At 70.6% G+C, this 49,458-nt stretch carries 39 protein-coding genes and 1 tRNA gene (1 of these 40 cut by a window edge); 18 read left to right on the top strand and 22 right to left on the bottom strand.

From position 1 onward, the window contains the following. Positions 1-579 (bottom strand): cell wall-binding repeat-containing protein (locus QZL85_RS04055; RefSeq protein ID WP_295573872.1); only part of this gene is annotated, 579 nt, incomplete at its 3' end. Positions 580-627: 48 nt separating this feature from the next. Here QZL85_RS04055 and QZL85_RS04050 point away from each other — a divergent pair. After that, a tRNA-Val gene (locus QZL85_RS04050) sits at positions 628-700 on the top strand. A 206-nt stretch (positions 701-906) separates the two neighbouring features. Here the strand turns inward: QZL85_RS04050 and QZL85_RS04045 are convergent. The 4 genes from QZL85_RS04045 to QZL85_RS04030 form a co-directional block, all read right to left on the bottom strand. After that, positions 907-1,443, bottom strand: a complete 537-nt coding sequence (locus QZL85_RS04045) for a type II toxin-antitoxin system PemK/MazF family toxin (RefSeq protein WP_295573870.1) — start codon at positions 1,441-1,443, stop codon at positions 907-909. Between the two features lie 94 nt (positions 1,444-1,537). Then, complete coding sequence (locus tag QZL85_RS04040) at positions 1,538-2,764, bottom strand: ammonium transporter (protein ID WP_295573868.1); 1,227 nt, start codon at positions 2,762-2,764, stop codon at positions 1,538-1,540. 220 nt (positions 2,765-2,984) lie between these two features. Further along, entirely contained in the window at positions 2,985-4,013 is a 1,029-nt protein-coding gene (gene zapE, locus QZL85_RS04035; RefSeq protein WP_295573865.1) for a cell division protein ZapE, read from the bottom strand. A 9-nt stretch (positions 4,014-4,022) separates the two neighbouring features. Continuing rightward, positions 4,023-5,234, bottom strand: coding sequence for a S9 family peptidase (locus tag QZL85_RS04030; RefSeq protein WP_295573863.1), 1,212 nt, complete (start codon positions 5,232-5,234; stop codon positions 4,023-4,025). A gap of 25 nt (positions 5,235-5,259) precedes the next feature. Here QZL85_RS04030 and QZL85_RS04025 point away from each other — a divergent pair, with 25 nt between their 5' ends. From QZL85_RS04025 to QZL85_RS04000, 6 genes are all read left to right on the top strand, one after another. Then, positions 5,260-5,850, top strand: coding sequence for a DUF3000 domain-containing protein (locus QZL85_RS04025; protein ID WP_295573861.1), 591 nt, complete (start codon positions 5,260-5,262; stop codon positions 5,848-5,850). After that, positions 5,843-7,039: a ribonuclease D gene (locus QZL85_RS04020; protein WP_295573859.1), complete on the top strand. Its 1,197-nt coding sequence runs from the start codon at positions 5,843-5,845 to the stop codon at positions 7,037-7,039. Before QZL85_RS04025 ends, QZL85_RS04020 begins: the two co-directional genes overlap by 8 nt. A gap of 71 nt (positions 7,040-7,110) precedes the next feature. Further along, a complete protein-coding gene (locus QZL85_RS04015) occupies positions 7,111-8,313 on the top strand; it encodes a thiolase family protein (protein ID WP_295573856.1) in 1,203 nt (400 codons plus the stop codon). Positions 8,314-8,324: 11 nt separating this feature from the next. Beyond that, complete coding sequence (locus QZL85_RS04010; RefSeq protein ID WP_295573854.1) at positions 8,325-10,466, top strand: 3-hydroxyacyl-CoA dehydrogenase NAD-binding domain-containing protein; 2,142 nt, start codon at positions 8,325-8,327, stop codon at positions 10,464-10,466. A 91-nt stretch (positions 10,467-10,557) separates the two neighbouring features. Continuing rightward, positions 10,558-11,235, top strand: coding sequence for a TetR/AcrR family transcriptional regulator (locus QZL85_RS04005; RefSeq protein ID WP_295573852.1), 678 nt, complete (start codon positions 10,558-10,560; stop codon positions 11,233-11,235). Further along, positions 11,232-11,786: a hypothetical protein gene (locus tag QZL85_RS04000; protein ID WP_295573849.1), complete on the top strand. Its 555-nt coding sequence runs from the start codon at positions 11,232-11,234 to the stop codon at positions 11,784-11,786. Before QZL85_RS04005 ends, QZL85_RS04000 begins: the two co-directional genes overlap by 4 nt. 86 nt (positions 11,787-11,872) lie before the next feature. Here the strand turns inward: QZL85_RS04000 and pepN are convergent, their stop codons facing one another. Then, entirely contained in the window at positions 11,873-14,377 is a 2,505-nt protein-coding gene (gene pepN, locus QZL85_RS03995; protein ID WP_295573847.1) for an aminopeptidase N, read from the bottom strand. Positions 14,378-14,463: 86 nt separating this feature from the next. On the opposite strand from pepN, the gene QZL85_RS03990 reads away from it, so the two are divergent. Further along, complete coding sequence (locus tag QZL85_RS03990; RefSeq protein ID WP_295573845.1) at positions 14,464-16,494, top strand: acyltransferase family protein; 2,031 nt, start codon at positions 14,464-14,466, stop codon at positions 16,492-16,494. Here QZL85_RS03990 and dxs read toward each other — a convergent pair whose 3' ends face one another. From dxs to dut, 5 genes are all read right to left on the bottom strand, one after another. After that, positions 16,495-18,453 (bottom strand): 1-deoxy-D-xylulose-5-phosphate synthase, encoded by a 1,959-nt coding sequence (dxs, locus tag QZL85_RS03985; protein WP_295573842.1) that lies wholly within the window; start codon positions 18,451-18,453, stop codon positions 16,495-16,497. A gap of 109 nt (positions 18,454-18,562) precedes the next feature. Beyond that, the gene (locus QZL85_RS03980) at positions 18,563-21,430 is read right to left on the bottom strand and encodes an aconitate hydratase (protein ID WP_295573840.1); all 2,868 of its coding nucleotides are present in this window, start codon (positions 21,428-21,430) and stop codon (positions 18,563-18,565) included. Positions 21,431-21,565: 135 nt separating this feature from the next. Beyond that, the gene (locus QZL85_RS03975; protein WP_295573838.1) at positions 21,566-22,294 is read right to left on the bottom strand and encodes a DUF3159 domain-containing protein; all 729 of its coding nucleotides are present in this window, start codon (positions 22,292-22,294) and stop codon (positions 21,566-21,568) included. Further along, positions 22,291-22,875 carry a DUF3710 domain-containing protein gene (locus QZL85_RS03970; RefSeq protein ID WP_295573836.1) on the bottom strand — a complete coding sequence of 195 codons (585 nt, stop codon included), beginning with the start codon at positions 22,873-22,875 and terminating at the stop codon, positions 22,291-22,293. Before QZL85_RS03970 ends, QZL85_RS03975 begins: the two co-directional genes overlap by 4 nt. Further along, positions 22,872-23,321, bottom strand: a complete 450-nt coding sequence (gene dut, locus QZL85_RS03965) for a dUTP diphosphatase (RefSeq protein WP_295573834.1) — start codon at positions 23,319-23,321, stop codon at positions 22,872-22,874. Before dut ends, QZL85_RS03970 begins: the two co-directional genes overlap by 4 nt. Before the next feature lie 18 nt (positions 23,322-23,339). Between dut and QZL85_RS03960 the strand changes: the two genes are divergently transcribed. Beyond that, the gene (locus QZL85_RS03960) at positions 23,340-23,813 is read left to right on the top strand and encodes a DUF3093 family protein (RefSeq protein ID WP_366208639.1); all 474 of its coding nucleotides are present in this window, start codon (positions 23,340-23,342) and stop codon (positions 23,811-23,813) included. An 11-nt stretch (positions 23,814-23,824) separates the two neighbouring features. Here the strand turns inward: QZL85_RS03960 and QZL85_RS03955 are convergent, their stop codons facing one another. Further along, the gene (locus QZL85_RS03955) at positions 23,825-24,118 is read right to left on the bottom strand and encodes a DUF4193 domain-containing protein (RefSeq protein WP_295573830.1); all 294 of its coding nucleotides are present in this window, start codon (positions 24,116-24,118) and stop codon (positions 23,825-23,827) included. A gap of 212 nt (positions 24,119-24,330) precedes the next feature. Between QZL85_RS03955 and sepH the strand changes: the two genes are divergently transcribed. Next, positions 24,331-25,359: a septation protein SepH gene (gene sepH, locus QZL85_RS03950; RefSeq protein WP_295573828.1), complete on the top strand. Its 1,029-nt coding sequence runs from the start codon at positions 24,331-24,333 to the stop codon at positions 25,357-25,359. A 7-nt stretch (positions 25,360-25,366) separates the two neighbouring features. On the opposite strand, the gene QZL85_RS03945 is transcribed toward sepH, so the two are convergent. Continuing rightward, positions 25,367-26,500: an alkaline phosphatase family protein gene (locus QZL85_RS03945; protein WP_295573824.1), complete on the bottom strand. Its 1,134-nt coding sequence runs from the start codon at positions 26,498-26,500 to the stop codon at positions 25,367-25,369. 65 nt (positions 26,501-26,565) lie between these two features. Between QZL85_RS03945 and QZL85_RS03940 the strand changes: the two genes are divergently transcribed. Next, a complete protein-coding gene (locus QZL85_RS03940) occupies positions 26,566-29,022 on the top strand; it encodes a DNA topoisomerase (ATP-hydrolyzing) subunit A (protein ID WP_295573821.1) in 2,457 nt (818 codons plus the stop codon). A 44-nt stretch (positions 29,023-29,066) separates the two neighbouring features. Here QZL85_RS03940 and QZL85_RS03935 read toward each other — a convergent pair whose 3' ends face one another. Continuing rightward, a complete protein-coding gene (locus tag QZL85_RS03935) occupies positions 29,067-31,142 on the bottom strand; it encodes a type IIA DNA topoisomerase subunit B (RefSeq protein WP_295573952.1) in 2,076 nt (691 codons plus the stop codon). 197 nt (positions 31,143-31,339) lie between these two features. Between QZL85_RS03935 and QZL85_RS03930 the strand changes: the two genes are divergently transcribed. Further along, positions 31,340-31,555 carry a hypothetical protein gene (locus QZL85_RS03930; RefSeq protein ID WP_295573819.1) on the top strand — a complete coding sequence of 72 codons (216 nt, stop codon included), beginning with the start codon at positions 31,340-31,342 and terminating at the stop codon, positions 31,553-31,555. Positions 31,556-31,630: 75 nt separating this feature from the next. Here QZL85_RS03930 and QZL85_RS03925 read toward each other — a convergent pair whose 3' ends face one another. The 5 genes from QZL85_RS03925 to QZL85_RS03905 all read right to left on the bottom strand — a co-directional run bounded on the left by QZL85_RS03925 (position 31,631) and on the right by QZL85_RS03905 (position 36,932). After that, positions 31,631-32,644 carry a sugar-transfer associated ATP-grasp domain-containing protein gene (locus QZL85_RS03925; protein WP_295573816.1) on the bottom strand — a complete coding sequence of 338 codons (1,014 nt, stop codon included), beginning with the start codon at positions 32,642-32,644 and terminating at the stop codon, positions 31,631-31,633. A gap of 27 nt (positions 32,645-32,671) precedes the next feature. Beyond that, positions 32,672-33,694 (bottom strand): sugar-transfer associated ATP-grasp domain-containing protein, encoded by a 1,023-nt coding sequence (locus QZL85_RS03920; RefSeq protein WP_295573813.1) that lies wholly within the window; start codon positions 33,692-33,694, stop codon positions 32,672-32,674. Between the two features lies 1 nt (position 33,695). Beyond that, entirely contained in the window at positions 33,696-34,394 is a 699-nt protein-coding gene (locus QZL85_RS03915; RefSeq protein WP_295573811.1) for a coenzyme F420-0:L-glutamate ligase, read from the bottom strand. Beyond that, positions 34,391-35,791: an RNA polymerase sigma factor gene (locus tag QZL85_RS03910; protein ID WP_295573809.1), complete on the bottom strand. Its 1,401-nt coding sequence runs from the start codon at positions 35,789-35,791 to the stop codon at positions 34,391-34,393. Before QZL85_RS03910 ends, QZL85_RS03915 begins: the two co-directional genes overlap by 4 nt. 214 nt (positions 35,792-36,005) lie before the next feature. Continuing rightward, the gene (locus QZL85_RS03905; protein ID WP_295573807.1) at positions 36,006-36,932 is read right to left on the bottom strand and encodes a proteasome assembly chaperone family protein; all 927 of its coding nucleotides are present in this window, start codon (positions 36,930-36,932) and stop codon (positions 36,006-36,008) included. 82 nt (positions 36,933-37,014) lie between these two features. On the opposite strand from QZL85_RS03905, the gene QZL85_RS03900 reads away from it, so the two are divergent. The 3 genes from QZL85_RS03900 to sucB are packed head-to-tail and all read left to right on the top strand — an operon-like array spanning position 37,015 to position 41,690. After that, the gene (locus QZL85_RS03900; RefSeq protein WP_295573804.1) at positions 37,015-38,481 is read left to right on the top strand and encodes a leucyl aminopeptidase; all 1,467 of its coding nucleotides are present in this window, start codon (positions 37,015-37,017) and stop codon (positions 38,479-38,481) included. Next, entirely contained in the window at positions 38,478-39,848 is a 1,371-nt protein-coding gene (lpdA, locus tag QZL85_RS03895; protein ID WP_295573802.1) for a dihydrolipoyl dehydrogenase, read from the top strand. Before QZL85_RS03900 ends, lpdA begins: the two co-directional genes overlap by 4 nt. Before the next feature lie 60 nt (positions 39,849-39,908). Continuing rightward, on the top strand, positions 39,909-41,690 hold the full coding sequence (gene sucB, locus QZL85_RS03890; RefSeq protein ID WP_295573800.1) for a 2-oxoglutarate dehydrogenase, E2 component, dihydrolipoamide succinyltransferase: 1,782 nt from the start codon (positions 39,909-39,911) through the stop codon (positions 41,688-41,690). An 18-nt stretch (positions 41,691-41,708) separates the two neighbouring features. On the opposite strand, the gene QZL85_RS03885 is transcribed toward sucB, so the two are convergent. After that, on the bottom strand, positions 41,709-42,953 hold the full coding sequence (locus tag QZL85_RS03885; protein WP_295573798.1) for a hypothetical protein: 1,245 nt from the start codon (positions 42,951-42,953) through the stop codon (positions 41,709-41,711). 118 nt (positions 42,954-43,071) lie between these two features. Here QZL85_RS03885 and QZL85_RS03880 point away from each other — a divergent pair, with 118 nt between their 5' ends. Continuing rightward, positions 43,072-43,782, top strand: a complete 711-nt coding sequence (locus tag QZL85_RS03880) for a DUF4191 family protein (RefSeq protein ID WP_295573796.1) — start codon at positions 43,072-43,074, stop codon at positions 43,780-43,782. Between the two features lie 24 nt (positions 43,783-43,806). Here the strand turns inward: QZL85_RS03880 and QZL85_RS03875 are convergent, their stop codons facing one another. Beyond that, positions 43,807-44,208: an RDD family protein gene (locus QZL85_RS03875; protein WP_295573794.1), complete on the bottom strand. Its 402-nt coding sequence runs from the start codon at positions 44,206-44,208 to the stop codon at positions 43,807-43,809. Positions 44,209-44,341: 133 nt separating this feature from the next. Between QZL85_RS03875 and glnA the strand changes: the two genes are divergently transcribed. Next, the gene (gene glnA / locus QZL85_RS03870) at positions 44,342-45,766 is read left to right on the top strand and encodes a type I glutamate--ammonia ligase (protein ID WP_295573791.1); all 1,425 of its coding nucleotides are present in this window, start codon (positions 44,342-44,344) and stop codon (positions 45,764-45,766) included. Between the two features lie 491 nt (positions 45,767-46,257). On the opposite strand, the gene QZL85_RS03865 is transcribed toward glnA, so the two are convergent. Then, on the bottom strand, positions 46,258-46,572 hold the full coding sequence (locus QZL85_RS03865; RefSeq protein ID WP_295573788.1) for a hypothetical protein: 315 nt from the start codon (positions 46,570-46,572) through the stop codon (positions 46,258-46,260). A gap of 351 nt (positions 46,573-46,923) precedes the next feature. Between QZL85_RS03865 and QZL85_RS03860 the strand changes: the two genes are divergently transcribed. Continuing rightward, positions 46,924-49,458, top strand: the 5' portion of a protein-coding gene (locus QZL85_RS03860) for a DUF6603 domain-containing protein (RefSeq protein ID WP_295573786.1). The gene runs 585 nt beyond the window's last position; only the first 2,535 of its 3,120 coding nucleotides appear in the window; its start codon is at positions 46,924-46,926; its stop codon lies beyond the right edge, outside the window.

Genomic DNA, 49,458 nt, shown 5'->3' with positions numbered 1-49,458 from the left:
CTCGGGTGTCGGGGTGGGTGTCGGTGTCGGGGTCGGTGTGGGCGTCGGTTCGGTCGGCGGCGCCCCGGGCGTCGCGGCGAACGCGAGCCGGATCAGCGCGGCCGAGACGCCGTACCGATCGCCGCCCGCGCGCACGACCTCCGGTGCGAGAGCGCGCAGCTGCGTCTCGACACGGGCCGACACGAGTGAGGCGCTGCCCGCGATCACGATCCGCTGCGGAGCCAGGCGTCTGATCTCCGTGACCACGCTGGACGGCAGCGCCGTCGGTCCCGTGAGCAGGAGAGGACCGGAGGCCTTCGCCGCGACCGATCCGGCGCTCAGACCGCCGTAGTAGGTCGTCCCGCTCGTGACGACGACGGTCGGCACGCGGCTTCCGGACGGATACGCGGCGCGCGACAGGGCGACACTCGTGGCGTACCGGTCCGTGCCGGCGACGCGTGTCACGGCGGGCGTCGTCGCGGCGGAGGCCGAGAGCGGTGCGGGCGCGATCACGAGCGACGCCGTCAGGGCGATGGCGCTCAGCCCGGCGACAAGATTCCAGCGCGGCACGTCGACTCCCCAGGATCGGCGAGGATTCACGTCCCCGTCCCGGCATCCTATAAGCTTGGTGATCGGCCCCCGGGCCATGGGCGATTGGCGCAGTTGGTAGCGCGCTTCCTTCACACGGAAGAGGTCATCAGTTCGAGTCTGGTATCGCCCACACATTCAGCCCCGCAGCACGCGCACCCCGCGAGCGACGGGGCTCTTTCGTTCCCGTGTGTCCGTCCACTGCGCGCCGCCTCCCTGAGTCAGGCGATCTGCCGGAGTCAGGCGCTCTCGGCGCGGATCAGCCTGAGCCGGGAGAATCTCCTGACACGGGGCGGGGATCCCCTGCCGGTGACATTCTCCCGAGCGCGATGCCGGCGGTCAGCGCCCCACGGGCCAGCCGTACCGGTCGCTCAGCGCCTTCGCGACGCGGGTGAATCGGTCGAGGTCCAGTGCGCTGGCCTCACGCCGCATCCCGTCGCGGTGCACGCTGTACAGCTGCTCGATGTCGACCCACGACGCGCGCCCCTGAGTGTCCCACGGGCCGGTCCCGAGCGACAGGAAGTCGCGGTCGCCGTCGTGCGACCTGCTCGTCAGCCGGACGGCGAAGACGCGGTCCTCCCCATCCCGCCCGATCACGAGCACCGGGCGGTCCTTGCCGCGCCCGTCGTTCTCCGTGTACGGCACCCATGTCCAGACGATCTCGCCGGCATCCGGGTCACCGTCGAGGGAGGGATCGTACGTGATGCGCAGCGCCCCGGCCGGGGGCGGTGCGACCTCGACCGTCGCGCCCTCTCCCCCGCGCCCGGGCACATCGCCGCGCCCGGACGGGCCCTGCGGAACGGAGGCGGGCCTCTGCCCGCCCGACGAGCGGAACAGGCCGCTGAGGGCCTGAAGGATGCGGGTCGCGTAGCTCACCGTCCCACCCTACTGAGGGGCCTGACGCGCGCCCGGGCATGCGAAGAGGGTGCCGCGCGATGCGGCACCCTCTCCGTTGCTGGAACTGCGAGTGTCAGTCGACGAGCGCGTAGCCCTCTTCACCGTGGACCACGGTGTCGACGCCGGCGATCTCGTCCTCGTTCTTGACGCGGAAGCCGATCGTCTTCTCGATCGCGAAGCCGAGCACGTAGGCGACCACGAAGGAGTAGATCAGTACGCCGAACGCGGCGATGGCCTGCACGAGCAGCTGCGACGCGTCACCGCCCGTGAAGAGGCCGGTGCCGGTGGCGAAGAAGCCGAGGTACAGCGTTCCGATGAGACCACCGACGAGGTGCACGCCCACGACGTCGAGCGCGTCGTCGTAGCCGAGCTTCCACTTCAGCTCGATCGCCAGCGCGCAGACCGCACCGGTGACGAGGCCGAGGAGGAGGGCCCAGCCGGGCGCCAGAGCGGCGCAGGCCGGGGTGATCGCGACGAGACCCGCGACGGCGCCGGAAGCGGCACCGATCGAAGTGGCCTTGCCGTCCTTGATCTTCTCGATGACGATCCAGCCGAGGATCGCGGCAGCCGTGGCGCCGAGCGTGTTGACGACGATGAGGCCGACGCTGGAGTCCTCGGTGCCGAGGAGGGCGAAGGTGCCCTCGGCGCCGGCGTTGAAGCCGAACCAGCCGAACCACAGGATCGCGGCGCCCAGCAGGACGAGCGGCACGTTGTGCGGCTTGTTGATGCCCTTCTGGAACCCGACGCGCTTGCCGAGCACGAGTGCCAGGGCGAGCGCGGCGGCACCGGCGTTGATGTGGACGGCCGTGCCGCCCGCGTAGTCGATGACGGCGACGTCGAGGCCGAGGTTGGCGCCGAGGTTGTAGATCCAGCCACCGCCCCAGACCCACGCGGCCACCGGGAAGTAGACGACCGTGGCGAACACGCCGGCGAAGATCATCCAGGACCCGAACTTGGCGCGGTCAGCGATCGCGCCGGAGATGAGGGCCACCGTGATGATGGCGAACGTGGCGCCGTAGGCCGAGATGACGAGCGTGTCGCTGTCAGCGTTCGCGAGACCGAAGTCGCTGAACGGGTTGCCGGCCAGGAACTGCGACTCCCCCTCGCCGATGACGGTCATGTTGGAGCCGTAGAGGATCCAGAGCACGGCGACCAACCCCATGGCCCCGAAGCTCAGCATCATCATGCTGACGACCGACTTGGCCTTGACCAGACCGCCGTAGAAGAACGCCACACCGGGCGTCATAAGAAGCACGAGGGCTGTCGCGGCGACAGACCAGGCGAGATTTCCGCTGTCCATGAAGTTCCTCACTCATGTGTTGATACTCAAGGCCCGCTCCGCCTGATGTCGGGTATGACGGTGGGATCCGGGCTCGCCCAGTCTCGCGATCGCCGGTTTCCCGCAGTATGCGTGTCGTGTTTCGCGCTGGTTACAAGGGTGCCCTGAGCGTGAACATCACGTTTCGGGGTGCCCGGCGGTGCCTCTGGATCGGCGTGGCGCGGAGCCGCGCACGGCGGGTTCAGCTGTGTGTCAGGGCCACCAGGCGCGAGATCGCGCGCAGGTACTTCTTGCGATAGCCGCCGGCGAGCATGTCCTCGGTGAAGACCTCGTCCAGTGGGCTGCCGGTCGCGCGGACGGGGACCTGCGCGTCGTACGCGCGGTCGATGAACGCGACGAAGCGCAGCGCCGCCGACTGGTCATCGAGCGGGGCGACGTCGCGGATGCCGATGACGGCGATGTCCTCTATGAGGCGGATGTAGCGGGAGGGGTGCACGGTCGCGAGGTGGCGGATGAGGCTGTCGAAGGTGTCGTCGGAGACGAGCCCGGATGCCGCGGCATCCGCCACAGTCCGCTCGTACTCGTCGGCGGCGACGACGACGGCGTGTCCGTCGACGGCGCGCTGGCGGTAGTCGGTCCCGTCGATGCGGATCGTCTCGAAGCTCGCCGCCATCGCGTGGATCTCGCGCAGGAAGTCCTGCGCGGCGAAGCGACCCTCCCCCAGCGCGTTCGGCGGAGTGTTGGAGGTGGCGGCGAGCCGGGTGCCGGTCGGGACGAGCTCGCCGAGGAGCCGGGTCATGACCATCGTGTCGCCCGGATCGTCGAGTTCGAACTCGTCGATGCACAGCAGATCCGCGCCGCGGAAGAGCTCGACGGTCTTCTGGTACCCCATCGCCCCCACGAGCGCCGTGTACTCGATGAAGGATCCGAAGTACTTCCGGCGGGCGGGCAGCGCGTGGTAGACCGCCGCGAGCAGGTGGGTCTTGCCGACGCCGAAGCCGCCGTCGAGGTACACGCCGGGCTTCACCTCCGGGCTCTTCTTCGCGCGGCGGAAGAGGCTCCCGCGGGGTGCCGGCTCGCCGCCACCGGCGAACGCGGTGAGAAGATCCTTCGCTTCCTGCTGCGACGGGAACCGCGCGTCCGTGCGATAGGTGTCGAACGTCGCGTCGTCGAACTGCGGAGGGGGCACGAGCGCCGCCACCATCTGCTCACCCGACACTTGAGGAGCGCGGTCGCTGAGGTGCACGATGCCGACGGGTGCGCTGCTCACCCCTCAACACTAAACCGCGGGCGTGACCTGCCCAGTCCGGGCCAGCCAGCGGGTGATGGCGGCGGTCCACCGGTCCTGGTCGTAATTCCAGAGCTTGGTGTGGCGCGCGACCTCGAAGATCTGGATCTCCACGAGATCCGGACGTGCGACCACCAGGTCGTGGGAGGCGTCCGAGGGGACGAACCCGTCGTCGTCGCTGTGCAGGATGAGGATCGGATGCCGCAATTCGGCGGCGCGGGCGACGACGTCCAGACGGTCGAACGGGATCGCCACGTCGGCACCGGTCATCGGGGTGGTCCACTCCCGACGCAGAGTGCCGATCGCGAGGTCCGCGACCTGCGTCGGAAGGCCCTGCAGTCGCGCCTGGAAGTTGAGGACGATGCGCCAGTCGATGACGGGCGACTCGAGGATGATGCCGCTCAGGATGTCGCGGTGCGCCGAGCTGAGGGCGAGCTGGAGAGCGATGGCGCCGCCCATCGACCAGCCCATGACGATGATCCGCCGGGCGCCGCGTCGCCGCGCGAGACCGATCGCGGCATCCACGTCGCGCCACTCCGTCGCACCGAGACCGTAGGCCCCGCCGCGGCTCCGCGGCGCCTCACCGTCGTTGCGGTACGACACGACGAGCGAGGTGAGGCCGGCGGCGTGGAAGACGGGGACCGCGCGGAGGCATTCGGCACGCGTCGTGCCCCGGCCGTGCACCTGCACGACCCACGTGTCCGTCGGCTCGGCGGCCGGGAAGATCCAGGCCGGGCAGGGCCCCACGGGAGAGCCGACGAGCTCGCCGGAGAACGGCAGGTGCAGCTCTTCGGGCTGCGCGAAGTACCAGCCGCTGAACGCGGCGTCCGGCGCGAGCTGCGCGTCGGTGCCGACGTGCGTGAGGAGCTTGCGCTTGACGCTCTTCTCGTCGGCCGAGAGCACCGAGCCGAGCTTGAGGTACGCGGCGGTGCCCACGGTGAAGAGGCCGTACCGGCCCGGGAGCTCGGTGTCGGGTGTGCGGCTCAGCGTGATCGTCTGGGCGGCGGTGTCGACGTCGAGGATCTTCGTGTCGGGGAGCCGACCGCCCGGCGTGACGACCTTACGGGCCATCCGCACCGAGATGAAGGTCATCATCCCGGTCACGCCGAGGAGCGCCGTCGTCAACCCGACGATGAGGCCGCGGAGCGTGGCGATCAGGGTCGGAGATGCACCGGTGGGAACGGCGCGCCTGGATGCCATCATGGTCCCGTCACTCTAGTCTGTCGACGTGGATGAACCCCGTCCCCCGGCTGCCACGCCGGCCTTCGCGCAGGTCGCCGATGCGCTGCGCGCCCTGACCTTCCGCGACGACTTCGCGGTGCGCGAGATCCCGGCGCCGTCCTCGCTCGCGCCGGAGGCCATCGCCCTGGCCGGCGACGTGCGCCCCGATGAGGAGGGCGGCGACTCCGAGTACGGGACGGGCCGCCTCATCCTCCTCCACGACCCGAGCGAGCCCGACGCGTGGAACGGCGCGTGGCGCATCGTCTGCTTCGCCCAGGCGCCCCTCGAACCGGAGATCGGCACCGATCCGCTCCTCGCGGACGTCGCATGGTCGTGGCTCGTCGATGCTCTGGCAGCCCGCGGCGCCCGGTTCCATTCGGCGTCCGGCACCGCCACGAAGACCCTGTCCAAGGGGTTCGGATCGCTGGCCGACGAAGGCGACGGCGCGCAGATCGAACTGCGCGCGTCCTGGTCGCCCGAGGGCGATGTCGCCTCGCACGTGCAGGCGTGGGCGGAACTGGTGTGCATGCTGGCGGGTCTGCCGCCGGGGTCGGAGGGGATCGTCGTGCTGGGCGGAAACAGGGCGGCGCGTGGCTGAGTTCCCCGTCATCACCGACGTCGACGAGTTCCTCCAGGCCGCGTCGACCCTCGCCGCCGGCACGGGTCCGGCCGCCGTCGACGTGGAGCGCGCCTCCGGATTCCGCTACACGCAGCGCGCCTACCTCATCCAGGTGTACCGGCGGGATGCCGGCGTGTACCTCTTCGATCCGCCGGCCCTCGGCGACATGGCCCCGTTGCAGGAGGCGATCGGCGACGTCGAGTGGGTGCTCCACGCGGCGAGCCAGGACCTGCCGTCCCTCCGCGAGGAGAACCTCGAGCCGCCGTCGATCTTCGACACCGAACTCGCGGCGCGGCTGCTCGGGCACGCGCGGGTGGGTCTCGGCGCCGTCGTCGAGGACACCCTCGGCATCACGCTCGCGAAGGCGCACTCCGCCGCCGACTGGTCGACCCGGCCCCTGCCGCAGTCCTGGCTCGAGTACGCGGCGCTGGACGTGCTGCACCTCATCGACGTGCGCGACGCGCTCGCGCTCGAGCTCGAGGAGCAGGGCAAGACGCCGCTCGCGCACGAGGAGTTCGAGGCCGTGCGCACGCGTCCCGCGAAGCCCCCGCGCGAGGAGCCGTGGCGACGTCTCAGCGGACTGCACACGGTGCGCGGCCGCCGCGCGCTCGCGGTCGCCCGAGCGCTGTGGACCGCCCGCGAGGAGTTCGCGAAGGAGCAGGACGTCTCCCCCGGCCGCCTCGTACCCGACCGGGCGCTCGTCGCCGCCGTGCAGGCCGATCCGGCGACCAAGCAGGACCTCGCGCGCACGAAGGAGTTCATCGGCCGCGCGAGTCGTACCCAGCTCGACCGCTGGTGGGCGGCCATCGAGGCCGGCCGCGCCGACCCTGCCCTGCCCGTCGAACGCGTGCCGGGTGACGGGATGCCGCCGCCTCGCGCATGGGCCGACCGCAACCCCGCCGCCGACGCACGGCTGAAGACCGCCCGGCCGCGGATCGACGCCCTCGCGGAGGAGCTGAACATGCCGGTCGAGAACCTCCTGACCCCGGACACCCTGCGCCGCGTCGCGTGGGCTCCCCCGGAGCCGCTGGATGCCGACGGCGTGGGCAGCATCCTGGAGTCCTATGGTGCGCGACCGTGGCAGATTGCGCACACTGCACAGGTGATCGTCCAAGCCTTTGTCGATTCCGTGCATGACGTGGCGGAGCCGTCCGAGCCCGCTTCGTAGATACGATCCAACCGATTTCGCCGCCCCTGCCGCCTTCATAGGCTTGAGCGATCCCTAATTTTGGAGGCAGTGTGGCCGAGCTTTCGGACGTCTACTTCGTCGACGGAACGCGTACCCCTTTCGGACGCGCCGGCGAAAAAGGCATGTACTGGAACACCCGCGCCGATGACCTCGCCGTGAAGGCGACCATCGGACTGATGGAGCGCAATCCGCAGGTCCCGGCGGACCGCGTCGACGACGTCGCGATCGCCGCGACGAGCCAGACCGGCGACCAGGGGCTGACCCTCGGACGCTCGGTCGCGATCCTCGCGGGCCTGCCGCAGACGGTCCCGGGCTTCGCGATCGACCGCATGTGCGCGGGCGCCATGACGAGCGTCACGACCATGGCGGGCTCGATCGGCTACGGCATGTACGACATCGCCCTCGCGGGCGGCGTCGAGCACATGGGCCATCACCCCATCGGGGGCAACGCCGACCCCAATCCGCGCTTCGTCGCGGAGAAGATGGTCGACCCCGGCGCCCTCAACATGGGTGTGACGGCCGAGCGCATCTTCGACCGCTTCCCGCACCTCACGAAGGAGCGCTCCGACCGGTTCGGGATGCTGAGCCAGCACAAGGCGCAGGCCGCCTACGACGCCGGCAAGTTCCAGCCCGACCTCGTGTCGGTCGCCGTCAAGGACGCCGAGGGCTCCTGGACCCTCGCGACCGAGGACGAGGGGCGCCGCCCGCAGACCACGATGGACGACCTCGCGGCGCTCAAGACCCCGTTCCGTCCGCACGGGCGCGTGACGGCGGGGACCTCCTCGCCGCTCACCGACGGCGCGACGATGTCGCTGCTGGCCGGCGGCCGGGCCGTGAAGGAACTCGGCCTCCGCCCCAAGATGCGCATGGTCTCGTTCGCCTTCGCCGGCGTGCAGCCGGAGATCATGGGCATCGGACCGATCCCCTCGACCGAGAAGGCGCTCCGCAAGGCGGGGCTGACGATCTCGGACATCGGGCTGTTCGAGCTCAATGAGGCCTTCGCCATCCAGGTCATCTCGCTGCTCGACCACTTCGGCATCGCCGACGACGACCCGCGTGTCAACCAGTGGGGCGGCGCGATCGCCCTCGGCCACCCGCTCGCCGCCTCCGGCGTGCGCCTCATGATCCAGCTCGCGGCCCAGTTCGCCGAGCGCCCCGACGTCCGCTACGGCCTGACGGCCATGTGCGTGGGTCTCGGCCAGGGCGGCTCGGTCATCTGGGAGAACCCGCACTACGACGGCAAGAAGAAGTGAGAGAGACACCGATGACCGGCTACGACGCGATCGACTTCTCCCCCATTCAGGCCCTCACCGCCGGCGAGGTCATCACGCACTCCCGCGTGCGCGACGTCACGCTCCCGAGCGGCAAGCGGCTCGCGCTCATCACCCTCGACAACGGCCGCGACCACACCCGACCCAACACGCTCGGACCGGCCACCCTCACCGCGCTCGGCGAGACGCTGGCCGCGCTGACGGCTCGTGCCGCCGGCGGCGAGATCGACGCCGTCGGCATCACGGGGAAGCAGTACATCCTCGCCGCCGGCGCCGATCTCTCCGACATCTCGAAGGTGGGGTCGAAGGACAACGCGAAGCTCATCGCGCAGCTCGGGCACAAGGTGCTCGGGATGCTCGGCGACCTCGGCGTCCCGTCGTTCGCGTTCGTCAACGGCCTCGCCCTCGGCGGGGGCCTGGAGATCGCGCTGAACTCCACCTACCGCACGGTGGACGCCTCCGCCGCGGCCATCGCGCTGCCCGAGGTCTTCCTCGGCATCATCCCGGGCTGGGGCGGCGCGTACCTGCTGCCGAACCTCATCGGCATCGAGAACGCGCTCGAGGTCGTCATCTCCAACCCGCTCAAGCAGAACCGGATGCTGAAGCCGCAGCAGGCGTTCGACTACGGGATCGTTGATGCCATCTTCCCCGCCGCGAACTACCTCGAGGACTCGCTGCGCTGGGCGGACGGCGTGCTCACCGGCGCGACCAAGGTCAGTCGGAAGAACGAGCCCGGCAAGATCGAGCGCCTCACCAAGTGGCCCATCGCGATCAAGATGGCGCGCGGCATGCTCGAGTCGAAGATCGGCACCGTCCCGGCCTCGCCGTACGTCGCCCTCGACCTGCTCGACAAGGCGAAGTCCGGCACCAAGGCCGAGGGCTTCGCCCGGGAGGACGAAGCTCTCGCCGAGCTCGTCACCGGCGACCAGTTCGCGGCATCCATGTACGCGTTCGACCTCGTGCAGAAGCGCGCCAAGCGCCCGGTCGGGGCCCCCGACAAGGACCTCGCGAAGAAGGTCACGAAGGTCGGGATCATCGGCGCGGGGCTCATGGCCAGCCAGTTCGCGCTGCTCTTCGTGCGCAAGCTGCAGGTCCCGGTGCTCATCACCGACCTCGACCAGGCGCGCGTCGACAAGGGCGTCGCTTACATCCACGACGAGATCGGCGCGCTCGAGGCCAAGGGCCGACTCGACGGCGACGCCGCGAACCGTCTGCGCGCGCTCGTCACCGGCACGACGGACAAGAGCCTGTTCGCGGACTGCGACTTCGTCATCGAGGCCGTCTTCGAAGAGGTCGGCGTCAAGCAGCAGGTGTTCGGCGAGATCGAGAAGATCATCGCCGAGGACGCCATCCTCGCCACCAACACCTCGTCGCTGTCGGTCGAGGAGATCGGCTCGAAGCTCGCCCATCCCGAGCGCCTGGTCGGCTTCCACTTCTTCAACCCCGTCGCCGTCATGCCGCTCATCGAGGTCGTGAAGACCCCGCGGACGGCGGATGCCGCGCTCTCGACGGCCTTCGTCGTCGCGCGTGGGCTCGGCAAGAACGCCGTCCTCACCGCGGACGCCCCCGGGTTCGTCGTGAACCGGCTGCTCGCCAAGGTCATGGGCGAGGCGGCGCGTGCCGTGTACGAGGGCACCCCGGTCGCCGACGTGGAGAAGGCGTTCGGGCCCCTCGGCCTGCCGATGGGCCCGTTCCAGCTGATCGACCTGGTCGGCTGGAAGGTCGCGGCGCACGTGCAGGACACGATGGTGCGCGCGTTCCCCGACCGGTTCTACGCGAACGAGAACTTCCATGCTCTGGCGGAGCTGGGCGAGGTCGTCGAGAAGGACAAGGGCGGTCGCGTCACCGGCTTCACGAAGGCGGCGGAGAAGGTCCTGAAGCCTGCCGTCGGCAAGACGCCCGCCGACGCCGCGACGATCCTCGGCCGCGTGCAGGACGGCCTCGCGCAGGAGATCAAGCTCATGCTCGACGAGGGCGTCGTCCCCGAGGTCGAGGACATCGACCTCTGCCTCATCCTCGGCGCCGGCTGGCCGTTCATCGACGGCGGCGCGTCGCCGTACCTCGACCGCGAGGGTGCGTCGGAGCGCGTGTTCGGCGCCACGTTCCACACGCCGCCCATCCGCGGCATCGGCTGACGCTCCGCATCCGTCGGCTCGCAACGGCTCCGGGCTTCGGCCCGGGGCCGTTGTGCTTGCCGGCGGCGCGCACGCAGGCTAGATTCTGAACATGTTCAGTTCGACATCCGTCGCGATGACCAAGCGCGAGCGGACCCGCGCCCTTCTGCGGGATATCGCATTGCGCTCGTTCCGCGAGCGGGGGTACGACGACACCACGATCCGTTACATCGCCGGCGAGGCGGGCGTCTCCGTCGGAACCACGAACTATCACTTCGCCTCGAAGAACGACCTCGTGCAGGAGCTCTACCTCGACGTGCAGACTGCCCACCGCGAGGTTGCGCTGGCACTCCTGGGCGACGAGTCCGACCTCATCGCGCGACTGCGGATCGCGTACGGAGCCGGTCTCGACCATCTCACCCCGTACCATCCGCACGCGGCCGAGTTCCTCTCCGCGGCCGTATCGCCGCGTTCCCCGTTGAACCCGCTGTCCAGCGAGTCCGCCGCGGCGCTGGAGATCACGGAATCCGTGTTCCAGGCGGCCGTGGCCGGCGCCGCCCACCGGCTGCCCGCCGATATCGCCGAGCGACTCCCCCGCGCGCTGGTCATCGGCCACCTCCTGCTGGCGCTCTTCTGGGTGTACGACTCCTCCCCCGACCAGCGACGCACGCGAGCGCTGCTCGACCGGGGCCTCGCACTCCTGCGGCTCGCTCTGCCGCTCGTGAGGATTCCGGGCATGCGGGCGCCCGTGCGGGAGCTGCTCGACCTGGTCGACGCGGTCCGGTCGTGAGCGCCGTTGAGGCGTCTCCGCGGACGGCGGCCGAGCCGATGGCTTTCGCGCGCGAGGACTTCTGGCGCGGTGCATATGCCGCATGGTGGATGTACCTCGTCGCACTCGCCGTCATCTCGCTCGCGCTGGGTGCCACCGCGGGCGGCTATCTCTTTGCGGTGGTGCTGTACGCCGGTCTGTTCGGCGCTCCCGTCGCGTTCGTCGCCACGGTGGTGTGGTCGCTCCCGGCGTACGGGCTCGGCCGCGCACTGCGGCGAGTCGCATCCCCGGTGGTCCACGTCGCCTCGTTCGCGCTGCTCGGGGGCGCGGTGGGGGCTTCCACGATGAGCATCTTCCTCGCGGTGATGGGTTCCGGATCGATCGTGGACCCCATGTTCGCGCCGTTCGCATTCGCACCGATCCTCACCGTGCCGCTCGCGTGGTGGCGTGCGTGGCGCCGCTCGCTGCGCGCCGATCGCGGCCGGCCGAGTCCGGCACCCGCCGACCCGGACGCCGCGGCCGAGGATGCGATCCTCGACGCAGAGCCGCCGGCATCCGATCCCCCGCGCTGACGACCGAGGATTTCGTCCGCCTCGACGATCTCCGTCGTTGCGCTCGCTGCGGCCCGCCAGGATGCCGGGAGGCGGGATGCCGGGCGTCAGGCTCCCGGGAGGCGCTCCTGCGCGGCGCGGACCCGCAGGTCGCGGGCCAGATGGTCCCGCTGCTCGAGCACGATGCGGCGCAGCGACCCGGGCGCGTCCTCGTTCGCCGCGAGCCACGCGTCGACCGGAGCGAGGGACTCGGATGCCGGGAACAGTCCACGCACGAGGCGTCCCGCGATCTCGATGCTCCGCACCGACCAGACGTCGCGGAGGCGCGAGAAGTAGTCCTCGTCGAAGCGTGCGATGAGGTCGCGGCGTCCGCCCGCGCGGATGCCGGAGATCGTCGCGTCGAGGTGGTCGTTCGTCAGCGCCGTGTCCTCCCACGCGGCGCGCCACGCATCCGCCCGCACCTCCGCGTCGGGGCGCGCCGCGAGCACCGCGAGCTCGGAGCTGCGGCCCTTCGCCGTGGCGTCCCGGTCGTACTCGGCCGCGGCGTCCGCGGCGCGCGCGTGTCCCGTCGCGGCCAGGGCGAACAGCCAGTTCCAGCGCAGTTCGGGGTCGAGGGCGAGGCCCGCCGGCGCGGGAACCGTGCCGTCGAGTACCGCTCGCAGATCGGCGGCGTGCGCGTCGCAGGTCGTCGCTGCGGCGCCCACGGCGCGCGCCCAGACGAGCTGCGCGTCGCTGCCGGCATCCGCCGCCTGCATCGCCTGCCAGGCGGTCTCGAGCCAGGCGCGGCGGCGCGCGTCGCGGCCCTCTGCCGGGACGAAGTGCTCGACGGCGTACCGCGCATGCCCGACGACATCGGCCAGCACGGCGATGTTGGTCTCGGCCGGACCGTGCGTGCCGGCGGCGTCGATGTATCGGACGGCGGCGAGCTCGCCGTCGCGGGCCGCGTTCCACAGCGCCGACCACACGACGGCGCGCGTCAGGGCATCCGGGATCGTGGACAGGGCCGCCTGCACGACGGCCGTCGATCGCTCGTCGAGCCTGACCTTCGCGTAGGTGCGGTCGCCGTCGTTGGGGAGGACGAGATCGACATCCGGGACGACGGGCAGCGAGACCACGGTCCGCTCATCGTGGATGTCGACGTCGAGCGCCGCGAGGCGGCGCAGCGTGCCGTGGTCGAGCCGGTGCAGGCCGACGCTCAGGCGGTGCGGACGCGGGTCGGTCTGCACGACGCTGAGGCCGTCGCCGCGCTCGACGCGGACGGTGGACATCCCCGTCGTCTGCAGCCACGCGGCGCTCCAGGACCGCAGGTCGCGGCCCGCCGCACCTTCGAGCTCGACGAGCAGATCGTCCAGGGTCGTGTTGCCGTACGCGTGCGCGTCGAAGTAGCGCTTCGCGCCGGCGAAGAACGCCTCCACGCCCACGTACTCGACGAGCTGCTTCAGGACCGACGCCCCCTTGGCGTAGGTGATGCCGTCGAAGTTGAGCTTCGCCGCCTCGAGGTCGGGGATGTCGGCGACGATGGGATGCGTCGTCGGCAGCTGGTCCTGCTGGTACGCCCACGCCTTCCGCCGCGAGGCGAACGTGACCCACGCGTCCGGGTAGCCCCCGACGGCGGCGGCGGCATGCGTCCCCATGTAGTCGGCGAAGGACTCCTTGAGCCAGAGGTCGTCCCACCACCGCATCGTCACGAGGTCGCCGAACCACATGTGCGCCATCTCGTGCAGGATCGTGTTCGCCCGCGCCTCGTGCTGCGCGACCGTCGACGCTCCGCGGAAGATGTAGCCCTCGGTGAAGGTCACGAGGCCGGGGTTCTCCATCGCGCCGAGGTTGTACTCGGGAACGAGGATCTGGTCGTACTTGCCCCACGGGTAGTCGCCGAACACGCCGGTGAAGAAGTCGAGCCCCCGTCGTGTGATCGCGAGGATCTCCTCGGCGTCCAGGTGCGGGGCGAGCGAGGCGCGGCAGAGCACGCCCAGGTCGGCGCTCTGCCGCTCCCCCTCCCAGCGTCCCGTGACGCGGTGGTAGGGACCCGCGGCGACGGCGGTGATGTAACTGGAGAGCGGGAGGGTCTCTGCGAAGGTGACCCGGATGCCGCCGTCCACGGCGGTGCGGCCGGTCTCGGCGCCGTTGGACAGCACCTCCCAGTCCGCCGGAGCGGTGACCCGGAAGGTCCACCGCGCCTTCATGTCGGGCTGTTCGAAGCACGGGTAGACGCGCCGGCAGTCGGCCGGCTCGTACTGGGTGTACAGGTAGACCGCGCCGTCGACAGGATCGGTGAAGCGGTGCAGGCCCTCCCCGGAACGGCTGTACGCGCCGCGCGCGTGGACGCAAACGACGTTGTCCTCCGCGAGACCCGTGACGCGGATGCGGGCGCCGTCCCAGTCGACCGGCTGCGCGGTGCCGTTCACCTCGAGGGCGTCGACGGATTCGCCGAGGAAGTCGATCCAGGTCTCGCTCGTCGACGAGGAGAAGGCGAGGGTGCTCACCGCCGTGAAGCCCGTGGTGCCGGCCTCCGGCGCGCCGCGCAGGTCGAGGTCGACGCGCACGGTGTGCAGCGTGACGGCGGCGGATCGGTCGGCGGTCCCCTCGCGGGTGAGGTTGGCGGTGCTCATCCGACCATCGTTTCACGCCGCCCGTCCGCACCGGCGCGTCACCGCCGGTCCATCCACCGGTCACCTGGGCGACCTACCCTCACGCCGTGACGCGAGCGTTCTTCCCCGAGGTGCAGGCGCTGCGCGCACTCGCCGTCGGGCTGGTCGTGGTGTTCCATCTGCAACCGGCCCTGCTCCGGGGCGGCTTCATCGGCGTCGACGTCTTCTTCGTCATCTCCGGCTACCTCATCACGGGTCACCTCCTGCGCGAGCAGGAGCGGACGGGGACGGTCCGCCTGCGCGACTTCTGGGCCGCGCGCGCCCGCCGGATCCTCCCCGCCGCCATCACGTGCCTCGTCGTGACGGTCGCGCTCTGCGCCGCGCTGCTCCCGATCACGCGGTGGGGCGAGGTCGGCGTCCATGCCCTGGCTGCGGCGCTCTCGGTGCTGAACTGGGTCCTCGGGGCGGAGGCCGTGGACTACTTCGCGGGCACGGACATGAGTCCCTTCCAGCACTTCTGGTCCCTCGGCGTCGAGGAGCAGTTCTATCTCGCGTGGCCGCTCCTCGTCGTGTTGGCCTGGTTCATCGCGGCGCGACGTCCGGGCCGTGCGCCGCGACGGGTTCTCGCGGTGCTGTTCGCGACCGCCGTCGCCGCGAGCTTCGCGTACAGCGTGTGGAGCGTCTCCGCCGGTGACGCGGCAGCGTACTTCTCGACCCTCGCCCGCGTCTGGGAGCTGGGTGCGGGCGGGTTGCTGGCGATCGTCGCGCCGAAGCTCCGCCTGCCCGCAGCGGGGCGGACCGCGCTCTCGCTGGGCGGGATCGCCGTCGTGCTGGCGGGTGCGTTCGTCATCGATCGCGGTGATCCGTTCCCCGGCCTGCTCGCGCTCGTGCCGGTGCTCGGCACCGTGGCGGTCATCGCCGCGGGTCCGACGACGGGCCGGTTCGCTCCCGCGCCGGTGTTCGCTCTCCGACCGGTGCAGTGGATCGGTGACATCTCCTACTCCCTCTACCTCTGGCACTTCCCGCCGATCGTCCTCTTCGCAGCGGTGGTGGGCCGCGCGCCGGGGCCGTTCGCCTCCCTCGCCCTCGCCGCGTGCGCCCTCCTGGCGGCGGCGCTCAGCCACCGGTTCATCGAGCAGCCCGCGCGCTCCAATGCCTGGCTCCGGGCGCGGTCGCACCGAGGGCTCATGTTCGGCGTCGCCGCGACGACGGTAGGATGCCTCGTGGCGCTGTCGCTGCCGGTGTCGCAGCAGTCCGCCGAGGCGTCGTGGCTCGACGCCGCTCAGCAGATCGAGGCGACCGGTCCGCTCGGCGCGGCGGCGCTCGTCGACGGTCGCTCCGAGGCCTTCGTGGACGGCGTCATGGAGATCACACCCGCGCCGACCGAGGCGGAGGAGGACATGCCGGCGTCGCCCCGCGCGTGCATGGCCGAGCCGAAGGACGCGCGCACGCCGGTCTGCACGGCCGGGGATCCCGAGGGCGAGATCTCGGTCGCGCTCGTCGGCGACTCGCACGCCCACCAGCTCTCCACCGTGCTCTTCGCGCTGGCCGGGGAGCGCAGCTGGGATATGACGACGTACCTCCACGCCAGCTGCCCGTTCACGACGGAGACCCGGGCGCTGGAGGCGCGTGGCGGGTCGGTCTGCGCCGCCCCGAACGCCGAGACGCTCGCCGCCCTGCTCGCCGACCCGCCCGACATCGTGTTCGTGTCGAACTGGGCCTCCGGCGACTTCGTCGAGGCGGACACGGGTCACGCGCCGGGTGTCGCCGGATACGCCGACGTGTGGGGCCGGCTGGTCGATGCGGGGAGCGAGGTCTACGCGTTCGTGGACGTCCCGCGGCCCCGACGCGACCCCACCGCGGTCGACTGCGTCGCGGCATCCTACGAGCGTCCGCGCTCCTGCGGCGTCAGCCGGGACGAGGCGCTCTTCGATCGCGGCGTCGTCGACAAGGCCGCGGCCCTCGTGCCGGGCGTGCACGTGGTGGACCTCACCGACCACTTCTGCGAAGTCGACTTCTGCCCGGCCGTCATCGGGAACGTGCTCGTCTACCGCGACGTCAATCACCTGACGGACACCTATGCGCGCACGCTCATCCCGTACGTGAGTGCCGCCATCCCGCCGACCGCGGGGCGGTGATCAGCGCGTCGAGTCGGCCTGCGCGCCCGGCTGCGGAGCCCAGATCGCGCCGGTCTCCGCCGAGGGACGCGCGACCGGAATGCGCGTGCCCAGCACCTGCGCGACCACGTCCTGCGCGATCTTCGCGGGGGTGAGGCCCGCATCGGCGAGGATCTGCTCGCGGCTCGCGTGGTCGATGAACTCGTCCGGCAGGCCCAGCTCGTCCACGGCGGTGTCGACGCCGGCTTCGCGGAGCACCTGACGGATGCGGGTGCCCACACCCCCGACGCGGATGCCGTCTTCGATGGTGATCACGAGGCGGTGCCGGGCGGCGAGGTCGACGAGGGACGGCTGGACGGGGACGACCCAGCGCGGGTCGACCACGGTCGCTCCGATCCCCTGCGCGCGCAGGCGTCCGGCGACATCGACCGCGAGGTGCGCCATCGGACCGATGCCGACGAGCAGCACGTCCTCGGCATCGCTGCGGGCGAGGACGTCGACACCGTCGGCGAGCCGCTCGATCGCCGGCAGGTCCTCGCTCACGGTGCCTTTGGGGAAGCGCACGACGGTCGGGGCGTCGCCGACCGCGAGAGCCTCGTGGAACTCCTCGCGCAGTCGCGCGGCGTCGCGCGGCGCCGCGATGCGGATGTTCGGGACGAGCTGCAGCATCGCCAGGTCCCAGACGCCGTGGTGGCTGGGCCCGTCCGGGCCGGTCACGCCGGCGCGATCGAGCACGAAGGTGACGCCGGCGCGGTGCAGCGCGACATCCATCACGACCTGATCGAAGGCGCGGTTCATGAATGTGGCGTAGATGGCCACGACGGGGTGCAGCCCGCCGTACGCGAGACCCGCGGCGGACGCGACGGCGTGCTGCTCGGCGATCCCGACGTCGTAGACGCGGTCGGGGAAGCGCTGTGCGAACGGCAGGAGCCCGGTGGGGCGGAGCATGGCGGCCGTCATCGCGATGACATCCTCGCGCTCCTCCCCCGCGGTCACGAGCTCCTCGGAGAACACGTCGGTCCAGGCAACCTGTCCCGACCCGCCGAGAGCGGCACCGGTGACCGGGTCGATCTTCCCGACGGCGTGGAACTGGTCCGCCTCGTCGCTGAGCGCCGGGGGGTAGCCGCGTCCCTTCTCCGTGATGGCGTGCACGATGACCGGCGCGCCGTACGACTTCGCGAGCTCGAGCGTCTCGATCATCGACTCGAGGTCGTGGCCGTCGACCGGCCCGAGGTACTTGATGTCGAGGTTCGAGTACAGCGCCGCGTTGTTCACGAACCGCGAGAGGAACCCGTGCGTGCCGCCGCGGACACCGCGGTAGACGGCGCGCGCCGCCGGGCCGAGGCGCCGGAACAGTGAGTCAGACCCGCGGTGCAGCGAGAGATAGGTCTCCCCCGTGCGCACGCGGTTGAGATAGCGGGCCATGCCGCCGATGGTCGGGGCGTACGAGCGGCCGTTGTCGTTGACGACGATGACGAGGTTGCGGTCGTTGTCGTCGGAGATGTTGTTGAGCGCCTCCCACGTCATCCCGCCGGTGAGCGCGCCGTCGCCGACGACCGCGACGACGTGGCGATCGGTGTGCCCGGTCCGCGTCAGCGCGCGGGAGACGCCGTCTGCCCAGCTGAGCGAGCTCGAGGCGTGCGAGGACTCCACGACGTCGTGCGGGCTCTCCGAGCGCTGCGGGTAGCCGGCCAGCCCACCGCGGGAGCGCAGCTGCGAGAAGTCCTGTCGGCCGGTGAGCAGCTTGTGCACGTACGACTGGTGGCCCGTGTCGAAGATGATCGGGTCCTCGGGCGAGCGGAAGACCCGGTGGATCGCGATCGTGAGCTCGACGACGCCCAGATTGGGGCCGAGGTGCCCGCCGCTGCGCGCGACGTTCTCGACGAGGAAGGCGCGGATCTCCGCGGCGAGCGTGTCCAGTTCGGAGAGGCTCAGCCGGTCGAGGTCGCGCGGTCCCGAGATCGTTGAGAGCAGTGGCATGCGTGTCCCTCCAGGTGACGGCAGCGTCCGTCGAGTCTACTCGCGGGGATGCGGGGCAAGACCGAAGCGGGCGCCCGGCGCAGTGCCGGACGCCCGCTTCCGGTGCGTGTCAGACGAGGCTGCGCAGCACGTACTGCAGGATGCCGCCGTTGCGGTAGTAGTCCGCTTCGCCGGGCGTGTCGATGCGCACGACCGCGTCGAACTCGATCGTCTCCTTGCCTGCGGGCGAGAACTCGCTCGGCTCGGCGACGACGCGGACCGTCTTGGGCGTGACGCCCTCGTTGAGCTGCTCGAGGCCCGTGATCGAGACGATCTCGGTGCCGTCCAGGCCCAGCGACTTCCAGGTCTCGCCGGCCGGGAACTGCAGCGGGACGACGCCCATGCCGATGAGGTTCGAGCGGTGGATCCGCTCGAAGCTCTCCGTGATGACCGCCTTGACGCCGAGGAGGCTCGTGCCCTTCGCCGCCCAGTCGCGGGACGAGCCGGAGCCGTACTCCTTGCCGCCGAAGACGACGAGCGGCGTCTCCTGCGCCTGGTAGTTCTGGCTGGCGTCGTAGATGAACGACTGCGGGCCGCCGGGCTGCGTGAAGTCGCGGGTGTAGCCGCCCTCCACGATCTGGCCGTCGTTGACCGCGGCCACCAGCTCGTTCTTCAGGCGGATGTTCGCGAACGTGCCGCGGATCATGACCTCGTGGTTGCCCCGGCGCGAGCCGTAGGAGTTGAAGTCCTTCTGCGCGACGCCGTGCTCCGAGAGGTACTGCGCGGCCGGCGTGCCGGCCTTGATGTTGCCGGCCGGGCTGATGTGGTCGGTCGTGACCGAGTCGCCGAGCGCGGCCATCACGCGCGCGCCGGTGATGTCGGCGACGGGCGTCAGGTCCATCGACATGCCGTCGAAGTACGGCGCCTTGCGGACGTACGTGGAGTCCTGGTCCCACTCGAAGATCGGGCCGGTGGGCGTCGGCAGGGTCTGCCAGCGCTCGTCGCCGTCGAACACGGTCGCGTACTGCTTGATGAACTGCTCACGCGAGATCGAGGAGTCGATGATCTCCTGGACCTCTTCGGTGTCGGGCCAGATGTCCTTGAGGAAGACGTCGTTGCCGTCGGTGTCCTTGCCCAGGGCGTCGGTCTCGAAGTCGAAGTTCATCGATCCGGCCAGCGCGTAGGCGACGACGAGCGGCGGCGACGCGAGGTAGTTCATCTTCACGTCGGGGCTGATGCGACCCTCGAAGTTCCGGTTGCCGGAGAGCACCGCGGTCACAGCGAGGTCGTTGTCGTTGACCGCCTGGGACACCTCGTCGATCAGCGGGCCGGAGTTGCCGATGCAGATCGTGCAGCCGTAGCCGACGGTGTAGAAGCCGAGGCCCTCGAGGTCCTTGTCCAGACCGGACTTCTCGTAGTAATCCGTGACGACCTTCGAGCCGGGGCCGAGCGTGGTCTTCACCCACGGCTTCTGCTTCAGGCCCTTCTCGCGCGCCTTGCGGGCCAGCAGGCCCGCCGCGATCATGACCGACGGGTTCGACGTGTTCGTGCAGGACGTGATGGCGGCAAGGGTCACCGCGCCGTTGTCGAGCAGGTACGGCGAGCCCTCCGGGGGCGTCACCTTGACGGGGTTGGACGCCGGGTGGCTCGAGCCGCTGAAGAGCAGCATGGACTCGGCGTGCTCGTCCTCGTGCTGGTGCGAGACGCCGTTCGCCGACACCGTCTCGTGCTCGACGCCGGGGGCGTTGCCGGGATCGGATGCCGGGAAGGTGCCCTCCAGCTCGACGGAGTCCTCGTCGGCGGCGTCGGCGTAGTTGAGGATGTCCTTCTGGAACTGCGACTTCGCCTCGGACAGCAGGATGCGGTCCTGCGGGCGCTTCGGGCCGGCGATCGAGGGGACGACGGTGGAGAGGTCGAGTTCCATGTACTCGCTGAACGCGGGCTCGATGTCGGCGTCGTGCCAGAGCGCCTGCTCCTTCGCGTACGCCTCGACGAGCGCGACCGACTGCTCGTCACGACCGGTGAGACGCAGGTACTCCAGGGTCACGTCGTCGATCGGGAAGATCGCGGCGGTGGAGCCGAACTCGGGGCTCATGTTGCCGATCGTGGCGCGGTTGGCCAGCGGCACGGAGGCGACGCCCGCGCCGTAGAACTCGACGAACTTGCCGACGACGCCGTGCTTGCGCAGCATGTCGGTGATCGTGAGGACCACGTCGGTCGCGGTCACGCCGGCCGGGATCTCGCCGCTCAGCTTGAAGCCGACGACCCGCGGGATGAGCATCGACACGGGCTGCCCGAGCATCGCGGCCTCGGCCTCGATGCCGCCGACGCCCCAGCCGAGCACGCCCAGGCCGTTGACCATCGTGGTGTGCGAGTCGGTGCCGACGCACGTGTCGGGGTAGGCGCGCAGGACGCCGCCCACCTCGCGGTCGTAGATGACCTTCGCGAGGTGCTCGATGTTGACCTGGTGCACGATGCCGGTCCCCGGCGGGACGACCTTGAAGTCGTCGAAGGCCGTCTGGCCCCAGCGGAGGAACTGGTACCGCTCGCCGTTGCGCTCGTACTCGATCTCGACGTTGCGCTCGAGGGCGTTCTCGGTGCCGAAGAGGTCCGCGATGACCGAATGGTCGATGACCATCTCGGCGGGCGAGAGGGGGTTGATCTTCTTCGGGTCGCCACCGAGCGCCGTCACGGCTTCGCGCATCGTGGCGAGGTCGACGATGCAGGGGACGCCCGTGAAGTCCTGCATGACGACGCGGGCGGGCGTGAACTGGATCTCCGTGTTCGGCTCGGCGGCCGCATCCCACGACCCGAGGGCCTGGATCTGCTCCTTGGTCACGTTCGCGCCGTCCTCGGTGCGCAGGAGGTTCTCCAGCAGCACCTTGAGGCTGAACGGGAGCTTCTCGTAGCCCGCGACCGTGTCGATGCGGAAGATCTCGTAGTCGGTGTCGCCGACTGTCAGGGTGCTCTTGGCTCCGAAGCTGTCAACTGTCGACACGTCTGGTCTCCTTCGTCGGCGATTCGCGGGACTCGGGCCCCGCCCTTCATCTTCCCCGCCCTCGGCGCCCCGTGCCAGTGAGGACGGCCTAACCGTCGGACCGGGAAGATTTATCTTGATATCAAGATAAATCTATCATGCGTCCCGGCGTCCGTAGAGAGCCCGGACGGTCAGCCAGGTGACGGCGACGAGGGGCGCGAACAGAGGCAGGCCCATGACCAGCTTGAGGGTGCCGAGCGTCGTGACGTCGCCCGCGAGGTAGAAGGGCAGCTGCACGCCGAGCCGCAGGAAGAACAGGGCGGACCAGGCGATCGCGAGCCAGAAGAACACCCGTCGCTTGCGTTTGTCCGCGCGCCAGGCCGTTCCCTCCCCCATGAGGAAGCCGGCCGCCAGGCCGATGAGCGACCAGCCGATGACGGCGGAGATGAGGAGCGCTGTGCCGTAGGCCGCATTCGTGATGAACCCGGGGATGAAGTTGTTGGCCGCGTCGCCGGTGAAGACGGCGAAGGCGGCCGCGACGGCCGCGGCGAGGAGCCCTCCGACGGCCGCGCCGACCGGCTGGCGGGCGAGCAGCCGAGCGATCGTGAAGACAGCGGCGATGCCGACCGACAGGCCGAGCGAGAGCCACAGGTCGCCGTCGCCCGTGGCGGGGTCGATCGTGAGGGTGTAGATCACGATGAAGACGAGGCCGGGGATGACCGACTCCGCCACGCCGCGCCAGCCGCCCATGGCCGACCACACGACATGTCCCGCGCTGGCCTCGGCGGCCGGGTCGAGGCCGGCCTTGCGGGCGGCGCCGCCCAGCGCCTGCCCGAACAGCTCCGCGGCCGTGGGCTGCGGCTCGGGGCCCTCGCCCTGGCTCATGCCGTGCCCGGGGAGGCCGGCATCTTGAGCGGGATGAGGTCGCGCGGGGGCATCGGCGTGCCGCCGCGCACGACGACGATGGAGCGGAAGAGGTCCTCGACCTGCGCCGCCGCGTCGACGTCGCTCGTGGCAGCTCCCCCGATCACGCCGCGCAGGAACCAGCGCGGACCATCCACGCCGACGAAGCGCGCGAGGCGCTTGCCCGCGGTGCCGTCCGGTCCGGCGACGACCGGGACCTCGGCGAGCAGCTCGTGGCCGAGGGGGCCCTCGCGCTCTTCGACGCGCCCGCCCTGCTGCCGGATCTGCTGGCGGATCTGGTCGCGGGTCTCGTCCCACAGTCCCGTCGAGCGGGGCGCGGCGAAAGGCTGCACCTGCAGGGTCGATCCGGCGTAGTCGAGCCCGACGGCGACGATGCGCTTGGTCTGCTCCTCGACCTCGAGGCGGAGGTTCAGTCCCTCGCGCGGCAGGATCTTGATGCCGCCGAGGTCGATGTAGGGGCGGACGGGGTTGGCCTCGGACTCGTCGAAGGGTCCGGTGCTCGCGCGGTCGGCGATCGTGCCGTCGGCGGTGTCTTCGCTCATGAGGCGGCTCCTGTCGTGATGCCGGTGGACCCGAATCCGCCGTCGCCGCGGGCGCTGCCGGGGAGGGTCGTGACCGGGATGAAGGTGGCGCGCGGGACCGGCATCACGATGAGCTGGGCGATGCGGTCGCCGGAGGCGATGTCGAACGCGTTGTCGAGGTCGGTGTTCAGCAGCGACACCTTGATCTCGCCGCGGTAGCCGGCATCCACCGTGCCCGGGGAGTTGACGATCGTGATGCCGTGCTTGGCCGCCAGGCCGCTCCGCGGCACGACGAAGGCGACGTACCCCTCCGGGAGCGCGATGCGCACGCCTGTGCCCACGAGCGCGCGCCGACCGGGCTCGAGGCGGATCGCCTCGGCCGAGACCAGGTCGGCACCGGCGTCGCCCGGGTGTGCGTAGACGGGAACCTGCGGCGCGATAATGGGAACGTCCACGGATTCGATCACCAGACGAGGCTAATGCACATGACCGCAGCCGGCACGCGGCCTGCAGCCGCCGGATACCGGGAGCGATTGAGCCCCTCGCTGTGGGCGCTCGTGAGCGCCGCGGTCGGCGGCCCCATGGTCGCGCTCGTCTTCGCGCCGATCGACCCGACGCTCGCGCTCGTGATCGGCGCGGTCGCGGGGATCGCGATCGTGGCCGCCCTGATCGCGACGGCGCCGGTCGTCGCCGTCGCGGGCGGCGAACTGCACGTCGGACGCGCGCACATCGATGTCGCGGAACTCGGCGTGCCCGTCGCACTCGCCGGAGAGGACGCCCGCCAGGCGCGGGGTCCCGGCCTGGGCCGCGGCGCCTGGCACCTGCTGCGCGGCGGCGTCGACGGGGTGGTGCGGGTGCCCGTGCAGGATGCGGACGATCCCGTCACCGAGTGGGTCTTCTCCTCGCGCACGCCGGACCGGGTCGTCGCCGCGATCCGTCGCGCGCAGTCAGCGCGCTGACGCGCGGGAGATCAGGCCGCGCACTCCACGCAGATGGCGCCGGTGCCGGTCTCGTGGTCGATCTGGGTGCGGTGCTTCACGAGGAAGCACTCGATGCAGGTGAACTCGTCCTCCTGCGGCGGCAGCACGACGACGTCGAGTTCGAGGTCGGAGAGATCGGCACCGGGCAGCTCGAAGCCGGACGGGTTGTCGGCGTCCTCGTTGTCGACGGCGCCCGACATCTTGTCGGGGACGCGCTCCTTCAGGGCCTCGATCGACTCGCTGTCGTCTTCGGTCTTGCGGGGGGCGTCGTAATCCGTAGCCATGCTCGAACGTCTCTACTTCCAGAAGGTGCTGTGGGCCCGATGGGGCGGCGATAGTTTGCATGACCGAGGTGCTTTTCGCAAATGCGCGTCGGGTGGCGCGCGCGTCGATCGCCGCGTCCCGTGAAACTGACGGCGCGCCCTCGATATTCCCGGGGACGGGCGAGCGCTGTGACAGCATGGGCGCACACGCAGGATCGGGAGGGGTGTTTCGCATGGAGCAGCTCAAAGTCATCGGGACCGAAGAGGGCATCCTCGTCCTCGCCACGGAGTCCGGGGAGCGTTTCACGCTGCCCGTCGACGAGACGCTGCGCGCGCAGCTGCGCCGCACGCCACGGGATGTGGAGCCGCGCGCCGCGCGCCCGAGTCCGCGCGAGATCCAGTCGCACATCCGCTCCGGCCTCTCCGCCGAGGAGGTCGCCGCGCTGCTCGGCATCCGCCTGGAGGACGTCGCCCGGTTCGAGGGCCCCGTCCTCGCTGAGCGGGAGCACATCGTCGGCCAGGCACTCGCCGTTCCCGTCCTCATGGGCGGCGACATCGAGCCGGATGCCCAGCCCACCTTCGGCGCCGCCGTCCGCGCGAAGCTCGCCGAGGCGGGCGCCTCGGGCGAACGCTGGTCGAGCTGGCGCGAGCAGACCGGCTGGGTCGTCAAGCTCGAGTTCATCGCGAACGAGGTCGACCACGATGCGCGGTGGTCGTTCGACCCGCGTCGCTCCACGCTCGCCCCGCAGAACTCCGACGCCGTGCAGCTCTCCCGCCAGGGGTCGCTGCCGGAGGGTCTCATCCCGCGGCTGCGCGCCCTGGACTCCTCACCGCTGAAGGACGCGTCGCGCTTCGACAGCGGCGCGTTCGGTCCCCGCCGGATCGCCGAGCCGGATGCGGACGACCAGCCCGAGCTGCGCACGCCCGCCACGGCGGCCGTGCAGGAGGCCGCGATCAAGCGGGCGCCCGACCAGGGCGTCACGTCGGCGGAGACCGCCGATCTCCTCGAGGCGCTGCGCCGCCGCCGCGGTCAGCGCGAGCCGATGCCCTCCGACGAGCACGCGGACGCCCGCTCGCACACGCCCGTCGCCCTCTTCGACGCGCTCGAGCCCGGGTACGACGACATCGTCCCCGAGCCGGAGTCCGTCGAGCAGCCGCGCGCCGATGAGGCCACGACCGCGGACCTCGGCAAGCGCAAGGGCCGCACCTCGATGCCGTCCTGGGACGAGATCGTCTTCGGCGCACGCACCGAAGACGGCTGAACCCGCGTCAGCGGGCGAAGGCGCCGAGCCCGATGAGCGGGACTACGCGCTCCTGATCGGTCAGCGAGCCGTGCTGCCCGATCATGTTCTGCGGCTTCTTGTCCGCGAGGCGGTCGTCGTAGTACACGACCGATGACCGCGCCGCGACCAGGACGTCCCCGATGCGCGGCGCGACGGCCGGGTCGACCTGCGGCCCGAAGAGGCCCGCGGCCACTGCCTCGTCCCGTCCGAACACCCACGCGCGGTGCGACTCCGCCGCGCGCCAGCGGGCCAGGACGGCGGCGGACTCGCCCTCCTCGGCGTAGAGGTGCAGCATCCGCGGCTCCCCCGCGACGATGCGCACGCCCTCCAGAAGCGGGTCGTCCTCGCCCAGGAGGATCTGCCGGTGCCGCGGCACATCGACCATCCCGTGATCGGCGGTCACGATCGCGCCGACGTCGCGCGGAAGGCTCTCCTCGAGATGGCGCGCGGCCGCGTCGACGGACTCGAGGCCCGCCGTCCACGCACCGCTCTCCCACCCCTGCGCATGGCCGATGGTGTCGAGCTCCGGCGCGTACAGGTAGACGAGGGCCCCGTCGTGCTCCGCCGCGAGCGCGGCCGCCCGCGCGACGCGCTCGGCGAGATGTCCCGCACCGACGAAGGTCGCGCCGCGCTGGATGGCCCGCGTGAACCCGGTGCCCGCGTACAGCGGACGCGAGACGACGAAGCAGGGCCGTCCCGCCGCGGACTCGCGGGCGAGGAGGGGCTCCGCGCGCTGCCAGGTGAGCGGGTCGAGGCCGTCGGTCTCCCAGCCCTTCAGCTGGTTCGGGGCGGTGTCGGTTCCCGGCACGCGGGCGCGGTATCCGACGATGCCGTGCACGCCGGCATCCACCCCCGTCAGGAGGCTCGTGAGCGCGACGGCGGTCGTCGACGGGAAGACCGTCCGTGCGGAGTCCCGCTTCGCCATCCGCTGCGCGAGGAATCGCGCGTGTCCGGCGCGGGCGGTCAGGTTGCCGCGCCCGAGCCCGTCGACGACCATGACCACGGCGGACCGGGCCGGCGAGAACCAGTCCGCACCGCCGGACATCGAGGCCAGCACCTGCGGCACGACACCGGTGAGGCTCCGGGCTGATGGCGGGTCCGCGGGTAGGCTGAGAGACATCGGGGCCAGTCTCGCACACGGCGGACGGGGCCTCTTTTCCCGTCACCGGAGGACCGCTCAGATCCATGGCAGCTTCGCGCACCGACTCCGCCCCCATCGACGACGGGCGCATCGAAGACGTCGACGTCTCCGCGGAGATGCAGGGGTCCTTCCTCGAGTACGCGTACTCCGTCATCTACTCCCGTGCGCTGCCCGACGCGCGCGACGGCCTCAAGCCCGTGCAGCGCCGCATCCTGTACCAGATGGCCGAGATGGGCCTGCGCCCCGACCGCGGGCACGTCAAGAGCGCCCGCGTCGTGGGCGAGGTCATGGGCAAGCTCCACCCGCACGGCGACTCCGCCATCTACGACGCGCTCGTGCGGCTCGCGCAGGACTTCGCCCTGCGGGTCCCGCTCGTCGACGGCCACGGCAACTTCGGCTCCCTCGACGACGGCCCGGCGGCGGCCCGCTACACGGAGGCGCGGCTGGCTCCGGCGGCGCTCGCGCTCGCGGAGAACCTCGACGAGGACGTCGTCGACTTCATCCCGAACTACGACGGCCAGTTCCAGCAGCCCGCGGTGCTCGCGGCCGCCTTCCCGAACCTCCTCGTCAACGGCGCCACCGGCATCGCGGTCGGCATGGCGACGAACATGGCGCCGCACAACCTCATCGAGGTCGTCGCCGCCGCCGTGCACCTCCTCGACCACCCCGAGGCGACGCTCGAAGAACTCATGGAGTTCGTGCCCGGTCCCGACCTCCCCGGCGGCGGCGTCATCGTCGGCCTGGACGGGGTCAAGGACGCCTACGCGGGCGGCCGCGGCTCGTTCCGCACCCGCGCGAAGGTGTCGATCGAGTCGGTCGGACCGCGCCGGACGGGCATCGTCGTGACCGAGCTGCCGTACATGGTGGGTCCCGAGCGCGTCATCGAGAAGATCAAGGACGCCGTCGGGGCGAAGAAGCTCACCGGCATCGCCGATGTCACCGACCTCACCGACCGCAACCACGGCCTGCGCCTGGTCATCGGCATCAAGACGGGCTTCGACCCGGCTGCGGTCCTCGAGCAGCTGTACCGGCTGACCCCGCTGGAGGATTCCTTCGGCATCAACAACGTCGCCCTCGTCGACGGGCAGCCGCAGACGCTCGGGCTCAAGGAGCTGCTCCGCGTCTACCTCGATCACCGCGTCCAGGTCGTCACCCGGCGCTCCCGGCACCGTCTCGGCCGACGGCAGGAGCGCCTGCACCTCGTCGAGGGCCTCCTCATCGCGATCCTGGACATCGACGAGGTCATCCAGGTCATCCGGGGCTCGGACGACTCCGAGCAGGCGCGTCAGCGCCTCCGCGACGTGTTCGACCTGTCCGAGCCGCAAGCGGAGTACATCCTCGAGCTGCGCCTGCGCCGCCTGACGAAGTTCTCCCGCGTCGAGTTGGAGACCGAGCGCGACGCGCTGAAGGCCGAGATCGCGCACCTCGAAGAGCTCCTCGCGAGCGACACCCTGCTGCGCGCGCAGGTCGCGCGGGAGCTGGATGCGGCCGCCGAGGCGTACGGCACGCCGCGGCGCACCCTGCTCCTCAACGGCGGCCCCGTCGCGCCGCGGTCGCGCGCCGCGGCGCCCGCCGATCTCCAGATCGCCGATGCCCCGTGCCGCGTGTTCCTCTCGGCCACGGGCCGGATGGTGCGCGCCGAGCTCGCCGTCGACACGCTGGGCGGCGGCATCGTGCCGCCGGCGCGGCGGTCCAAGCACGACGCCGTCCGCTCCGGGGTCGACGCCACGACCCGGGGAGACCTCGGCGCGATCACCTCCGCGGGCCGCCTCATCCGCTTCTCCCCCGTCGACCTGCCCTCGGTGCCCGGCAACTCTGTGCAGCTGGCCGCCGGCACGAAGGCCGACCAGTACCTCGGGCTCTCCGGCGCCGAGCACGTCGTCGCCGTCGTGCCGCTCGTCGAGTCGCCGACGGTCGCCCTCGGCACCGCCCAGGGCGTCGTCAAGCGGGTCGCCGCGACGGAGCTCGGCACGAAGCACGACGTCGAGATCATCGCGCTGAAGGACGGCGACCGCGTCGTCGGCGCCGCCCCGGCGCCGGACGGGGTCGAGCTCGTCTTCGCGACGTCCGATGCACAGCTCCTGCGGTTCGCGGCCGATGCGGTGCGGCCCCAGGGGCGCTCGGCCGGCGGCATGGCCGGCATCCGCCTCGCGCCGGGCGAGAGCGTCGTCTTCTTCGGGACCGTCGCCCCCGACGACGAGGACGCCGTCGTCGTCACGGTCGCGGGCTCGCACCAGGCGCTGGTCGGCGCCGACGCCGGCAGCGGCAAGGTGACGGCGCTGAGCGAGTTCCCCGCCAAGGGCCGCGCGACCGGCGGCGTGCGCGCGCAGCGCTTCCTGAGGGGCGAGGACACGCTGACCCTCGCGTGGGTGGGCACCGACCCGCGGGCCGTGGGCACCGACGGCGCCGTGCGCGCACTGCCGGCGGCCGGTGCGAAGCGCGATGCCTCCGGGCAGGCGCTGGACGCCGTCATCGGCGCGATCGGCACCGCCGTCGGCTGATCCGACGAGGTCGCGCCGGCGACCCGGAGGAGATCCCCCGGCGCTCAGGCGTCGATGGCCTCGCGGTTGAGGCGGTCGCTCGAGGAGACGATGAAGTCGCGGCGCGGGGCGACGTCGCTGCCCATGAGCAGCTCGAACACGTGCGCCGCCGCCTCGGCATCCTGCACGCGCACGCGGCGGAGGGTGCGCCCAGCGCGGTCCATCGTCGTCGTCGCCAGCTGATCGGCATCCATCTCGCCGAGGCCCTTGTAGCGCTGGACGGGCTCCTGCCAGCGCTTGCCGGACTTCTGCAGCTTCGCGAGCAGGCTGTGCAGCTCCTGCTCGGAGTAGGTGTAGACGGTCTCGTTCGGCTTCGAGCCGGGGTTCACGACGATCACCCGATGCAGCGGCGGGACGGCCGCGTACACGTGCCCCTCCTCGATGAGGGGGCGCATGTACCGGAAGAACAGGGTGAGGAGGAGGGTGCGGATGTGGGCGCCGTCGACATCGGCGTCGCTCATCAGGATGATCTTCCCGTAGCGCGCCGCGGACAGGTCGAACGAGCGGCCGGAACCCGCCCCGATCACCTGGATGATGGCCGCGCACTCCGCGTTGGAGAGCATGTCGCTCACCGACGCCTTCTGGACGTTGAGGATCTTGCCGCGGATGGGCAGGAGGGCCTGGTACTCGCTGTTGCGTGCGTGCTTCGCGGTGCCGAGCGCCGAGTCGCCCTCCACGATGAACAGCTCGGACTGCGCGACGTCGTTCGTGCGGCAGTCGGCGAGTTTTGCGGGAAGCGAGGACGACTCCAGCGCGTTCTTCCGGCGCTGGGTCTCCTTGTGCGTGCGCGCCGAGATGCGCGCCTTCATCTCCGCGACGACCTTGTCCAGCAGCAGAGCCGTCTGCGCCTTGTCGTCGCGCTTGGAGGACGTGAAGCGCGCGGCCAGCTCGCGCTGGACCACGTTCGCGACGATGTTGCGCACCGCCGGTGTGCCGAGGATCTCCTTCGTCTGCCCCTCGAACTGCGGCTCGGGCAGGCGCACCGTCAGGACGCACGTGAGCCCGGCGAGAATGTCGTCCTTCTCGATCTTCTCGTTCGCGCCCACCTTGAGCTTGCGCGCGTTCTGATCGATCTGGCCGCGCACGACCTTCATGAGGCCCTGCTCGAAGCCCTGCTGGTGGGTGCCGCCCTTGGGTGTCGAGATGATGTTGGCGAACGACCGGCTCGTCGTCTCGTATCCGGTGCCCCAGCGCAGCGCGATGTCGACCTGGCACTCGCGCTCGAGGTCCGTCGGCACCATGGCGCCGGTCGGCTGCAGCACGGGCACCGTCTCGGTGAACGTGCCGGAGCCGGTGAGGCGCCACGTGTCGGTGAGGCCGGAGTCGGGGGCGAGGAAGTCCGCGAACTCCGAGATGCCGCCGTCGAAGCGGTAGCTCGTCTCGACGCGCTCCGGGCCGCGCTCGTCGGCGATGACGATCTCGAGGCCGGGGACGAGGAACGCCGTCTGCCGCGCGCGCTGGACCAGTTCGTCCAGGTGGAACGCGGCATCCTTCGTGAAGATCTGCCGGTCCGCCCAGTAGCGGATGCGGGTGCCCGTGACGCCCTTGGCGACCTTGCCGACGACGCGCAGGTCGGACGACTTCTCGAACGGGGTGAACGGCGAGTCCGGCTTGTCGCCGGCGAAGAGGCCCGGCTCGCCGCGGTGGAACGACATGGCCCACGTCTTGCCGCCGCGGTCCACCTCGACGTCGAGGCGTTCGGACAGGGCATTGACGACCGAGGCGCCGACACCGTGCAGACCGCCGGAGGAGCCGTACGAGCCGCCGCCGAACTTGCCTCCGGCGTGCAGCTTCGTGAAGACGACCTCGACGCCGCTGAGTCCCGTGCGGGGTTCGACGTCGACGGGGATGCCGCGGGCGCGGTCGCGCACCTCGACGCTCCCGTCGGCGTGCAGCAGGATGTCGATGCGCGCACCGTGGCCGCCGAGGGCCTCATCGACCGAGTTGTCGATGATCTCCCACACGCAGTGCATGAGTCCGCGGGAGTCGGTCGAGCCGATGTACATGCCGGGACGCTTGCGGACGGCCTCGAGCCCCTCGAGCACCTGGAGGTGATGGGCGGAATACTCGGCTGTCACAATCCTCTAGCGTATCCGCGGCGGGTCCCCCGGAGCCGCAGACACACGCGCCATCGGGCCGGGAGACGCCCCACGGCGAGACTCACGGTACGCGCACAGCGAAATGTGACCGGATCGCGGCATTCTCGAAACATCGGCGTGGTTGTATTTCATGACCGGACCGGATCTTTGACGTTAACGAGGAGGCACCCAGAATGAGCATGTCGACCACCACAGAGTCCCCCGCCGTCCTCGAGTACCGCCTGAGCGCCGCCGATCGCTGCGACTCCTGCGGTGCCCAGGCCTACATCGCGGCCGAGGTGAACGGCAGCGAACTCCTGTTCTGCGCGCACCACGGACGCAAGTACGAGGAGAAGCTGCGCTCCGTCGCCACCTCCTGGCACGACGAGACGGCACGTCTGACCGAAGCGGTCTGACGCCACCCACGATCACCGAAGCGCCGAGGCGGCCACGCCCCTCGGCGCTTCGTCGTTCCCGGTGCCTCGTGTGACTCAGAAGCCGATCGCGGCGCGGTAGACCGCGAGGAGGCCCGTCCGCACGCCCGACGCCGACGGCTTGGGCTGGAAGACACTCGAGTTGTGGTTGCCCTCGATGACGACGGGGCCGCTCGGGGTGATCGCGAGATCCCAGCCCACGTACGGCGCCTCGGGGGTCCGGCGGGCGAGGGCGAACGCCAGCTCGACCACCTGGTCGTACAGCGGCACGGGGAAGCCGACGATCGGCGTCTTCGTCACGGGATGCGCGGGGTACACGTTGCTGTTCTTGTCGACGCCCGGGTACAGCGCGACACCGTGCTCGTCGAGCATCGTGAACATGCCGCCGGAGGCGAAGTTGTCGATCACGGCGCCGTTGCCGATCCGCAGGACCGCCGCCAGGAGGTGCACGACACCGGCCTTGTCGAGGAACGTGATGAGGCGCACCGTGTTGACGCTGTCCGGGTACAGCGCCGACATGTCGGGATGCTGGACGATGAACTCGTCGATCATCGTCTGGCCCTTGCCGGTCACCTCGGCGCGGAACGCCGCCGCATCGGTGTCCGGTCCCGTCTCGTGCAGTTCGATGCCGCCGCCGCCGTGTCCGTCGTTCGGCTTCGCGAGGACCTTGGGATGCCGTGCCAGGAAGGCCGCCAGCTCCGTGTCGTCGACGTCGCGGAGGTCGATCGACTCGCGACCCAGCAGATCGGCGTACTCACGCGCGAACCGCCGCTTGTCCTCGAGCTTCGCGCGCCCCTCGGGCGTGTTGTACATGCGTGTCACGCGGAACGACTTCGGGTGCGTCATCCACGTCCCGCGCTCCTTGGCGTTCAGGAGCCGGATGTCCCACACGGCGTAGTCACGGAACCCCATGTCGTACTTGACCGAGCACCACAGCATGTCCGCGATGATCACCGGCAGCGGGGCCTTGGAGACCTTCTGCGTCTGCCGCGCGAACTCGACGAGGTTTCCCGGACGGATGTTGCGCGCCCGGTTGAGGAGATACCCGAGACGCACACGACCCTGACCCATGGATTCGACCCTAACCGTCGTTGAACGTCAGAACCGCATCGCAGCGCGGTAGCGCGGCAGCAGGCCCTGACGGATGCCGGAGACCGACGGCTTCGACTGGAAGACGCCGGTGTTGTGGTTGCCCTCGATGACGACGGGGCGCTCAGGAGTGATCGCGATGTCCCAGCCGATGTACGGCAGCGCGGGCACGCGCCGCGCCAGGCGGTCGACGAGCTCGAGGATCTGCGGGTACAGCGGCACCTGGTAGCCGGTGATCTCGACGCCCGTGATGGGGTGCGTCGCGAACGGCCGCCCCTCCTCGTCGCTCGCGGCGTGCAGGGCGCGGCCGGACTCGTCGAGCATCGTGTACATGCCGCCGTTGCTGAAGTTGTCGATGACGCCGCCGTTGCCGACCTTGAGGACGGCGGCCAGCAGGTGCACCGCGCCGTCGGGGTCGAGATAGGTCACCATGCGGAGCGAATTGACGCTGCCGGGGTACAGCCGGGCCATCTCGGGATGCTGCACGAGCACCTCTTCGACGAGCGTCTGACCCGACGAGAGGAGCTCCTCGCGGAGCGCCGCGACATCGCGGATGTCCGCGGTGTCGCGCATCGTGATGCCGTTGCCGCCGACGCCCCCGGGGTTCTTCGTGATGACGCGGTCGAACCGGCGGACGAACTGCTCGAGCTGCACGAGGTCGGTCTTCGCGACGTCGAGCCAGTCTCGGCCGAGCTCGTCGCCGAAGCGGCCCGCGAACTCGAGCTTGTCGTCGAAGATCGCGCGCTGCGCGTCGTCGTTGAGCTTCCGCGACAGGTGGAACGACTTCGGGTCGGTCATGTAGGTGCGGCGTTCGCGGCCACGCAGGATCCGGAAGTCCCACTCGGAGTAGTTCTCGAACGTCGTCTCGTAGCGGACGGCGCACCAGGCCATGTCGAGGGCCACCCACCATACGGGCGCCTTCGACAGCCGCGCCGACTGGCGCGCGAACTGCAGGACGCGCTCCCGGTCGAAGGAGACGATGCGGCGCACGAAGAAGCGCGCACGCCGATAGAGACGGTTCACGGCGCCCATGTCAGGCCTTGCGGATGACACCGAGCGGGGTGGACTGGTGTCCCTGCCCGAGCGGGTTGTCGCCGAGGATGCGGACGAGCCGCTGCTCCCCCGCCTTGTCCAGCGTGGAGCCGAGGATGTTGCCGCCGATATCGTTGATGTCGACGACCGCGACCTCCGCGGTGCCGCCCACCAGCGTCTTCAGCCGCGCAGCGACCTCGTCGGGCTTGTCCGGCCCGAGCACGACCGCCTGGTTGTACGGCGGGATCGTCCCGCTCGTCGGCCCGTCGATCGCGCGCGCCTTGTCGCCGGCGATGCGGTAGAAGTCGCCGCGGCGCCCGAAGAGCTTCGTGACGGCGCTCACACCGGCCGCGAACAGGATGCGGGGCGTCCCGCACTCGCGGAGCGCCATCTCCATGGTCTCGGGCATGCCGAGGCCGATGCCGTAGGGCGTGCGCACGACGTACTTGGAGAGGAACCGCGCGAGACGGCGCGGCTGGATCTCATCCAGGCGGAACGAGCGCCCCTGCGTGATCGCGACGATCTTCTCCGTCACGAACAGGATGTCGCCGGGCTGCACCGTCGGCGTCGCGTACTCCGCCACGAAGGCGTCGAGGTCGTCGCCCGGCATCACGACGCGCGTCCGGATCGGGATGCGCGCGTACGAGACGCCGTCGACGGCGACCTCGAGGGCCTTGCCCTCGTTGGCCGCCGCGGTCATTCGAGGTAGTCCCGCAGCGACTGCGAACGCGACGGGTGACGCAGCTTCGCCATCGTCTTGGACTCGATCTGCCGGATCCGCTCACGGGTCACGCCGAACGTGTCGCCGATCTGGTCGAGCGTCTTGGGCTGACCGTCGCCGAGGCCGAAGCGCATGCGGATGACGCCTGCCTCGCGCTCGGACAGGGAGTCCAGGAGCGACTCGAGCTGACGCTGCAGCATCGTGAAGCCGACGGCATCCGCCGGCACGACCGCCTCGGTGTCCTCGATGAGGTCGCCGAACTCGCTGTCGCCGTCCTCGCCGAGCGGGGTGTGCAGCGAGATGGGCTCCCGGCCGTACTTCTGGACCTCGACGACCTTCTCCGGCGTCATGTCCAGCTCGCGGGACAGCTCCTCCGGGGTGGGCTCGCGGCCCAGGTCCTGGAGCATCTGGCGCTGCACGCGGGCGAGCTTGTTGATGACCTCGACCATGTGGACGGGGATGCGGATGGTGCGGGCCTGGTCGGCCATGGCGCGCGTGATCGCCTGACGGATCCACCACGTGGCGTACGTGGAGAACTTGAAGCCCTTCGTGTAGTCGAACTTCTCGACGGCACGGATGAGACCGAGGTTGCCCTCCTGGATGAGGTCCAGGAACTGCATGCCGCGGCCGGTGTAGCGCTTGGCGAGCGAGACGACGAGGCGCAGGTTCGCGCCGAGCAGGTGGCTCTTCGCGCGCTGACCGTCGCGGGCGACCCACTGCAGGTCCAGACCCAGCTGCTTCGACTTCTCCGCCGCCGTCATGTGCGACAGCTTCTCCTCGGCGAACAGGCCCGCCTCGATGCGCATCGCGAGCTCGACCTCTTCGGCCGCGTTCAGCAGCGGCACCTTGCCGATCTGCTTCAGGTAGTCCTTGACCGGGTCGGCCGTCGCGCCGGTGATCTGGGTGGAGTAGACCGGGACGTCGTCCTCGTCGCTGGAGGAGATGACGATCGCGCCCGTGGGCAGCGGCTCGCTGAAGGCGGGCTTGACCGTCTCCTCGTCGTCTTCGTCGTCCTCGTCCTCGGACGCCTTGGCGGCATCCTTCTTCTCGGGGGCGGTCTCGTCCGCGTCGTCGGCGTCGTCGATCTCGACGTCCTCCAGCACGACCTCGTCTTCGGCCTCGTCGTCCTCGTCCTTGGCCTTCGCCTTGGCGGCGCGGGCCTTCGCCGGGGCAGCCTTCGCGGCCGCGGGCTTCGCGGTCGTGGTCTTCTTCGCCGCGGTCGCCTTCGCCGCGGTGGTCTTCGTGGCCGCCGCCTTCGCGGGGGCCTTGGCGGGTGCCTTCGCGGCGGTGGCCTTGGCCGGCGCCTTCGCGATCGGCGTCGTCGCCTCGGTGGTGTCCTCGGCGGGGGTGCGGGTGCTCTTCGTGCCTGACGTCACGTCTTGCCTTTCACCGACGGAGGCCGCCGGGGTTTCGGACACTAGTAAGACCCTTGTCAAGTCCCCGGGCTGCGCCGTCAGGCGCCGCGCCGGTGTCGACAACGGGTCAGATGGTCCATTGTCTCACATGTCGCGTCGGATGCCGGTGCGGCGGACCGCCGCGCGGGCGTTCCGCGTCATGGGAGAGAACGCCCCCGCGCGCGGGGGCATTCCGTCAGTGGCGCATCCTCTTGTCGTCGTCCCCGGGGGGCCGGGTCGCCAGGAACCGCTCCAACTCGGCGGCGATCTCGTCGGCGCTCGGCAGGTCGCCCGCGTGGATGATCGGCTGCCCGAGGGTCGAGCCGGCCATGTAGGAGTCGTAGCGCTCCTCGAGGTTGTGCAGCATCGTCGTCAGCTCGGTGCTGCCTTCGACCTGGTCGTCCACCTTCTCGAGGTACACGCGGTTCTCCTCGCGGAGATCATCGCTGGAGAACACGAGACCGGTGGCGACCGTCAGGCTGTCCAGCGCCGCGATCGCGGCGGCCGGGTAGTCGGTGTCGCCGAGGTAGTGCGGCACCAGCAGGACGAACCCCGCGACCTCGGCGCCGGCCTGCGCGAAGCGGTGCTCCAGCAGGTGCCCGACGGAGGCGGGGACCTGTGTCCGCGGCTGCCAGACCGAGTGCGCGTGCGTGAGGTCGGTGCGCGTGCCGCTGACCGTCGTGCCCAGCGGCCGGGTGTGCGGCACGGGCATCGGGATGGCGTGCACCCAGGTGACGGTCGCGGCCTGCAGCCCCTCGGCCAGTCCGACGACGGTCTCGGCGAACGCCTCCCACGCGAAGTCGGGCTCGTAGCCCGCGAGCAGCAGGAAGGGGCTTCCTTCGGCGTCGTGCGCGAGCGACAGCTCCAGCCGTGCCGGGCGGTAGTCGGTGAGGTGGTCGGTGTCGAACGTGATGACGGGGCGCCGGGCGCGGTAGTCCAGCAGCACGTCGGCGGAGAAGGCGACGACCGGCGTCGGGTCCAGGTCGTCGCGGAAGTAGTCGATGACCCGCGCGACGGCGCCCCCGGCATCCGTGAATCCCGTGAGCGTGATGACGAGCGGAAGCCCCGGGGGCACCGGCGGCGCGGACACGACTCGCTCGTACAGAGGACCGGACAGAGGCATGAGACAACTGTACGAGCCACCGTGGGCGCCGGTCGCGCCACCGTCCCGCTCACAGCGAACACGCGAACCTAGGATGGGACGCATGCCTTTTCCCGCGCTGTCGCACAGCACCGCACCCCTGCAGGAATCCGACGCGGAGGCTCTCGTCCTCGCCCTTCCCCCGCTGGATGCGGCGGCGGAGGCGCTGACGGACTGGCCCGGGCTCGCCGCCTCGCTGACCGCCATCGGCTTCACGGGCACGGCCGGCGCGACGCACCGCGTCTATGCGCCGGAGTCGACCGCCAAGCCCCTCATCGTGGTCGGGACGGGCACGGCCGGCGGTGCCGCGGCGATCCGCGACGCCGTGGGTGCCGCAGTCCGCGTCACGACCGGATTCGAGACGCTGGCGGTCGCCGCACCGGGCGCCCCGGACCAGTGGCGCGCGGCAGCCGAGGGCGCCGTGCTCGGCGGCTACCGCTTCGCCGGCTACAAGAAGGATGCCGGGAAGACGCGCGCGTCCACCGTGACCGTGCACTCCCCCGCCGACGTCACCGACGACGACCTGGCGGCCGTGACCGCGACGGGCGACGCCGTCGCCCTCGTGAAGGACCTCGTGAACATCCCCGCGGAGTGGCTCGGCCCCGCCGACTTCGCAGAGCGCGCCGTCGAGGCGACCGCCGGGCTCCCCATCGACGTGCAGGTCTTCGACGAGGAGCGCCTCGCGGCGGACGGCTTCGGCGGCATCCTCGGTGTCGGGCAGGGGTCGGACCGGCCCCCGCGCCTCGTCCGCGTCGAGTACGCCCCGGAGGGCGCCACGCGTCACGTGGCCCTCGTCGGCAAGGGCATCACGTTCGACACCGGCGGCCTCTCCCTCAAGCCCGCCGCCGCGATGGTCGGCATGAAGTACGACATGTGCGGCGCCGCCACGGCGCTCGCCGTCGTCCGGGCCGCGGCCGCGCTCGCCCTCCCCGTCCGCGTCACGGGCTGGCTGTGCGTCGCCGACAACATGCCCTCCGGTCGCGCCATCCGGCCCGGCGACGTGCTCACGACACTCGGCGGCACGACCGTCGAGGTGCTCAACACCGACGCCGAGGGCCGGCTGGTCCTCGCCGACGGCCTCGTGGCGGCCAGCCGCGAGCACCCGGACGTCATCGTCGACGTCGCGACCCTCACGGGCGCCATCACGGTCGCCCTCGGCAACCGGCTCGTCGGCGTGATGGGCTCCGACGACGCCGTCGCGGAGTACCTCTCGGCGTCCGAACGCGCCGGCGAACCCGCCTGGCGGCTGCCGCTCCCCGCGCACATGGAGGAGGAGCTGGACTCCCCCATCGCCGACCTGCAGAACGCGAAGATCGGCGACCCCGCCGGCGGGTCGCTCTTCGCGGGTCTGTTCCTGCGCCGCTTCGTCGGCACCGTCTCGGCCGCGCCCGACGCGCCCCGTATACCCTGGGTCCATCTGGACATCGCCGGCGCCGGCATGCACAAGGGCGGCGGCTACGGTGCCACCGACAAGGGTCCGACGGGCGCGACAGTCCGTTCCCTCATCGCGTTCCTGGAAGGGGCAGCATGACCGACCACACCGCCGACGTCGTGATCCTCGGCGGTGGCAGCGGCGGCTATGCCGCGGCCATCCGTGCCGCCGAGCTCGGGAAGTCCGTCATCCTCATCGAGAAGGACAAGGTGGGCGGCACCTGCCTGCACCGGGGGTGCATCCCGACCAAGGCGCTGCTGCACGCGGCGGAGGTCGCCGATCACGTCCGCGACGCGGGCGCCGTCGGCGTGACGGCGACGCTCGAAGGCATCGACATCGCGCGCGTCACGACGTACCGCGAAGGGATCGTCGCGAAGAAGTTCAAGGGCCTCGAGGGGCTCGTGAAGGCACGCGGCATCACCGTCGTCGCGGGCGAGGGGCGCCTGGCCCCCGACCGCTCCGTCACGGTGGGAGACGACGTCTACCGCGGCGGCGACGTCATCCTCGCGACCGGCTCCTACAGCCGCACGCTGCCCGGCCTCGAGATCGGCGGGCGCGTGCTCACGAGCGACGGCGCCCTGGCGCTCGAGGAGATCCCCGAGCGGGTCGTGATCCTCGGTGGCGGCGTGATCGGCGTGGAGTTCGCGAGCGTCTGGCGCTCGTTCGGCGCCGAGGTGACGGTCGTGGAGGCGCTGGACCACCTCGTCCCGAACGAGGACATCGCGCTCAGCAAGGCGCTCGAGCGGGCGTTCCGCAAGCGCGGGATCACCGCGAAGCTCGGCGTGCGCTTCGCCGGCGTGACGCAGACGGATGCCGCCGTGTCGGTGGCCCTGGAAGACGGCACCGCGATCGAGGCAAACTATCTTCTGGTCGCCGTCGGACGCGGACCGGCGACGGCGGGTCTCGGGTTCGAAGAGGCCGGCGTCGCCATCGAACGCGGCTTCGTCACGGTCGATGGGCGACTGCAGACCAGCGTCCCGCACGTGTGGGCCGTCGGCGACATCGTCCCGGGACTGCAGCTCGCGCATCGCGGCTTTCAGCAGGGCATCTTCGCGGCCGAGCAGATCGCCGGTCTCAGCCCGGTGGCGATCCCCGAGTCCACGATCCCCCGCGTCACCTACTCGAGCCCCGAGGTGGCCTCGGTCGGCCTCACGGAGGCGCAGGCACGGGAACTCCACGGCGATGCCGTGGTCGCGTACGAGTACAACCTCGCCGGAAACGGCAAGAGCGAGATCCTCGGCACGGCGGGCATCGTGAAGGTGATCCGTCAGGTCGACGGGCCCGTTGTCGGCGTGCACATGGTCGGCGATCGCGTGGGCGAACTCATCACGGAGGGACAGCTCGCGGTCGGCTGGGAAGCCCACCCGGAGGACCTCGCACCCCTCATCCACGCGCACCCGACGCAGAGCGAAGCGCTCGGCGAAGCGTTCCTCGCCCTCGCGGGCAAGCCCCTCCACGCGCTCTGACCTCCCGGTCGCGCATCACTAAGCTAGAGACGACATCGACATTTTGAAGGAGACAAGGTCATGAGCACATCCGTGGTCCTCCCCGCGCTCGGCGAGAGCGTCACCGAGGGTACGGTCACCCGCTGGCTCAAGAAGGTCGGTGACACCGTGCAGGCCGACGAAGGGCTGCTCGAGATCTCGACCGACAAGGTGGATACCGAAATCCCTTCCCCGATCAGCGGCGTCATCGAGGAGATCCTCGTCCAGGAGGACGAGACCGTCGAGGTCGGCGCCGTCCTGGCGAAGATCGGCGACGGCTCCGGCGCCCCCGCGGACGAGGCGCCCGCCGCCGAGGCCCCGGCCGAACAGGCCGCGCCCGCCGCCGAGGCGCCCGCCGAACAGGCCGCTCCCGCCGAACAGGCCGCTCCCGCCGAACCGGCCGCTCCCGCCGAACCGGCCGCTCCCGCCGAACAGGCCGCTCCCGCCGCTGAGGCTCCCGCCGGCGACGCGAAGGATGTCGTCCTCCCGGAACTGGGCGAGAGCGTGACCGAAGGCACCGTGACCCGCTGGCTCAAGCAGGTCGGCGACAGCGTCGAGACGGACGAGCCGCTCCTGGAGATCTCCACCGACAAGGTCGACACTGAGATCCCCGCGCCGTTCGCCGGCGTGCTGCAGGAGATCGTCGTGGGCGAGGATGAGACGGTCGCCGTCGGCGCGGTCCTGGCCCGCATCGGCTCCGGCGCCCCCGCCGCGGCAGCCCCCGCACCGGAGGCTCCCGCCGCTCCGGCAGAGGAGGCTCCCGCACCGGAGGCTCCGGCACAGGAGGCCCCGGCGGCTGCTCCCGCACCGGAGGCTCCGGCACAGGACGCGCCCGCTCCCGCCGCTCCCGCCCCGGCAGCTCCGGCGCCGGCGGCTCCGGCTGCCGCCGCTCCGGCCGCCGATGAGGACGCACTGACCTATGTCACGCCGCTCGTGCGCCGCCTGGCCCAGCAGCAGGGCGTCGACCTCGCGACGGTCACCGGTACCGGTGTCGGCGGACGCATCCGCAAGGAGGACGTCCTCAAGGCCGCGGAGGCCGCCAAGGCACCCGCCGCCGCGCCGGCGGCCCCGGCTGCCTCCCCGGCCGCTCCCGCCCTCGAGGTCTCGCCGCTCCGCGGCACGACGCAGCCCATGTCGCGGCTGCGCAAGGTGCTCGCCGAGCGTGCGGTCGCCTCGATGCAGCAGACGGCCCAGCTGACGACGGTCATCGAGGTCGACGTCACGAAGCTCGCGTCGTTCCGCGACCAGGTGAAGGGCACCTTCCAGGAGAAGACCGGCGACAAGCTGTCGTTCCTGCCGTTCTTCGCGCTGGCGGCCGCCGAGGCTCTGCAGGCGTACCCGATCGTCAACGCGACGGTCGACGGCACCGACATCGTCTACCCCGCGAGCGAGAACCTCTCGATCGCGGTCGACACCGAGCGGGGTCTCCTCACGCCCGTGCTGCGTGACGCCGCGTCGAAGAACCTCGCGCAGATCGCCCACGAGATCGCCGATCTCGCGGCGCGTACGCGCGACAACAAGCTGAAGCCCGACGAGCTGGCCGGTGGCACGTTCACGCTGACCAACACCGGGTCGCGTGGTGCGCTGTTCGACACGCCCGTCGTGTTCCTGCCGCAGTCGGCCATTCTCGGCACCGGCGTCGTCGTCAAGCGCCCCGGCGTCGTGAGCGTCGACGGCAAGGATGCGATCTCGGTCCGCTCGTACGTCTTCCTCGCGCTGTCGTACGACCACCGCACGATCGACGGCGCCGACGCGGCCCGTTTCCTCGGCGCGGTCAAGGCACGCCTCGAGGCCGCGCAGTTCGAGGGGCAGCTCGGGATCTGATCCCGCGTCGAGCCTGAGTCACGGCTGGTCCGCGACGTCGTAGACGTCGCGGACCAGCCATTTCTCGTCGTCCCGGACGATCACCACGATCTGCGGCGGGACGTCCCCGTCGGCGCCCTCCACGCGCAGGACGGTGACGCCCCCGTACTCGTCGAGCACGCTGACGCGCCGTTCGACGTCCGGGGCGCTCGCGATGCCCGCGGGCAGGGGGCGCCGCGGATCCTCGCGAGGGTCGGCCGTGCCGCAGGGTGCCGCGACGCACCGTGCGAGGTCGTCCAGGAGCCGTGCGAGGTCCTCCGCCGAAGACGGGGCTGTGCCGGTGGTCTGCCCGCTCGGCCGGCCGGCGTCCTCCGGGGCGGCGGCCTCGTTCGGCGTCGCACGCGGCGCGGGCACGTCGCCCGTGGTCGCCTCCTCGGGCCACAGGACACCCACGGTCACGATGAGGCCGGCCAGTCCGGCGCCGAGAAGCCACGGCGCGCGCCGTCGGGTCGCCCGCACGGTCCGTTGCGTCTGCTCGACCGGCATCCGTCGGCGCAGCGCCGTGCGCACGCGGTCGGCGAGTCCCGCATCCACCCATCGGGCGACGAGTTCCGGCCAGCGCGGTGGGGGCGGCTCGTCGACCGGCTCCGCGGGCCGGGCGAGGTCGCGTACCCGCACCGGGGTCAGCCGCGTCCCGAGCGCGGCCGGCTCGGCGAGGGCGAACAGCGCGTCCTCGCAGCGCCCGGCGTCCCGTGCCAGGAGACGCGGGTCGGTGATCGCGTCGCCGCAACGCTCGAGCGCCGTCGCCGCGTCCGCCCCCTGATCGCCGCCGAGCAGCGCGATCAGCCGGGCGGTCGCGGGCCGCCACGGCGACTCGCCGGTGAGCGCGAGCACCGGCCGACCGGCATCCGTCACCCACCACTCCCCCCGCGTCGCGCCGAGGTCGTCGGCTTCGACGGCGCCGCGCAGCAGACTCACGGCGACCGTCACCGTCTCGCCGGGGGTCAGCGGCGCACGCCGCGCGACCGCCTCGTGGAGGCGCTCCGCGCACAGCGGCAGGACGACGGCATGGCCCGTCGGGGTGCGCGCGATCTCGAGCGGTCCCAGCACGTGCCCGTCGGGGTCGGCTCGCCATGCGGGCCCGTCCCGGAAGTCGTCGGCGTCCACCCACACGCGTGCCGGGTCGCCGGCGACGACGACCCCGGGGTACGGATGTTCGCCCGCCACGACGGACCGCAGCCGCGGCGGGGCCGTGAGCAGATCGGCGACCGCGGGCTGAGGCATCCCGTCAGTGTGCGCGGGCGCGCGTCCCGCCCCGTGGCGCCGCCGGCGATCTGTGGAGCGTCATCGCGGCAGCGTGACTGTGAAGAACTCTGCGCCCGTCGAAGGTAGGCTGGGAGCCATGGCATCCCGCAGTTCCGCGCCCGAAAAGCGCCCCGGCTTCTTCGCCCAGATCCGCACGCTGATCACATTCACCAAGGACGCCTACCCGTGGCTGCCGTGGCTGCTCATCGGCATCCTGGTCCTCGGCGTGGGCCTCGGCGTCCTCGTCGGCTTCCTGATCCCGCCCGTGGCGATCTGGAGCATCATCCTGTGGGGCATCACGGGTCTCATGTTCGGCTTCCTGGCCGCCATGATCACCATGACCCGACTCTCCACACGCGCGATGTACAAGAAGATCGACGGGATGCCGGGCGCCACCGGCCACATCCTCTCCACCTCGCTCGGCCGCAAGTGGATCGCCTCCGAGATGCCGGTCGGCATCAACCCGAAGACGCAGGACGCCGTCTACCGCGCCGTCGGGCGCGGCGGCGTCGTCATCGTCGCCGAGGGGGCCCGCGGTCGTCTCACGCGGCTCGTGAGCGACGAGCGCATGAAGGTGCAGCGTGTCGCATCCGGCGTGCCCGTGCAGGTGTTCTACGTCGGCCACGGCGACGAGGATATCCCCATCGGCAAGCTCGCCGGCGCCATCAAGTCGCTGCCCACGAAGGTCGACCGCGCCACGATGGCCGCCGTCGTCAAGCGCATCGACTCGGTCTCGCAGTCGGTCACGTCGCTGCCGATCCCCAAGGGGATCGACCCGCTCCGCGCCCGCGCACCGCGCCCGCGCTGATTCGCACGGCGCGCCGAGGACGCGTCAGCGGCGGACGAGGATCGTTCCGACCGCCTTGTCGTGCAGTCCGCGCTGGTCGGGGTCCCAGATGACGGCGGGGATGACGAGCCCGAGGAGCAGCGTCCGCACGACGGGACGCCAGAGGCCCACCCATCCGCCGTCGAGCATCGTGAGGCGCAGGCCCACGAGGCGGTGACCGGGGCTGCCGGCCATCGTCGGGATGAACACGATCTGGACCGCGGCGAACACCGCGAGGGTCGCCATCGGGTCGTACGCGAAGAACGCCATCGAGATGACGACGGCGCACGCCCAGTCGATCGCGATCGCCGCCAGGCGCCGGCCCGCGCGTCCCACGCTCCCGGAACCGGAGGCCGGTCGCCCGAGCCGCTCCCCCGGATAGCTGTTCTCGATCCTCAGGTCTGCCACCGAACCAGCCTAACCTCGGCGCGGGCGTAACATCCTGGAAACACGGGTGATACTGCCGGGCAACTGGATCCGGTTAGGTTCGTTGTACGCCTGCTCTCGACAGGCCCGTTCCTCACCCGATCTTGGAGACTCCATGTTCAAAGATTCATCCGAGGTGCTCAAGTTCATCAAGGACGAGGACATCAAGTTCCTCGACATCCGTTTCACGGATCTCCCCGGTGTCCAGCAGCACTTCAACATCCCCGCCTCGACCGTCGACGAGGAGTTCTTCACGGTCGGGCAGCTGTTCGACGGATCCTCCATCCGGGGCTTCGCGAACATCCACGAGTCGGACATGCAGCTCATCCCGGACGTGTCGACGGCCTACCTCGACCAGTTCCGCGAGGCGAAGACCCTTGTGATGATCTTCGACATCTACAACCCGCGCACCGGCGAGATCTACCACAAGGACCCGCGTCAGGTCGCGAAGAAGGCCGAGAAGTACCTCGCCTCGACCGGCATCGCGGACACCGCGTTCTTCGCCCCCGAGGCCGAGTTCTACATCTTCGACGACGTCCGCTACGAGGTGAAGCAGAACTCGAGCTTCTACAGCGTCGACTCCGAGGAGGGCGCCTGGAACACCGGTCGCGTCGAAGAGGGCGGCAACCTCGCCAACAAGACCCCGTACAAGGGCGGCTACTTCCCCGTCAGCCCGGTCGACAAGACGGCCGACCTGCGCGACGACATCACGCTCAAGCTCATCGAGGCCGGTTTCATCCTCGAGCGCTCGCACCACGAGGTCGGCACCGGTGGTCAGCAGGAGATCAACTACCGCTTCGACACGATGGTGCACGCGGCGGACGACATCCTGAAGTTCAAGTACATCGTCAAGAACACCTCGGAGCAGTGGGGCAAGGTCGCGACCTTCATGCCGAAGCCGCTCTTCGGCGACAACGGCTCGGGCATGCACACGCACCAGTCGCTGTGGCTCGACGGCAAGCCGCTGTTCTACGACGAGTCCGGCTACGGCGGGCTGTCCGACCTCGCACGCTGGTACATCGGCGGTCTGCTGGCGCACGCTCCCGCGGTGCTCGCGTTCACGAACCCGACGATCAACTCGTACAAGCGTCTGGTGAAGGGCTACGAGGCTCCGGTCAACCTGGTCTACTCCGCCGGCAACCGCTCCGCCGCCATCCGCATCCCGATCACGGGTTCGAACCCCAAGGCCAAGCGCATCGAGTTCCGCGCCCCGGATGCCTCGGGCAACCCGTACCTCGCGTTCGCGGCGCAGATGATGGCCGGCCTCGACGGCATCAAGAACCGCATCGAGCCGCACGAGCCCGTCGACAAGGACCTGTACGAGCTTCCCCCCGAGGAGGCGAAGAACATCCCGCAGGTTCCGAACTCGCTGTTGGACTCGCTGGAGGCGCTGCGCGCCGACCAGGACTTCCTGCTCGCGGGCGGCGTCTTCACGCCCGAGCTGATCGAGACCTGGATCGAGTACAAGATCGAGAACGAGATCAAGCCCATCGCGGCGCGTCCGCACCCGTTCGAGTACGAGCTGTACTTCGGCGTCTAGCGAGAGCACGCGGGATTCCGCGGCCCCGTCGCACGGGGTCCGCAGACAATCGCGAAAGAGCCCGTCAGGTCCCGCACCTGGCGGGCTCTTCCGCGTGATCCGGGAGCGACGCCACGTCCCTCGCGGCTCGTCTCCCCAGAAGACGGACTGCGAGGGACTTTCCAGCGTCCCGCCCCCCGCGAGACGCCGTTGGCGCTGCCGGACGCGTATCCCCCCGCGTCTTCGCTGATCGTATCCCCGCCCCCAGGAGGCTGGACGGCTGACGGCCGATCTTGTGGGGAACCTGGCCCAACCTTGTGGATCGGTCGGCTGTCCCCCGTTCGGCGGACAGACAGCGCACCCAGGTGGGACTAGGGTTTCGACGTACGGACATACCGGCTACTCCCCCCACTACAGCCGGGAACTGATCACTGCGGAGAACCCCCCCAAATCTCTCCGTAGTCCGTAAGGGCCCTCCTGTGTCCGCCGCTCTGCGGCGACCGGTGAGGGCCCTACTTCTGTCCGCGCGGGCGTGCCCCTCCGCTGAGATCAGGGTAGAAGCCGCCAGGCGGAGCGGCATTGGGCCCGTGGGCCGCGATGTACGCCCGGTGCACGATCATGCACGCCGTCCGAAGCGTCTGGGCCCACGCGATGATCTCGCCACCTCTGACGCACTTGTAGAGCCGTTCGGGTGCGGCATCCGGTACGTGGCGGCTCCTCGCGCGGACGAGCTCGACGGTGCCGTACGCACGCCGATCCGGATCGACCAGCACCCACTGTCCTGCCCGTGTCTCCACGGCAGCGAGCACGGGGTGCCACTCGTCCACGTCCGGATCCCTTCTCCGGCCTACCGAGCACCCTACGCGTCGCGGACGACGTGCTGCGCGCCCCGGCGCACGGGACCTCTTGCGCGGGGCAGGGCACAGGAGCAATATGTGCACCGCACGCCGCACGGGGGATCTGCTGCCGACCGCAACCGGGGACAGATGACGCAAGGGGCACGCGTTGCGTCACCCCGCGCACGCGGTGCTGGAGCGCGCGCACGGCGCCGCTCGTCGGTGATCCATTCGTGGAAGGGGCACCATGGGCCTCTGGAAGTACTCCCCCCGGATCGAGCGCGGCGCGCTGCCGCCCAGACGGGAACACCCCGACGCTCCCCGGCACCCGTCGAGCCCGCGATGACCGACGTCGGCACGGGCTTCCTCCGCGCCGTCGAGGCGTTCCTCAACACGCGTCTCGGCGATGCCAGCGAGGAGGCGTGGAAGGACACCGGCTCGTTCCTGAAGTCCCTCACGACGTTCAGCTCCGATGAGATCAAGGCGAAGTACGGCGAGCTGAAGAAGGACATCGAGGACGGCATCGTCCCGATCGCGAAGGAGATCGCGAAGAAGATCGATAAGCAGACCGCGCTCATCGGGAAGATGGTCAAGGAGTCCGCGGCCGATATCAAAGCGGACGACTTCAACGTCGACACCGCGGCCCGGGTCGCGATCCGGATGGGGATGGTCCTCTCCGCCGCCGACGAGGCGTACGCGATCATCGCGACCGAACTCGCGAAGGATGCCGCCGGGACGGTGAACACCGCGCTCCGCGACGACCTCATGGGGCTGTGGAACCCGTGGGCGCAGCCGTTCAAGGACCTCGGCGCGGGAGCATCCAATCTCCTCAACGCATTCGGGAAGAACGTCCTCGGGATCAACGACCTCGTCGGCGACCTCGGCAAGGTGCTGGAGCTCGATCGCGAGGCGAACGGCTTCAAGCTCGTCGCGAAGATCGCGAAGTCCGGGGCCAGCTCGCTCGGCGCGGTGACCCTCGACCAGATCTCGTTCGAGGCCTTCCTGCAGTTCAGCGACCGCGAAGTGGCCAACCCCACCGAGGAGGAGAAGAAGTCCCTCGTCCAGCGCGGCGAGAAGTTCTTCATCGGGGACGTTGCGATCCTCGGCCTGCGGCTGCGGACGATCCTGCAGCCCGGTCTCACGAACGACAAGCTGCTCGCCAAGGTGATGCCCGGGTCGGAGGATCCGAAGACGACGACGATCACGGCGATCTCTCTCGACACCGCGCAGGGGCTCTACCTCGGCGACGGGCGCGGCAACGAGAAGGCCATCCTCCCGACTCGCTTCTCCTTCCCCGGCGTCGAACTGCGGGAGGTCGCCTTCGGTCTGCTCCGAAACCCTGCGCGCGAGGTCACCGGCTTCGAGCTGACGACATCCATCGCCGCGAAGATGGGCGGCGCCGTCGGGATGCAGATCGTCGGCAGCGGGTTCATCGTCGATCTCAACGGCGTCGCGGACCATCACCAGATGTTCGACACCCTGCCGATCAGCCCCCGGTGGCCGGACGCCATCGGCCTCCGCATCCAGGCCGGTCCGATCGTCGGCGGCGGTTTCATCGAGCGGCGGGAGCGCACCTACAAGGTCGACGGCAAGGACGTCGTCCGGGTCGAGTTCGGCGGCACCATCCAGCTGCAGATCGTCAAGGTCGGCATCACGGCGATCGTGATCCTCTCCCCCGATCCCTTCTCGCTCGTGCTCGTGATCGGCGTGCGCTTCCCGAAGGCCATCGAACTGGGCATGGGCTTCACGCTCAACGGTGTGGGCGGCATCCTCGCGATCGACCGCGGCATCGATCTGGAGGCGCTCCGCTCCGGGATGCGCGAGCACGTCCTCGACAAGATGCTCTTCCCGGATGACCCGGTCAGCGCGGCGCCGAAGCTCCTCGACCAGGTCGCCCACGTCTTCCCGCCGCTGGACGGCGGCTTCGTCATCGGACCCATCGCCGAGCTCGGCTGGGGGTCGGAGGCGAAGTTCGTCAAGATGAAGGTCGGGGTCATCCTCGCCCTCCCCGACCCGAAGATCGTGATCGTCGGGGCGCTGAGCGTGCAGGTGCCGCACGAGAAGCTCGCGACCGTCGACATCAAGGCCGAGGTCTTCGCCGCCATCACGCCGGACTACTTCCTGCTCTTCGCGACGATGAAGGGCTCGAAGATCGGCATCTTCGACATCGACGGCGACCTGGGCCTGTTCATCCAGTGGTCCGGGGAGGCGATCTTCGAGTTCTCCATCGGCGGATTCCACCCCGACTACGAGAAGCTCGTCGGCAAGAAGCCGGCGCTGGAGAAGAACGAGAAGCTCACCCGCGTGACGCTCGACTTCTCGCCGGGCGGACGCGATGCCAAGGGCAACCACAAGGGCCCCATCATCTTCACGGTCAAGCTCTACTTCGCGATCACCGCGGGCTCGGTGCAGCTCGGGGTGGAGGGACGGCTCGAGGCGGACTTCAAGGTCATCGCCGCGCGGGCATGGCTGAAGCTCGACATGATCTTCATCTGGTCGCCCCGCTTCGCGTTCAAGGTGTCCATCGAAGTCGGCGCGGAGGTCGACCTCTTCGGCTGCACGATCGCCTCCGTCCTGTTCCGGGGCGTCCTGGAGGGCACCCGCCCGTACAAGCTCTCCGGCCGGATCAAGGTCGACGTCTGGTTCCTCCCCACCTTCGACGAGGACATCGGGCCGATCGAATGGGGCGAGAAGCCGGCTCCGGTCCTCACGAAGGTCGACGCGCTCTCGATCGTGCGCGACGCGTTCGACGAGCCCGAGACCTGGAAGGTCACGCTCCCCGAGCACGCCGCGCAGCTCGTCTCGCTCGCCGCCGTCGAGGACGTCGACGGCATCCTGGCGCACCCGCTGGCCGCGATCCAGGTCGCGCAGGCGCAG

It is taken from the genome of uncultured Microbacterium sp. (assembly GCF_900078385.1).
Lineage (GTDB): Bacteria > Actinomycetota > Actinomycetes > Actinomycetales > Microbacteriaceae > Microbacterium.
The sequence above is the reverse complement of the archived record's forward strand: the minus strand, read 5'-3'. Positions and strand labels throughout refer to the sequence as shown.

Coding starts and splice junctions, on each gene's coding strand:
- QZL85_RS03880 (WP_295573796.1), top strand. CDS start 43,072: ATGGCATCCCGCAGTTCCGCGCCCGAAAAGCGCCCCGGCTTCTTCGCC.
- QZL85_RS04030 (WP_295573863.1), bottom strand. CDS start 5,234: ATGATGGCATCCAGGCGCGCCGTTCCCACCGGTGCATCTCCGACCCTG.
- QZL85_RS04010 (WP_295573854.1), top strand. CDS start 8,325: ATGACCGGCTACGACGCGATCGACTTCTCCCCCATTCAGGCCCTCACC.
- lpdA (WP_295573802.1), top strand. CDS start 38,478: ATGACCGACCACACCGCCGACGTCGTGATCCTCGGCGGTGGCAGCGGC.
- QZL85_RS03960 (WP_366208639.1), top strand. CDS start 23,340: ATGACCGCAGCCGGCACGCGGCCTGCAGCCGCCGGATACCGGGAGCGA.
- QZL85_RS03925 (WP_295573816.1), bottom strand. CDS start 32,644: ATGGGTCAGGGTCGTGTGCGTCTCGGGTATCTCCTCAACCGGGCGCGC.
- QZL85_RS03940 (WP_295573821.1), top strand. CDS start 26,566: ATGGCAGCTTCGCGCACCGACTCCGCCCCCATCGACGACGGGCGCATC.
- pepN (WP_295573847.1), bottom strand. CDS start 14,377: ATGAGCACCGCCAACCTCACCCGCGAGGGGACCGCCGACCGATCCGCC.
- glnA (WP_295573791.1), top strand. CDS start 44,342: ATGTTCAAAGATTCATCCGAGGTGCTCAAGTTCATCAAGGACGAGGAC.
- sepH (WP_295573828.1), top strand. CDS start 24,331: ATGGAGCAGCTCAAAGTCATCGGGACCGAAGAGGGCATCCTCGTCCTC.
- QZL85_RS03945 (WP_295573824.1), bottom strand. CDS start 26,500: ATGTCTCTCAGCCTACCCGCGGACCCGCCATCAGCCCGGAGCCTCACC.
- QZL85_RS03970 (WP_295573836.1), bottom strand. CDS start 22,875: ATGAGCGAAGACACCGCCGACGGCACGATCGCCGACCGCGCGAGCACC.
- QZL85_RS03975 (WP_295573838.1), bottom strand. CDS start 22,294: ATGAGCCAGGGCGAGGGCCCCGAGCCGCAGCCCACGGCCGCGGAGCTG.
- QZL85_RS03885 (WP_295573798.1), bottom strand. CDS start 42,953: ATGCCTCAGCCCGCGGTCGCCGATCTGCTCACGGCCCCGCCGCGGCTG.
- QZL85_RS03955 (WP_295573830.1), bottom strand. CDS start 24,118: ATGGCTACGGATTACGACGCCCCCCGCAAGACCGAAGACGACAGCGAG.
- QZL85_RS04040 (WP_295573868.1), bottom strand. CDS start 2,764: ATGGACAGCGGAAATCTCGCCTGGTCTGTCGCCGCGACAGCCCTCGTG.
- QZL85_RS03930 (WP_295573819.1), top strand. CDS start 31,340: ATGTCGACCACCACAGAGTCCCCCGCCGTCCTCGAGTACCGCCTGAGC.
- QZL85_RS03900 (WP_295573804.1), top strand. CDS start 37,015: ATGCCTTTTCCCGCGCTGTCGCACAGCACCGCACCCCTGCAGGAATCC.
- QZL85_RS03905 (WP_295573807.1), bottom strand. CDS start 36,932: ATGCCTCTGTCCGGTCCTCTGTACGAGCGAGTCGTGTCCGCGCCGCCG.
- QZL85_RS03915 (WP_295573811.1), bottom strand. CDS start 34,394: ATGACCGCGGCGGCCAACGAGGGCAAGGCCCTCGAGGTCGCCGTCGAC.
- dxs (WP_295573842.1), bottom strand. CDS start 18,453: ATGCCACTGCTCTCAACGATCTCGGGACCGCGCGACCTCGACCGGCTG.
- QZL85_RS04005 (WP_295573852.1), top strand. CDS start 10,558: ATGTTCAGTTCGACATCCGTCGCGATGACCAAGCGCGAGCGGACCCGC.
- sucB (WP_295573800.1), top strand. CDS start 39,909: ATGAGCACATCCGTGGTCCTCCCCGCGCTCGGCGAGAGCGTCACCGAG.
- QZL85_RS03920 (WP_295573813.1), bottom strand. CDS start 33,694: ATGGGCGCCGTGAACCGTCTCTATCGGCGTGCGCGCTTCTTCGTGCGC.